Genomic DNA, 55937 nt, shown 5'->3' with positions numbered 1-55937 from the left:
TCTGGGGCAGGGGAATGCGGCGGCAGGCGTGGCGGATCGCCGCCCGCGCCTCCACCCGGAACAGGTCGACATGGCGGCGGAAGCGATCGGCCCGCGCCTCGCCCAGGGAGAAGGCCTTGATGACGCGGACGCCGTTGACGCCTTCCGACAGGTCCTGCGTCACCGCGTCATAGGCATCCCCGATCCGCCGGTCGAGCGCCACCAGCGTGTCGGCTTCCGACCAGAGCAGGCCGATGCCGATCGCCAGCAGCACCAGCGGACCCAAGGCGAGCCAGGGCGAATAGAGCGCCAGCAGGCCAAGCGAGATGGTCACGATCAGCCCGGTTTCGAATATCTGCCGCCAGAAATTGATCAGCGCGTCGCGCACCTTGTCCGCGTCGCGGGTCATGCGCGTCACCATCTCGCCCACGCCATGGCGCCAGTGATAGGCAAGGTCGAGGCGCTGTATCTGCGTCAATATCCGCCCGCGCAGGATGGTCAGCAGCCGCTGGCCGATGGAGAGGGAGAGGAGGCCCGCGCCATATTGCACCGCCGCCCGCGCCAGCGAGAGGCCGATCAGCAGCGCGACCCAGAACCAGGCGCGGTCATAATGCAGCACCCCGTCCGGACCGGCAGCGACCAGCCTGCCATGCTGCGCTTCCTGCACGGCATGGCCGACCATCACCTGCTGGCCGACCAGCGCGACGTTGACGGCGGCCAGCAGCACCGCCGTCAGCGCGAACCGGCCCGGCATCTCGCCATAGATGGCAAGGCAGCGCAGCAACGGGCTGCCTTGCGGAAATCCTCTCTCCCCCATGGTTCCGTTCAGCTTGCGAGCGCGAGCGACTGCGCTGCTTCCAGCGGACGGGCGTCGATCCAGTCGCGCACGTCGAAGCTTTGCGGAATGAAGTTCCAGCGGTGCAGGAAGTTGGTGAAGTCCTGGATTGCCGTGACCGACTGTTCGGCAAGATCGGTCTTCAGCTTCGTCTGCGCGTCCTCGCCATAGGCGATGCTGACCCAATATTCGCTGCTGTTGGTTTCGCGGGCGAGATAACGGCGGACGTCGGAAGGATGCGACTGCGCCCAACGTTCGGCGCGCAGCACCTGCTCGACGATGGTGACGGCGGCGTCGAAATGATGGTCGATCAGATGCCCGTCCACCGCCAGCGTGCGCGGCGTGCCGTTGTTGGAGCGCACCAGCGGATCGGGATGGATGCCGGTGTCGATCACCGTCTTGAGCCCGAATTGATGCGCGATCTGGGCGCCGCTCGCGCCCTTCAGGAAGATCGCATCGACCTCGCCGCGCAGCAGGGCGATCAGTTCGAGATTATTGGCCCGCGCCCGGCTGGTGCTGCGCCCGTTCCAGGCGAGCGTGCCGCCGACCGTCTGCGCCTGCCCGTCGCTATAATGAGTCTCGATGTCCTGATCGACGATCTCGACGTCGGAGACTTCCAGTCCCTCCAGCCGCAGCGCATTTTCAAGGCCGCGAATGGCCTGGGCGCGGGTGAAGTCGATCTCGACATTCTTCCAGTTGGGCAGGCCGAAGCGGCGGCCCTTCAGGTCGCGCACCGTCTCTATGCCGGACTCCGGGCTGGCCAGGATCAACTGCGTCTCGTCCGCCCAGGACAGGCCGATGACCCGCGTGTCGCGGCCCCGCGCCTTCGCGCTGATCGCCGGGATATTGCCGCCATGGCGCACGCTGTTCTGGACGGTGTGCGAGAAATGCGACTCCCGCTTGGAAAAATCGCTGGATTCGAGCAGCGAGGACAGGCTGGTGCCCTGCGCGCGGAAGGCTTCCTCCAGCCAGCCCTGCTGGATGGCGATGCCAAGGCCGGTCGGCACCGGGCAGCGCGTGTACCAGAGCGTGTCGAGTGTGTTGCTCATTCGGCAATCCTTTCGATGTTGGTAGGATATGCTCCTGCGCGGGCAGGAGCAGGACAGTCCTAGGCGGCGGACTCCAGAACGGCTTCGGCGGGAGCGTGCCGCTCATTCGGATTCTCCGGACGCGGCAGGTTCAGATGCTCGCGCAGCGTCGTGCCCTCATATTCCGTCCGGAACAGCCCGCGCCGCTGGAGTTCCGGCACCACAAGGTCCACGAAATCCTCCAATGAACTCGGCAACAGCGGCGGGATCAGGTTGAAACCGTCGGCGGCGTCGCGCTCGAACCAGTCCTGTATCTGGTCGGCAATGTCGACCGGCGTGCCCAGCACCACCCGATGTCCGCGCACCGCGTTGAAGCGCAGGAAAAGCTGGCGGATGGTGAGATTCTCGCGCCGCGCCAGCGCGGTGAGCTGCCGCCAGCGGCCCTTGCCATTCTCCGGTTCCGGCAGGTCGGGCAGCGGGCCGTCGAGCGGATAGGCGCTGACGTCATGTCCCATCAGATTGAGGTCGCCGGAAAAATCGACCTTCTCCTCCAGCGCGCCGAACTTGTCCTGCGCCTCCTGAAGACTGGAGCCGATGGTGAAGGACAGGCCCGGCATCACTTTCAGCGTGTCGGGATCGCGCCCATAGCCCGCGACCCGCGCCCTCACATCCTTGTAGAAGGCCTGCGCATCCTCGATGAACTGGGCGGCGGCATAGATCATCTCGGCATGGCGGGCGGCGAAATCGCGGCCGACCTCCGAATTTCCGGCCTGCGCGAAGACCGGATAGCCCTGGATCGGGCGCGGCATGTCGAGCACGCTGTCGATGCCGTAATAGGGCCCGCGATAATGGACCGGGTGCACGGCGTCGGCATTGAGATAGATGCCGCTGTCCTTGTCCGCGCCCTCGAAGGCGTCGTCTTCCCAACTGTCCCACAGTGCCTTGGCCAGTTCCACAAAGTCATGGGCGCGGGCATAGCGTTCGGCGTGGCTGGCGGGCTGGTCGATGCCGAAGCTCTTCGCCGCGCCGTCCGCCAGCGAGGACACGATGTTCCAGCCGATCCGCCCGCCGCTGATATGGTCGAGCGAGGCGAAGCGCCGCGCCAGCGCATAGGGCTGTTCGAAATTGGTGTTCACCGTCGCCACCAGCCCGATATGGCTGGTGATGCTGGCCAGCGCGGCGGTTGCGGTCAGCGGTTCGAAATCGAGGAAAGCATGCCGCCGGGCGATCCCCTTGGTGCTGTCGCCGCTCTGCCCCACGAAATCCGCGAAGAAGGCGGCGTCCAGCTTGCCGCGCTCGGCGGTGCGGACGAGGCCGGCCCAATAGCGGAAATCGGGCTTGCCGGTATCGGCGGTGCCGGGTTGGCGCCAGGCGCCGGGATGATGGCCGTGGCGGGTCAGGAAAACGGCAAGCGCAAGCTGGCGCTTCTTCTGGGACATGGGATCGCTCCGGAAAGCGACGCCGCTGCTGGAGCATGGCGCGGTTGACCGGAACCAATCCCACCTCCGTTCGGGCTGCGCTTGCCGAAGCCCCTTACTTCTTCAGGAGAAGGAGGGCCCTTCGACAGGCTAAGGGCGAACGGGAGGGGTGCTGGTCCGATTAACCGCGCAAATGCGTCAGCAACGGCGCCGGACTTCAAACATCATTCGGCGGCTTGCGCGGTTTCAGGCAGATGGATCGTGCCGTCATCATCGACGCGGGCGTCGGGCGGCACCAGCTTGCCCATCTTCCACTGCTGCTCCAGCACGCCGGGGCCGAAGGGCTTTGACCCGCCGAGCGCCTGTCCCAATATCTGGAACTGCGCGCCTTCCTCCAGCAGCACGATGGTGTTGGTAAGGTCGCGCAGCCCCTTCCAGCTCCAGATGGTCGCGCCGCCATTGGCCTCCACGATGCCGGGGACTTCGCGATCCTGCTCGATCGCTTCCAGGATGAAGTCCGGCTCAGGCTGGCGGCGGTTGATATAGACCGGAAGCTGCGCGGTGAAGCGGAAGCGGCGGTTGGGCACGTACAGCAGCGGCAGTTCCGAATGCGCCTGCGAATAGGCGCCCAGATGCGGCGTGTGGACGTGGCTGATTGCCTGGAAGTCCGGATATTTCTTGAAGATCTTGAGGTAGCGCGCCGCCCCGCCCGGCGCGTTGCCCCAATAGAGGGTGCCGTCGAAGCCGATGACGCTGGTCACGGCCTGGTCGGGATCGTCCTCCCAAAGACCGGCATAGTTCAGCGTGATGATCTTGTCTTCGCCGGGGATGCGGACCGCGAAGAACAGGGTGCCGCTGGCCGAGATGGTATGGGTCTCGCGCAGGACGCGGAAGGCGCGGCGGGCGTCCTTCTCCGTCTGCAGCACGAAGCCGATCGTTTCCCTTGAAAGTCCGTTGGTGTCAGACATGCTTATTTCCTTTCAGGCTGGAATGGCGACAGGTTGGGGACGCTGGGCGTTGAGGGCGCGGGCGGCCTCCAGCGGCCGGGGATCGACCCAGTCGGACAGGGCGAAATCCGCATCGAGGAAGCCGTGGGTGAACAGGAACTTCTTCTGAAGGTCGAACAGGGCGAGCCGTTCGTCGTCCAATGTCGGGTGCAGCCCTTCGTGCAGCCGGGCATAGGCCTGGTCGACGGCCTGCGCGCTGCCCTCCGTCTCATATTCGAGGATGTCGCGCAGCCGGTCGGGCTGCTCCGCGACCCAATCGGCTGCGCGCAGGGTGACGGCCAGGAAGCGGACCAGCAGGTCGAAATGATCGTCGATCAGGCTCTGATGGACCGTGATCGGGCGAGGCGTGCCGTTGTTCACGCGAAAGCGCGGGTCGGGCAGGGCGTCGAGATCGATGGCGACGACCAGGCCGTTCTCCCGCGCCTGATCCAGCGCGGCGGCGCCCTTCACGTAGATGGCGTCGACCTTCCCCTCGACCAGCGCCTCGATCGGCCAGAGGCGGCCTACGCCGCTGCGCTGGCCCGACCCGCGTGGTTGCAGGTCGCGCCCGCTGCCGCCGATATTGCGCAGCCGGTCGGGCGTCTCGATCAGCTCCACATCGTCGAAGCTCAGCCCCGCCGACGCCAGGGCGCCCTTATAGCCCGCGAGCGACATGCCGCGCGCGATGCTGGTGCCGCGCACATGGCTGGGGATGTCGTTGTGGCTCCAGCCGGGCAGGGCCAGCCGCTTGCCCTTGAGATCGGCGGCGGAGCGGATGCCGGAATCCGGCCGCGCCAGGATGAGCTGGCTCTCCTCGATCCAGGTGAGGCCGATCAGCTTCGTCGGCTCGCCCTGGGCGCGGGCGGCGATGGCCAGCATGTTGCCGCCCTCACGGATCAGCGTGGGCAGGCGGTGGTCATAATGATGGCGGCCGAGTTCCGATCCCGACTCCTGCAAGGTGCGCAGCGTAATGCCGTCGCCCTCGAAGCTCTCGGTCAGCCAGCCTAGCTTGTAGGCGATGCCGGTGGCAGTCGGAACGGGGCAGCGGGTGAACCAGATCTCATCGGGCTGCTTGGCCTTTGTGGGGGCGCTGTCGGATAGGGTCGGCACGGCGGGCAAGTCTCCGGTTGTTGCCCGGGGAAAATCGCAAGACGTGTGCCAATCGGTAAAATTGCGGAATTATGCGGGATTTCAGAAAGGGACGCGGGCATGGGTGCGGCATATTGAACAGTCCCCTTGCTGCATTTTCACCGCCGTCAATGCTTCGGCTTCAGCGCCTCCGCCAGGGAAACGGTCGCGCTGCCCCGTCGCGCGGGCTGCGCCTGGCTGGGATCGGCCTTCCATCCGCTAAGATAGATGACGGCCATCTGCTCCGCCGTCCGCCCATCGATGTCGGCCGCCGCCGCGAAATGCTCCGTGGCCCCGATCAGAACGTCCCGCCGCAACGCGGGCGGCCGCGAAGCCAGCACATTGCCGGCCCCCATGCCCCGCAAGTCGCGCATCAGCCGCAATATATCGCCGTAGCGCACCGTCAGCACCTCGCCGTCCGCGACCGGCATGGTAAAGCCTGCCCGCGCCAGCAGATCACCCGCCGAGCGAACGTCGACCTGCGGATGGATATGCTGCCCCGCCCGGTCCCCTTCGCCCGTCATCAGCGCGGCGCGGAGTAGCGGCAGCGAGCCTGCGCCCGCGAAAGCAGCCAGCATCAGCCCGTCGGGGCGCAATATCCGCCGCATCAGGATCAGCGCGCCGGGCAGGTCGTTGACGCTGTCCAGCGTGCCGCAGGCGATCACCAGGTCGAAACTTTCATCGGCAAAGGGCAGGGCGTCTTCATCGGCCTGCACGCCGCCCTGCGCCTTCGCCGCCGCAAAGCCGGGGTCGGCGCAGACGACGCTCTTGCCCATCGCCTCCAGCGCGGCCCTCGCGCTGCCGTCGGGGCAGCCGATCACCAGCACTTCCTTCAGCTCGCGCTGCACGTCGCCCAGCCGGTCCAGCAGTTCGTCCAGCATCATGCGATAGAGGAAGTCATGCTCGGCAAAGCGCGCCATCATCCGGTCGCGCCTTTTGGCGCGCAGGGCTCGGTCGAAGATGTCGGGATTGGTCATCGGGGCCTTGTGCATGGGCGAAGGAGCGGGAACAAGGGAGATGATGTCCCTTGCCCTGCTTCACAAGAGCGTCCCGCTCCTCAAAACCACGCTCGGCCCGCTGGTCGATTATGCCCTGCCGCCACGCTGCCCCGGCTGCGGCGAGATCGTGGCTGCGGATGATGCCTTCTGCCTCGCCTGCTGGAGCGGGATGCGGTTCCTGGGCGCGCCCTGCTGCGCCCGCTGCGGGCTTCCCTTCGACTATGACCGCGGGGATGGCGCGGAATGCGGAGCCTGTCTGGCCGATCCGCCGCCCTATGACAGCGCGCGGGCGGTGCTGGCCTATGGCGATGTCGCCCGCACCGTGGCGCTGCGGCTGAAATATGGGCGGCGCATCGGTCTTGCGCGGCTGATTGCGAGGCAGATGGCGCGGCAGGTTCCGGCGGTGCGCGATGCCGTCATCGTGCCGGTGCCGCTGCACCGCTGGCGCTTGTGGTGGCGGGGCTTCAACCAGTCGGCGCTGATCGCCCGCCATCTGGCGCGGCTGACCGGCTTGCCGGTCGACAATCATGCGCTGCTCCGCACCCGCCGGACCCGGCCCCTGCGCGGCATGAGTCCGAAGACGCGGGCGAAGGCGGTGCGCGGCGCCTTCGCCCTGGCCCCGGGTCATATGCTCAAGGGGCGCGCCGTTCTGCTGATCGACGACGTGCAGACCAGCGGCGCAACGGCGGCCGCCTGCGCCCGGGCGCTGAAACGCGGCGGCGCGGCAAGCGTTCATCTGCTGTGCTGGGCGCGGGTGCTGCCGGACGGCGCCGATTGACAAACAGCCGCCGAACCACAATTTCGACGATCAAGGAGTAAGACATGGCGAAGGTCGAAATCTATACCAAGGCCTGGTGCGGCTATTGCGCCCGGGCGAAGGCGCTGCTGAACGGAAAGGGCGTGGCGTTCGAGGAATATGACATCACCATGGGCGGGCCCAGGCAGCAGGAAATGCTGGACCGCGCCAATGGCGGGACGACCGTGCCCCAGATTTTCATCGACGGCCGGCATATCGGCGGCAGCGACGACATGGCGATGCTTGAGCGGCAGGGCAAGCTCGACGCCCTGCTGGGGGCATAGGCCGGATGCGCGCCGCCATCTTCCAGATGACCAGCGGGATCGATCCCGCCGCCAATGCCACCGCCATCGCGGACATGGCTGCACGTGCCAAGGGGGAGGGGGCGGATATTCTCTTCACACCCGAAATGGCGGGCTATCTGGACCGCGACCGGCAAAGGGCGGCGGCGACCCTGCATTCGGAGGCGGACGACCCTGTCCTCGCCGCGGTGCGCAATGCGGCGGCGAAGCAGGGGCTGTGGGTGCATCTGGGCTCGACCCCGCTGAAGGATGAGCGGAGCGACGGGCGCTGGGCCAATCGCAGCTTCATGATCGACGATGGCGGCGCGATTCGGGCCCGCTACGACAAGATCCATCTGTTCGACGTCGATCTGGCGACGGGCGAAAGCTGGCGCGAATCGTCGGTCTATGGGCCGGGCGAGCGGGTCGTGGCGGTCGACACGCCCTGGGCCCGCATGGGATTGTCGGTCTGTTACGACATGCGCTTTCCCGATCTCTACCGGGCGCTCACCAACGCAGGCGCGACGGTGCTGCTGATGCCGGCTGCCTTCACCGTGCCGACAGGGAAGGCGCACTGGCACATATTGCTGCGGGCGCGCGCCATAGAGGCGGGATGCTTCGTCATCGCCGCCGCGCAGACGGGCCATCATGCGGATGGCCGCGACACCTATGGGCATAGCCTGATCGTCGACCCATGGGGGGACATGGTGCTCGACATGGGCGAGCAGGCGGGCCTTGCTCTTGCGGAGATCGACCTGTCGCGCATAGAGGACGTGCGCGGGCGGGTGCCCGCGCTCGCCAACCGGCGATCCCTGCCCATGGATGTGACGCTATCGTGATCGTTTTCGACCTCAAATGCGAATCCCAAGGCCATGTGTTCGAGGCGTGGTTCGGTTCCAGCGCCGATTATGAGGACCAGAAGGCGCGTGGGCTGCTCGCCTGCCCGCTTTGCGGCGACGGGCATGTCGGCAAGGCGGTGATGGCTCCCGCCGTCGCTGCCAAGGGGAACAGCCGGCCGGAAACCATGCCGCAGATCGCTTCTTCGGGCGATGCTTCGATCACCATGGGTGCGGGCGAGGAAGCGAAAATGCGCGAACTGGTGCTTGCGCTGGCGAAGGCGCAGCAGAAGGCGCTGGAGGATTCGACCTGGGTCGGGCGCGACTTCGCGGAACAGGCGCGCGCCATGCATTATGGCGAGCAGGATCGCACCAGCATCCATGGCGAAGTGGCCCTGAGCGAGGCCCGGGCCTTGATCGCGGAGGGCGTGGAGGTTGCGCCGCTGCCTTTTCCGGTCATTCCCCCCGACGCGAAGAATTGACCGCGCCGCTCTCTCGCAATAGAGCCGTCACCGGGCACCCGTAGCTCAGCAGGATAGAGCATCAGATTCCTAATCTGAGGGCCGTGGGTTCGAATCCCGCCGGGTGCACCACGCATTCTCGTATTACGAGGCCTTTTAGGCAGTGCCTGTGCCGGGCCTCGAAAATGGCGCAGTTCCGCGCCATTCTGTCGAGGTGCCGCAGAACCGAGTGCTGCAGAGACGTGCTTTTGGGCCTCAGAGCCACAAAAAAGACCCCGCGTCTCACGGGGCCTCGTCGGGTGGCACACGGTTTTGCCAAGGCTCACTGGAAGCCGAGCGCCTCGCGCTGCGCTTTCCAGTCCAGCGGAATGGCAGCATGCTTCATGAGTCGCCGGGACGTGAGTGTCGCCGGTTGCCGGCCTTCGAGAATGGCGGTGATGATGTCCGGCGCGAGGAAAGCCAGTCGCGCGACCCGCTCGGCTGTGCGATCGTTCGTCGCGGAAGTTTGCGTGAAGAGCTGCTGCCGAGCCACTTCCGCTTTGCGGATCAGAGCGATCAGCTCCAGATCGACGTTGGGCTTCTGCTCTTCGCCTGATCGCAGCACCAGCTTGAGATTGCGCCCATGCCGATCCGGCGCGGTTTCGATGTGGAGCGGCAAGCGGTGGCCGTCGTCTTCCACGATTGGCGCCGTGCCATCCAGCAACGCAACAAGACGGCGGCGGCTGATCGAGGCGTCGATCCTGTCGGTGTGGACCATAATAGCAAGATCGAGAGCTTGCAGCGTTCTACGAACCTCGCTCTTCCGTTTGCCGCGCATCGCTGATCCAAGTGCCTGGCCGGCATCGATCCGGCGCCTGGTCGTTTGGGCGTCAACCTGCGGCAGCACCATGATGGTTTGCGGATCGGCCAGGAGTGCAGCGGCTGCATCGACCGCGGCTTGCTCCAGCTCGGTAGCTGGCAATCGCAGGGCAGGGGCCCTGATCGCTGCCTCGTTCGTGGCGGATGCGATGCTGGACACATAATAACGATAGCGGCGCTTCTGCTTCACGGCATGGCTGGGCGACATTGGCCGATCGACATGGTCTCGAATCATGCCCGTGAGCAGGCTGCTATGTTCGCTATTGCCGCCTGCGCGACGGGTGCCGATCGCTCCTGCGCGTTTCGCCTGCACCGCATCCCACAGCGCCTGATTGATGATCGGCGGATGCTGGCCGTCATAGACCTGGTCGCGATGCCGGATCTTGCCGATGTACATGGGATTGGCGATAAGATGATGGAGCGGCCCACGCACGAATGACTGGCCGCCGCGAACGGACCCGTCGCGCATGGTCTGCCGCTTGGTGACGATGCCCTCCGTCTTCAACTCCTCCATCAGCACCATGATCGAAGGCACCGCCAGATAGCGGCGGAAGATATGCTCGACAGTCTTTGCCTCCTGTGGATTGGGCACGAGCTTGCGATCGACGACATCATAGCCGAGCGGCACCGGGCCGCCCATCCAGATGCCCCGGGCTTTGGACTGGGCGATCTTGTCGCGGATGCGCTCGGCGATCACCTCGCGCTCGAACTGTGCGAAGCTCAGCAGAACATTGAGCGTCAGTCGCCCCATGCTTGTCGTCGTGTTGAACTGCTGCGTGGCCGATACGAAGGAGGCGCCGGCCGCATCGAACACATCAACGATACGGGCAAAGTCGTTGAGGCTGCGGGTCAACCGGTCAACTTTATAGACGATGACGATGTCGACCTTACCGTCGCGAACATCGGCCATCAGGCGGGCGAGGGCGGGGCGCTCCATGCTGCCGCCCGAGAAGCCGCCATCATCATAGAGCGTGGGGACGAGCGTCCAGCCCTCGCTCTTCTGGCTCTGGACATAGGCGGCGCAGGCCTCGCGCTGTGCATCCAAACTATTGAAGGCCTGATCCAGCCCCTCTTCGGTCGACTTGCGCGTATAGGCCGCGCAGCGCAGCCGCTTCTTCTGGGTCATGGCTTCACTCCGAAGAAGCGCGGGCCCGACCAGTGCGCGCCCGTGATGTGGCGGGCCACGGCAGACAAGGAGGTGAAGCTCTTGCCCTTATAGCTGCAGCGGCCCTTTTCCTCCATCAACACATGATGGCTGGTTCCGCCCCACTCGCGCACCAGCTGCGTTCCTGGGGTCAGCTTGGGTGTGGACGCAGCGCGCGCCACTCCCGCACCAAGAAGGCGCACCCGCACCCGCTCAGCGAGGCCGCCCTGGGCGGCGCATTGCAGATCATGCGCCAGGGCGCGGGCGAGCAGGCTGGCGGCGATGCGCGGGGGCTCAGCCCCGTGCACCGTCCGCCACTCCGCCTTGAGCTCGGTCGGCTTCATTGCTGCCAGGGCAGCGATCTGCGCGTCCAGCTTCATCAGGCCTGGTTCCCCAGATGATAGCAGGTAACCTCGCCGCGCTTGCGCCTATCGATCGCATGGCCTTTCTTGCGCAGGCCGGTCAGCACAGCTCGCGTGGTGTGCGGCAGCCAGTTGGTGGCGCTGATCAGTTCATCCAGCGTGGCGCCGCTCTCGCGGCGGAGCATCTCCAGGACCAGCGCGCTTTTGCTGTGTGCGGCAGGTGACGGGGCTTCGGCGATCGGCGTGACCTCCGGCTCAGGTAGATCCGTAGCGGGTTCTTCTGCCTCCTCGGGCTCTACGCCGATGGCGGCGCGGCCCGCGTCAGTGATGACGACCCCGATCGAGCGGAGGCCATCCGTGCGCCAGGCGTCGGCCCCTGAGGGGAGATCGACCTCGGCGGCAAGCCCGCGCCGGATGAGCTGCTCGACGACCTTGCGAATGCGCGCAGGGCCTTCCCCCACCGCGTCGGGCGGCGGCAGCAGGCTGCCATTGTCGCGCTGTGCAGCGGTGGCGAGCAGTACCAGTTGGATGTCGGTAAGGCGAATAAGGCTGTTCATGGATGGTCTCCTTTTTGGAGCGGCGCTATTGTCGCTCCCACCACCCAGAGCCCCGTGGCGCGCAGCCTTGCGGGGCAGGGGCTCCTTAGCGAGCCACTATTCCATGTCGACAGCGTTCGCTCCATTCGTCAGCGAAGTCGAACGAAATCTGCGCAATATTTTGAGACTATTGAGGTGGCCTGATCGACTGCAGATGGGACATTCGCGACTGTCGGTTCCGGAGCGTGACAGTGCTATTCCGGACGGAGAGTGGGAGCGACTGTACTGTCCGTTGGATCCGACATTCCAGACATTCAGCGGCCCTGTTCCGATTCCCGAACCGGTCTTTTATTCACCTAAGCCGCAGCACCAATCCCCTCTTGGAAGGTCGATTTGAGAGCGGAACAAGCCAAGCAGGGCATCGGGCGATACAAGTACGAGCAGTCGCTGAAATTCTGGTTGAAGCAAGGCCCCTGCCCAACTTAACCGCTTGCATCGGCCAGATTCTGGAACGATCATGACATCGATTTTGGACTGGTGGTCTAGCCATCCTGCCGGTGCGGAGTTTCTTCACGACTGCCAAGGCTGATGCTTCATGGAAGATGAGTCCGGTTATCGATTCAAGCCGCACGAGCAGCCGACCTTGCCCGGGTCACCAGCCAATCCCGACCATCCGTCAGGTCGCCGCCTGTCTTACATCCTGATCGGCGTCATGATCGGGCTCACCAGCGGCCTTGGCAATGCGCTCATCACGGTCAACATCGCGTTTGCGCAGGGCACGCTGGGTCTCAATTCCAACGAGGCGGCATGGCTGATGGCGGCTTATTATATGACCTACACCTGTGCGAACCTGCTGCTCGTCAAATATCGCCAGCAGTTCGGCTTGCAACCCTTCATCCGCTGGATGCTGGCGATTTACGCGGTCACGACGCTTCTGCACCTCGGCGTGCACGGCTTCTGGTCGTCGGTGGCTGTACGCGCGGCGAGCGGCTTTGCGTCCGGCGGCCTCACCACACTCGCGATCCTCTATCTCATGCAGGGTTTTACCGCGCCAAAGCGGCTCACCGGCATCATGATGGGCATCTGCATTCCCCAACTCGCGACGCCGCTCGCCCGGATGGTCTCGCCGGGGCTGCTCGTCGCAGGCGACTGGCACATGCTCTATGTGTTCGAACTGGGCCTCACACTGATCACGCTGGCCGCCATTCTTGCCTTGCCGTTGCCGCCGAGCCAGCGCAGCCAGGCGTTCGAATGGCGTGACTTCCTGACGATCGGATTGCTGGCGCCGGGCCTTTGGCTGTTCATCGCGGTGCTTTCCGAAGGACGGATCGAATGGTGGACCGAGCGTGCCTGGATCGGCTGGGCGCTTTGCGCCGGCATCGTGCTTGTCGCCACCTCGCTCATCCTCGAACATTATCGCGAGAACCCGCTCATCAATACCCGCTGGCTTGGCACGCGACAGATGATGCGCCTCATTTTCATCGCGTCCATAGTGCGCATCCTCTTGTCCGAGCAGGCCTTCGGTTCGGTCGGGTTGCTCAATGTGGTCGGCATGATCAACGACCAGATGGTGATGCTCAATCTCGTGATCGTGCTCGCCTCGGTCGCGGGATTGCTGACGGCCGTATTGACGCTCAATCCGGCAAACCTGTCCTTGCCGATTACGCTCGCCGTCGCCCTTATCGCCATCGCAGCTTTCATGGATGCGGACTCGACCAATCTGACACGCCCCTCCAGCTTCTATCTGAGTCAGGCGATGATCGGCTTTGCCTCTCTCCTGTTTCTTGCCCAGGCCATGGTCATCGGCATTGCCCGCACATTGCTTGCCGGACCGAAGAATTTCATCAGCTTCGTCGTGCTGTTCAACCTGAGCCAGAGCCTTGGAGGGCTCGCCGGTTCGACGATGCTCGGCACCTTCCAGGTCGTCCGTGAGAAGTTCCATTCGCATGCGCTGGTGCAAAATATCGTCATGACGGATCCTCAGGTCGCCCAGCGCGTCGAAGGCGGCGCGGCGTCGGTTCGAGGCCTGATTGGCGATCCGCTGTTGCGCGGTGCGGAGGGCGGAGCATTGCTGGCCCGCCAGGTGGCCCGAGAGGCCAATATCCTTGCCTTCAATGATGTGTTTCTGTTGGTCGGCGTGCTGGCCGTTGCGGGCGTGATCTGGGGCCTTCTCATTCGCCGTTCCATCTTGCGGCGCAAGGAGCCCTCGCCCATCATCCAGCTCCAGCAGGCCCTGCAGGCGCAGGCGGCAAAGGCAGGTTAACGGGGGGTTTCATGACGGATCAGGCGGCGACATCCCGAGCTGCGGCAGCTGCGCCGCCTCCCGATCCGCAGGTCGAGCCTTCTTCGCAGGGCTGGAGTCCTCCCCGCAAAAGCCGTACGGCGGCAGTGGCGATCGGCGCTCTCGCGCTCGCAGGAATCGTGGCCATACTCTACGCTTGGCGACTGCCGCCTTTTGACGGATGGGCCGAAGACACCGACAACGCCTATGTCCGCGGCAAGGTGACGATCATAAGCCCCCAGGTCAGCGGTTATGTGACCGGGGTGCCGGTGCAGGACTTCCAGACGGTGAAGAAAGGCGATGTCCTCGTCACCATCGACCAGCGCATCTATGGCGCGCGCGTCGAACAGGCGAAGGCCAATCTCGCAGCGCAACGTGCCGCTCTGGCCAATTCGCAACAAAGCCAGCGCGGTCGCGAGGCAGCGCTCACCGGTCAGTCGGCAGGCATTGCCAATGCGCAGGCCCAGTTGGTCCGCGCCCAGGCCGACATGAAGCGGGCCGCCGCGCTCGTCGCCGATGGCTCGATCTCCGAGCGTGAGCGCGATCAGACTCGCGCCGCGCTGCTCGCCGCCCAAGCGGCCGTGCGACAGGCCAGTGCTGCGCAGCAGATTGGCCAACAGGACGTCCGTTCGGTGATCGTGGGGCGTGGCGGGCTGGAGGCTTCCGTCGCCGCCGCCCAGGCCGCGCTTCATCTCGCCCAGGTCGATCTCGACAATACGGTCATCCGTGCTCCGGTCGACGGTGAGCTCTCGGAAATCGGCGTGCGCAATGGCGCCTTCGTTTCGGCGGGAACCCAGCTCATGTTCCTGGTCCCTCGCGATCGCTGGGTCATCGCCAACTATAAGGAAGCGCAGACGCGCAAGATGCGCATCGGTCAGCCCGCGACCTTCCGTGTCGACGCACTGGGCGGCGCCAAGCTCAGGGGGCATGTCGAGAATCTCTCGCCTGCCGCCGGCTCGGAGTTCGCCGTGCTCAAGTCAGACAATGCAACGGGCAATTTCGTGAAAGTGGCGCAGCGCATCGCCGTCCGCGTGAAGATCGATCCAGGGCAGGAGATGGCGAAACGCCTGCGCCCCGGCATGTCCGTCGAGTTGCATGTCGAGACAAACGACTGATGCGCCGCGCCTGCACGATCGCGGCATTGCCTCTCCTGCTCGCTGCCTGTGCCGGGCCGCATGTCGAGACCGCGCGGGTCGATCCAGTGACGCCGCCGCAGGGCTGGCGCACGTCGCCCGACCAGAGCGGTGCCCTTGATGCGGACTGGTGGCGGACCTTCGGCGACCCGGAACTGACCGCTCTGGTCGAGCATGCGCTTGCAGGCAATCTCGACATTGCCATGGCCGGCGCGCGCATCCGTGAAGCGAAGGCGCAGGAGAGAGGCGCGCGCGCCGCGCTATTGCCGACCCTGGCGACCGGTGCGGGCGGTGAACGCTCGCGCAGCGTCAGCGCGTTCGGGACGCCCGAAGTGCAGACCGCCGGGCAAGTGCAGGTCCAGACGGCCTGGGAGGTGGATCTCTTCGGCCGGCTGTCCGACCAGGAATCGGCAGCGCACGCAGCATGGCTGGCAAGCCAGGCCGCCCGCGACGCGGTTCGCCTGTCGATCGCCTCGACCGTGGCCAGCGGCTATGTGACTCTCCTCGCGCTCGATGCGCGGCTTGACGTCGCCCGCCAGACCGTCGAGGCACGCAAGGAGGCGCTGCAACGCATTAGGCGCCGCTCGGACGCAGGTTATTCACCCAGGCTCGAGCTTGCTCAGGCAGTGGCGGAATATCAGGGCGCGTTGCAGATCATCGCGCCGCTAGAGCAGGCGCGCACGCGGCAGGAAAACGCGCTCAGGCTGCTCAGCGGCGACTTGCCCGGTCCCATAGAGCGCGGCGCTTCGCTTGCCGCGCTCACAGACCCCGCAGTGCCAGCCGGCCTCCCTTCCCAACTGCTGCGTCGTCGTCCGGATGTCGCGCAGGCCGAGCTTCAGCTTGCCGCCGCCGATCATGCCCTTGCGGCTGCGCGCAAGCGCTTCCTGCCCCAGTTGCGCTTGACCGGGCAGGGTGGTGCGGTTTTCTCGACCCTGCTCGACGATCCGATCACCATCTGGTCGCTGGGCGGCAGCGTGCTTGCGCCGCTGTTCGAGGGCGGGCGCTTGCGCGCGGGCGCGGAAAGCGCCGGTGCGCAGCGTGATCTGGCTGCCTTTGCCTATCGCAAAACCGCTCTCAATGCCTTCCGTGAAGTGGAGGACGCGCTCGCGAATATCGTTCAGACAGATACCCAGTTACGCATCGTGGCCGCTCAGCGCGACGCGCTCGCCGAGACCTTCCGTCTTGCCTCAAATCGCTACAAAGCAGGCTATTCGCCCTATCTTGAGCAGTTGGACGCCCAACGCGGCCTGCTTGCCGCCGAGCTGAATCTTGTCCAGGCTCAGGCAGATGCCTTCACGGCGCGGATCGCCCTCTATCAGGCCTTGGGTGGCGGGTGGAACGAGGCTTCGCCAATTGCACCATCGGACTGACACAAGGTAAACCGGGTCGGCAGCCGCCGGCAAAGCGGTCATTCAGGTCCAGGTTGTGTGCGTCAAGTTCTGCAAATAGCGGCGGGCATGCTGGCTAGGCGGCTTGACGTAGATCGGCTTTCTTCATCTCCTTAAGGTCGTTCATGTTGAGATAGCGGTTGGCTTCGAGCCAGTTTTCGTGGGTCTCGACAGCAAGCGAGCGTATGAGGCGCAAACAGCTGTCTTCATTGGGGAAGATACGCAGGACGATCGTCCTGCGTTTGATTTCTTCGTTAAAGCGCTCGAGCATATTGGTGCTCTTCATATGTTTATGATGCTGCCGCGGAAGCCGGTAGAAGGTGAACGTCTCCTCGATGGTTTCTTCCGCCCAGCTGGTGAGCTTGGGGTATCGTGGCGACCATTTTCTCAGCCAGGCAGCCAGATCGCTTTTGGCCTCTGATAGTTCGCGACGATCGTAGATCCAACGCAGCTCCTGCAGGCAGTCGTCATCAGCTTTACGCGGCAGATGGTCGAGAGCATTTCTTAAAAAGTGCACGTAACAGCGCTGGAACCAGGCATCTGGCAACACTTCACGAACAGCGGCTCGTAAACCCGCATGGTCATCGGCAACGATATATTCGACACCGTGGAGGCCGCGCTCCTTGAGGCCGACGAGAAAGTCCTTCCACGAAGAGCGGCTCTCGCGGTTGGCGAGCTCTACAGCCAGAATCTGGCGCCGGCCTTCCCAGTCCACACCCAGTGCGACGAGTACGGCGCAGGAGCGCACCACGCCTGCCTGGCGGACTTTCTCATATTTGGCATCGATGATGAGGTAGGCGAACGGCTCGTCCAGCCGACGTCGGGCAAAGGCTGTCAGGCTCTCGTCCAGTCGCTTGTTGATCGCTGAGATGGTCGAGGCGGAGAAGCTGTGGCCGCAAAGCTCTTCGGTGATAGCCTTCACCTTCCGGGTCGACACACCCTGGACGTACATCTCGGCTAACGATGCCACGAGCGCCTGCTCCGAGCGCTGATAGCGCTCAAACAGCTCGGTCGAGAAACGGCCGTCGCGATCCTGCGGCACCCGCAGCTCCAGCTTGCCCACCCGCGTGATCAGCGTCCGATTGTAATGTCCGGATCGATAGCCAACACGGCCGTCAATGCGTTCGCTCTTCGAGGCGCCAAGGACATCGGTCATCTCACCTTCCAGCATCTCCTGCAGCAAATCCTGCACGATCTCCCGCAAGGCGTCGCGGTTCGCGCCCATCAAATCTTTGACGGCCGCTATCGATGGTCTATTCTCATTCCTGGTCATGGTGGGGCTCCATTGGGGTTGGCGACTTTGAACATCACCAGCCTGCCATGGCCGCTCAAATCCTCAATGGATTTTGCAGAACATCCCGCACACTACCCAGGTCCAGCACTGATCGCTCCGATAGCTGGCCAGGCCAGCTTCCTGGTGAGTTTCACCAACAGGGCGGCGGTATTCAGGCCACGCTTGCTAGAAGGGCAGCGATCTGCCAGCTACCCTCTAAGACCTGACGGGATGGACCCCCCCCGCAGCATCGATGTGCCAAAGCGGAGGTATTGAGAATAGAGGCGCCTTGCGTATCAGTCGAACAGGCGCGTCACTATCGGCCCTGCCTCCGGATCAACGGCGATGACATTACCCCCTGCTCGTCACTGACGTTGCGATAGCCGATCGGCGCGCAGCTCGGCCATGGCCCTGCTGCGCCTTCTCGATCATATCCTTGCGCGTTTCCTCGGAGAGATTGTCGCCACAGCTATCGTTACGAATGACCGTTTTTGTGGGCGTCGCCTCAGTATCCACGCTTATCTCGAAGGATAAATTCGGCGGCTCGCTCTGCGATCATGATGGTCGCGGCATTGGTGTTGCCCGATACGATCACCGGCATCACCGAAGCATCGACGACCCGCAGGCCGTCGATACCGCGTAGCTTCAGCGTCCCGTCGACCACCGCATTCTCGCCCCCCATTCGGCACATACCGACCGGGTGATAGCCGATATTCGCGCTTTGCCGGACATGGGCTTCCCAAGGCTAGGTCGCTGGCGGGGATTTGGGCAGGATAGTTAGCAGCGACTAACCCCGTCTTCATCAGGAGACATGATAGCCGCCGTCCACCGTCAGATGATGGCCGGTTATATAACTGGCGGCGTCGCTGGCGAGGAACAGGATGGCGCGGGCCTGTTCGATCGGCTGGGATATGCGGCCCAGCGGAATGCGGCCCGGCAGGGTCATCGGCCCCTTGAAAGGCAGACTCTCGCCCATCGCCTTCGCGCCGCCGCTTGCCGTGCCGCCCGGTTGGATCGAATTGACACGGATCTTATGCTCGGCGAACTCGACCGCGGCGGCGCGGGTCATCGCATCGACGCCCGCCTTGGCCGAGTCATAATGGGTGTTGTTGAAGATCGTCGGATGGTCGGCGCTCACGGACGAAACGTTGACGATGGAGCCGCCCCGCCCCTGGTCGCGCATGATCTTGATAGCCTCGCGCATCATCAGGAACGTACCGCGCGTGGTGACGGCGTGCATGATGTCCCATTCCGACGCGGGCATCGTCATGGTGTCCGCCTTGCGCCGATAGGCCGCGACATTGGCCAGCACGTCGAGGCCGCCCAGTTCCGCCTCCGCCCTTTTGAAGGTCGAGAGCACCTGCGCCTCGTCCGATATGTCGCAGACGGCCCAGGGCGATCCGGTCGCTTCCGCTGCCTCGCGCACGGCGTCTTCGACGACGTCGATGAACAGCACCCGTGCGCCGACCTGCGTGAACAGGGTTGCGGTGGCGCGGCCGATGCCGGACCCAGCGCCGGTGACGATGGCGGTCTTGCCTTCAAGGCCGTAAAATGAAAGTGCTTCCGGGGCGGACATAGAAACTCCTGTCAGTATGATGGGGTCAACGCGTGGTCGCGGAATCCCAGACGAGGTTCAGGGAATCGACGCCGTTGACGGAACCGGAATGGGTGACGGACGGCCGTTCAGGGTCGAGCCGGAAGTCGGGAAGGGCCTTCAGCCATTCCTCCAGAAACACCTGTATTTCGGCGCGGGCCAGGGGGCTTCCGACACATTTGTGCGGGCCATTGCCGAAGGTGTTGTGCACAGGATCGCGATCGAAATCGATGTCCATCGGCCGATCATACAAGCGGTCGTCCATGCTCGACATCGAGATCGGCACCATCACCATCTCGTCTTTCCTGAAGACGGCATCCTTGTAGTTGAAGTCCTGCAGGATCAGGCGGCCGGTGTTCGACAGGCCAAAGCGACGCAGGAACTCTTCCGTTGCCTTGGGGACGATCTCCGGCTCGTCGATCAGGCGTCGGCGCTGCTGCGGATTTTGCGCAAGGTAACGGGTGATGAAGGACAACATGTTGGCGACGGTGTCGAGGCCACCGAAGAAGACCAGGACCGCCATGCCGATGACTTCATATTCGCCCTGGAAGCGGGCATTGTTCCGCCAGCCCGCGATCTTGCTGAGCAGATCGTCGCCGGAATTGGCGGCGCGCTCGTCCAGAACTTGCTGGAGATAGGCGACAACCTTTTCCTGCGCGCCCAGCTTTACCCTGGAATCCGTCGCGTTCATGAAGGTGACGCCCCATTCGACAAACCGCTCACGCTGGTCCAGCGGCAGGTCAACGATGCCAAGGAACATCGTCACCGGCATCACGCGCGCGAAATCATTGACGAACTCGCATCGGCCCTTCGGCTTGATCTGTTCGATCAGACTGCGGGTCAGGACCACGGCATCCTCCCGCATCCGGCTCACCCGGCTGGGCGTGAAGAAGGGGTTGAGAATGGCGCGATAGCGGGCATGCAACGGTGGGTCGACGGTCAGCGGCGGCATGCGGACGGGGGACGACCCGCGCGGTATCGTGAACACCTCATGGCTGAATATCTCGAAATGCTCCTGCACGAACTTGATGTCTTCGCCGCGCGTGACGATCCAATGTCCTCCGTTGCAGGGCGTCCAGACAATGTCCGGGCCGTCATGCAGCCTTTTCCAGGCAGTGTAGACGTCCCCTTCCTCAATGCCCGACGGATGCAGATAATCGAAATCGAACACCAGTTCGGGCGGCACATGATTTGGCACGGCCACCCGGTTGTAGAGCGCCTGATGCTGCGCATAGATGTCGACCGCGTCATTGTCGGCCATCCTTATTTCCCTTCAGTTATGGGGCACGTCGTCATAGATCGACGTCGCCGCCCCGGTCAGATAGACATATTCGCTGTAAACCCCGGTGTCGGCCCGCGTGTCGGCGTAGATATAGTTGAGCTGGCCATCCATGACGGCGCCGCGCATCGGTGTCGCCAGGCCTGCTTCGTCGATGCGTCGGTTGACCTCGTCCCAGGCAGCCGCATCGGCCAGGCGAAAGCCGTGATGATGCAGGCGAACCGCGGACGGCTCGTCGGGCACATAGGCTTCATAGATTTCGGGCGCGCCCTGCCGGATCTGGATGATTTCCAGCATGGTGGACCCCACCCATGCATGCGCCGCGTCCATGAATGGCGAAGAGGCCTTGCGGCGAAAGCGCCTTATGCCGAACCGCCTCGCCAGCGCGTCGGTGGCCTGATCCAGATTGCGGGCGACAAAGCCCATCTGATAGAAGCCGTCGAAGAGCGTGGCCATCCGATCGGCCGTCATGCGATCTGGAAGCCGCCATCTACGACGATCGTCTGGCCGTTGATGTAGCGGCCGGCGGCGGACGCCAGAAGCAGCGCCACCGGCGCGACATCTTCAGGCGTGCCATAGCCCATGGGAAACCGCTCCGGCCTCACGCCCGGCCCCTTGGGAGGCATGGGGCAGCCTTCGGGGAAGGGGTCCGAGGGGATCGCACCCACCAGAATGGCGTTAGAGGCAATCCCGTCGTCTGCGCAATCCAGCGCGAATTGCCGGGTGAGGGCGTTCATCCCGGCGCGGGAAGAGCCATAGGCATAATTGCCATGCAGCACCGGATGAACCGATCCGATGGTCGACAGGTTGACAAGACGACCGCCCCGGCCATGCCTCCGCATCGTTCGCACCGCCTGCCGCATGAGCAGGAACGCGCCGCGAACGTTGGTTGCATGCACGCGGTCCCATTCGTCCATCGTCAGATCGTCGAGCGGCCAGGGGCCGGTCACAATGGCGCCGTTCACCAATATGTCGAGTTCCGGCACGCCGTCGAACAACGTCTCGACGCTCTCCTCCGTCAGTTCCGGTTCCTGCGCATGGGTGACGGCCGCTCCCGCTGATCCGAACAGGGACGCAATGGCATGGGGCACCTTGCCGGCGCCGACCACCAGCGCATTCTTGCCCGACAGTCCGAATAATGAATTGAGCACCGGCGCATTCCTCTCGCTGTTCTTGGGCTTCGTGCCGCTCTCCCGTGCAATATAAGAAACATGTCTTATTGCAAGCGGCCTACAGAACGAAAGGCCCGGCCTGCCAATTCCATCATCCATATGATGGCTGTGATCTACGCACGGCCCCGGCGCATTTGCGCGCCGTTGCATTATGACGGCGTTGGGCGGATAGCGGAGCCACTGATCGCTGTAGAGAGAAAGAGTGGCTCCCATCATGGATGATCTTCCTGCCCAGTCGTTCAAGGGCACGGCGCTGGCCATCATAGAGGCGGCGGAAAGGCTGTTCGGAGAGCATGGGATAGAGAATGTATCGCTGCGCCAGGTCCGCCTGGAAGCCAATGCCGCCAACAACTCCGCGGTCAGTTATCATTTCAATGACCGCGAAAAGCTGGTTCGCGCGATATGGGCCCATCGCCTGCCGACACTGGATGCGCGACGGCGGCAGATGCTGGACGCCATCCATGCCGAAGGGCGGGAGCGTGATCCAGCCTCCGTACTCGGCGCGCTCGTCCTGCCCAACTACGAACTGCGCGATGCGCAGGGGGTGCATCGCTACGCATCCTTCTTTCGCCATGCGATCCGCTGGAGGGAAGGCACCGAGATCCGCAACGCCCAGCTTTACTCGACACCTGCCAGCGGCGAAGCCATGGAGCTCTATTTCGCCCTGCAGCCCGATGTGCCGCGCGACCTGATGAGCTATCGCCTGCGGCACGGCTCCTGCACCTTTTTCGACATGATTTTCGAACGGGACAAGAATTTGTCCGAAGGGCTGGAAGTCATGCCCGAAGCGGAATTTCTGGCCGAAGGCATCGAAATGCTGCGGGCCATGTGCCTCAGACCAGCACCGGGAAGTTAAGACGGTATCTGTAGCACAGGAACCGTCTCCTCCCCGCCTTTGCGAGTCATGGATCGCATAGGCGATCATTTCCGTGCGGATTGGCGCTCTGGCCTTCTCCCTTCTAAGAGACATGTCTCATCTTAAGTCATATGTCTTAGGCATGGCCGTGAAAATGGGAGAAGATATGCGGAGAGGGAAAATTTATCTGGCCGGGATTTCGCTACCTGGCTTGCTGATGGGCCTGGCCGTGCCGGCAGTGGCACAAGATGGCGTCGCGGAAATCATCGTCACCGCCCAGAAGCGGGCCGAAAATCTTCAGGACGTGCCGATTGCGGTCAGCGCCTATTCGAGCGAGGCCCTTGAAGCCCGCGGCGCGACCGGTCTCACCGCCCTGTTTCAGTCGCCGCCACCCGGCGTCGTCATGCAGCCTTTCGCGGGGAGCCAGAGCCTGCTGATCGTCGACATGCGCGGCGTCACCAACAGCGATCCCGGACAGGGCACGGTGGAGCTGGGCACTGCGGTCTATATTGACGACGTTTATCTGGGCCGTGCTCAGGGCATGGGCGCCGAACTGGTCGATCCGGAGCGGATCGAGGTGCTGCGCGGCCCGCAAGGTACGCTGTTCGGCCGCAATGCCGAAGGCGGAGCCATCCGCATCGTGACCAAGAAGCCGACCGGCATATTGGGCGGCGACGGCAAGGTGACAATCGGCAATTTCGATCAGCGTCGCTATGAAGCCCACCTCAACCTTCCGGAATTTGCCGGTTTCTCGATCAAGCTGGATTATCTCAACTCCAGCCATGATGGATGGACGAAGAACGGCCCGCGGGTCGCCCGCATCGCGCGGCAAGATGATTTCGGCGCGTTCGATGGCGAAGGCTATCGCGCCAGCGTGCGGTGGAAGCCGACGTCCGCCATCACCGTCGACTATGCCTATGATCACAGCGTGACGAAGGACACGCGCGATTACAATGTGCTGGTCCGGCCCCCGCTGATCGACGCAAATGGCCGCACGGTGTTGCCGCTCGCCACTCTCACGGGCGCGCGGCCGCTGACGGACAGGCTGGACCGCCGTACCGACACGGCATGGACATCCCTTTACAATGCGCCTTTCCGCACCGAGGCATCGGGTCATACGCTGCAAGCGGGTTGGGAACTGAACGACGCCCTGACGCTGCGGTCGATCACCGCGTTCCGGAAAACAAGCGAGGAAGGGGCTAACCAACTTGGCGGCGCGTTCAACCTGACCAAATTTCCTGTCGCCCGACCCGCCAGCATTCTGTTTCCCCGGCTTGGCGGGACCAGCCTGGGCATTGATCCCACGACCCCGATCTGGGGCATTTCGGGTGTAACCTCCTACAACAAGGTCAAGCAGAAGCAGGAAAGTCAAGAATTCCAGCTCGTCGGCAGCCTGCCCGATCTCGAATTCGTCATTGGCGCCTATTATTTCCATGAGCGGGTGCAGGATACCCGCCAGACCCTGCTGAGCATCATCTACACAGATCGCGCATTCACGCAGGCGCTGGGCGTCAACCCATTCGCCGTGGGGAGCGCGGGTGCGGGACTTAATTCGCAAGAGGCGGAGTCCACATCCTATGCGGGCTTCGCCCAGGCGACCTGGTCGCCGGCGTTCGCAGACAACCGGCTGCACCTGACGGGCGGCCTGCGCTACACGAATGACGAGAAAAAGTTCGAGCGCACCATGTTCAACGGCGCACCGACAGCCACAATCGGCGCGCCGTTCCGTGAAAAGCGCTGGGATCCGGCGTTCACCATCGCCTATGACGTAACGGACGCCATCAACGTCTATGCCCGCTACGCCCAGGCCTATCGCGCCGGCGGCGTGTCGGTGCGGTCCCCTTCCTTCAAGCCCTTTGGCGCCGAAGTGAACAAGTCCTTTGAAATCGGGGTGAAAAGCGACCTGATCGAGCGCCGTCTGCGCGTCAATGCAGCGCTGTTTGAAAATCGCATCCACAACCGGCAGATCACCAGCCAGCTCGACCCCGCGGGCGATCCGGCCATCACCGATACGCTGAATGCGCCCGGCGTCACGCGGATTCGCGGGGCGGAGTTGGAAATCATTGCCGCTCCCACCGCTGGGCTTCAGGTCTCCGCGACCTATGCCTATCTGCATGACAAGCGCCCTGAAAGCTATTTCACCATAGACCCCCTGGCCGACGTGCGGATACAGAGCCTGCCGAAACATGCGGTCACCGTGGCGATCGATTACAGCGTTCCGGTCGGGATCGGCGATCTTGCCTTCCATGGCGACTATGCCATGGCCAGCGATACGTCGGGAACAGGCCGGGTCGCGTTCGGCGCCTATGCCTATGACATCCGCCGCGACGTGGCCAATGCGCGCATGGCGTTGCAGAATGTCGAGGTCGGACCGGCAAGGTGGAGGCTGGCGCTGTTCGCGAAGAATCTCTTCGACACCGCCTATCCGGTATTTACCGCGCCGGGCGCGAATGCGATCCTTTCGCCGCCCAGAACCTACGGCGTCGAACTGGGCGCCAGCTTCTGAAGTGATCCATCAGGAGCGCGGCATCTTCGGGTGCCGCGCTCCTTCCATTGCGGAACAGTGCCATGACGACCGCCGCTCAGGAATGGAAAAAACACTGGCCGACGCTCGCCGCCGCCTCCGTGGGCGTCGCAACCGGCTTTTCCATGCTGCAATTCAACGCCAGCATCTTCATACAGCCCTGGCAGGATAATTTTGGATGGTCGCGCGGGGAAATCGCCGCCGCGCACAACGGAATGATCCTGACCGCGATCCTCTCGCCTTTTGCCGGAACGCTGCTCGACCGCCATGGTGTGCGCCGTCCGCTGCTGGCTGCGATGACGCTGACCGGTCTGGCCTATCTGGCGATGACACGGCTTGGCGGATCGCTGGTCCAGTTCTACGCGACCTATCTCGCCCTGCAGGTCATCGGCATCTTCACCACCGGCCTTGCCTTCACCCGCGTGGTTGCCGCGCGCTTCGTCAAGTCGCGGGGCCTGGCATTGGCATGCACGCGGGTGGGCATATCCATATTGGGCATTTTCCTGCCCGCCACGCTGCACGCGCTTGTCGCACGCGAAGGATGGCAGGCGGGTTTCTACCTGCTCGCAGGCATTGTGCTGCTGGTCGGCCTCCCGGTCTGCTGGTTCGGTATCCGGGATGCGGAGCGGTCGGATTCAACGGAATGGAAGCCGCAAGCCCGCCCGGCGCAAGGGGAAAGCTATATGGGATTGTTGCGGCGCGAGCCCCGCGTCCTGCTCCTTTGCTTGTGTGCGGGTTTCGGCTATGCGCCGTTGTCGACCTTGCTCAGCCAGTTTCAGCCGCTGCTGACGGCGCTCGACATCTCGCCGGCCGACGCGGCCATGTTGACGGGCGTGCTTGCGGGTTCGGTGTTGATCGGAACCCTGATTTCGGGAACGTTGATAGACCGGATCTGGGCACCTGCGGTCGCATGTCTTTTCAGCCTCGGCCCCATATTGGGCTGCATCCTCATGTTGCAGGGTTCCTTGACATTCCCCATGGCCTTGACCGCCGCCGTGCTGATTGGCGCGGCGCAGGGCGCGGAGATCGACATCGTCGCCTATATGGCCGCGCGCTATTTCGGCATGCGGCATTATTCCGCCATTTATGGCAGCACGATTACCGTCATGACGCTGATGGCGGTGGCGGGGCAGGTCGGCATCGGTTTCCTGTACGACCGTTTCGGCAACTATCAGGTTGCGCTGATCGCTGTGATCAGCGGGCTGGTCGCTTCCATATTGCTCTACCTGCTGATGGGCCGTTACCCCCAGCAGGTAGAGGCCAAGCCGGATCGGTCCGCAAGAACGGCCGGGGGAGAAGCTGCCGCCTGATCGTTCCCCGCCGCTGTCGCAAGTCGATCAGCGCCCCGGCGGGATACCGCCATCAAGGGAATACGGATTGCTTGAGGCAGCGCCAGATGCGTCGATACCATGGGTAGGCAACAGAGCGATTGTTCCGCCGCTTGGCCGAAACTGTCGACAACGAAGATGGGAACAAACATTTCCAGCGCGGTCGAGCGTCAACTATTATCTTCTCGCAACGAACAATCCGTCTCTCGATGGAATGATTATTCGATGATTTGAAGGTGCTAGACGAAAGGTAATGGCGCGTGACGGCATAGCGGACGGAATGGACCCGCCGCCCCGCCGATCGCGTCACGAAAAGACCGGCGCCGTGCCGGCATGTTTGCGAGAGGAAGCATGGCCTGTCCGCGCCTGTTCGATCCGTTCCGGATCGGCAATCTGACGCTCAAGAATCGCATCGCCATGGCCGCGATCGAAACGCATCAGGACGAACCCGACGGCGGCGTGATGCTGCATGGCGCCCATGGCGATGCGATCCAGCAATGCCTTCCCCCGCTGATGAACCATCGCGACGATATATGGGGCGGCGATTTCGAACGGCGGCTGCGCCTTCCCGCCGCCAGCAGCGTACCGCTGGACCGTAATCGCAGCGCCGCCGCCCCGCCATCACCAGCGATTACAAGGTTGGACATTATCTCGCCCCCGCGCTCGACCGCGACCGCCATGTCGAGCGGCTGGTGGACTGACGGACGATGAAGGCCGCCGTCCTGCGCGCGGCCGGTGCGCCGCTGTCGGTCGAGGACGTGATGCTGGGAGACGTCGGCCCGCGCGAGGTCCGCATCGCCAATCGCGCGGTCGGCGTGTGCCATTCCGACCTGCATTTCGCGGAAGGCCATGTCCCCCATCCGCTGCCCACCATATTGGGGCATGAGGCGGCAGGCGTCGTGCTGGCGGTCGGCAGTGAGGTTCGTTCGGTCCGGCCTGGCGATCATGTCGTGGCCTGCCTGTCCGCCTTTTGCGGCCATTGCGGCGACTGCGTCACCGGACGCCTATCGCTATGCGGCACGGGGGAAACGCGGCGCAGGGACGATGCGCCGCCCCGGCTGACGATCGGCGGCGAAACCATCCATCAATTCGTCAACCTCTCTGCCTTCGCGCAGGAGATGCTGGTGCATGAAAATGCCTGCGTCGCCATATCGCCCGACATGCCGTTCGACCGAGCGGCTCTGCTGGGCTGCGCGGTCGTCACCGGCGTGGGCGCGGCCATCAACAGCGCAGGCATCCGGCCGGGGCAGAGCGTAGCCGTGATCGGCTGCGGCGGCGTCGGCCTGTCGGCGATCAACGGTGCGGCGATCGCGGGCGCGGGGCGCATCATCGCGATCGATCGCCAGCCCGCCAAGCTGGACCTGGCCCGCCGCTTCGGCGCGACCGACTGCGCGGAGGCAGGCCGCGATGTGGCGGACAGCATCGTTGAGATGACAGGCGGCGGCGTGGATCATGCGATCGAGGCGATCGGCCTCAAGGCAACGGTAGAAAGCGCCTTTGCCATGCTGCGCCCGGGCGGGACCGCAACGGTCGCGGGCATGATGCCGCCAGGGGTGAAGGTGGAGGTCGATGGTTTCTCCCTTCTCGCCGAGCGACGCTTGCAGGGGTCCAACATGGGGTCGAACCATTTTCCCGTCGACATACCGCGCTATGTCGATTTCTACATGAGCGGTCGACTCAATCTCGACGATCTGGTCGCGGCCCATATCGAACTGGACGCGATCGACAATGCCTTCGCCGCGCTGCGCGGCGGCGCAGCGGCCCGCTCCGTGGTGATGTTCGCATGAGCGCGCAGGTCCATCCCAGCATCTGCCGTCTGTGCACGGCCTATTGCCCGATCCAGGTGACGGTGGAAGACGGCCGGGCGACGAAGGTGACCGGCAATCCCCGCGCCCCACTTTATGGCGGCTATAGCTGTCCCAAGGGGCGCGCCTTGCCCGAACAGCATTATGGCGACCAGCGGCTGCTCCACAGCCTCAAGCGCGGGCCGGATGGGGGCTTCGCGTCCATTCCGTCCGAAACGGCGATGGACGAGATCGCTGCGAAGCTGGACGCGATCATCGCCGAACACGGTCCCCGCTCGGTGGCGATGTATGTCGGCATGGGCCTCGTCCCCTTTGTCGCGTCGACCGGCGTGGCCGCCGGCTGGCTGCGTGGCATCGGATCGCCGATGTTCTTCACCGCAGGCTCGATCGACAAGCCCGGCATCCTCATCGCGCTCGCCCATCACGGCATGTGGCAGGCGGGCCAGCCGCAGTTCGACACCGCCGACGCCTGGCTGCTGGTCGGCATCAATCCCGTCATCAGCAAGTCGCCCGGCTTCCCGGGGCAGAATCCCGGCCGCATGCTCAAGGACATGGAAAAGGCGCAGGCGAAACTGATCGTCATCGACCCGCGCGTCACTGAAACCGCCAGGCGCGCCCATATCCATATGCAGCCGCGCCCCGGTGAGGACATCGCCATCCTCGCCGCGATGATTCATGTCATCCTGGCGGAAGGGCTGGAGGACAAGGATTTCGTCGCCGCCAACACGCAGGGAGTGGAGGCGCTGCGTGCGGCGGTCGCCCCCTTCACGCCCGATTATGCCGCCGATCGGGCCGGCGTCTCGGCCGATCACCTGCTGGAGGCCGCGCGCATCTTCGCCGGCGCGCGCAATGCCGGGGTCAGCTGCGGCACGGGCCCCAGCTTCGCCACCCATTCCACCCTGACCGAATATCTCGCGCTCTGCCTCGCCAGCCTGTGCGGCCACTGGGCGCGGGCGGGCGATAAGCTGGCCAAGCCCAACGTCCTGCTGCCCGGTTATGAAGCGCGCGCCCAGCCCTGGCCGCCCTTTCAGGGCTGGGGGTTCGAACCACGCCTGCGCGTGCGCGGGCTGGGCGGCTGCGCCAGCGGCCTTTCGGCAGCCGCGCTCGCGGACGAGATCCTGCTGGACGGGCCGGGTCAGGTGAAGGCTCTGATCGTGGCCGGTGGCAATCCGATGATGGCCTGGCCCGACCAGAACCGCGCCTTCGCCGCCCTCAACACCCTCGATCTGCTCGTCACGATGGACACGGAAATGACAGCGACGGCAGAGCTGTCCCATTATGTCATTGCGCCCAAGTTGACGCTGGAAACGCCGATGACGACCTATATGCCCGAAAGCGTCAAATATTACGGCACCACGCGCGGCTTTCCGCAGCCTTATGCGGCCTACACGCCTGCGCTGGTGCCGCCGCCGCCGGGCAGCGACGTGATCGAGGACTGGGAACTCTTCTGGGGCCTGGCCCAGCGCATGGGCACGATGATCGACGTCACCATGCGCTATGGCAATGGCCCGCAGGCCGAAGCGCCGCCGATGACCTTCACGCTCGATCCCGCCGGGGCCAAGCCCACCGCCGACCGGCTGATCGAACTGTCCTGCCAGGGATCGCGCATTCCCCTCGACCGGGTGAAGCAATATCCCGATGGCCATGTCTTCGAAAGCGACCAGCGCGTGCTGCCGCGCGCGCCGGACAATGACGACCGGCTGGAGCTTGGCGCCCCGCCGATGCTGGAGGAGCTGGAACAGGTGCTGGCCGAGGATAATCGCGCGGTCGAGGCGGACTATCCGTTCCGCCTGCTACCCCGGCGCACCAACAACATCCTCAACAGCTTCGGCCGCCGCATCGGCAAGCTCGCCGGCGATGGCGTCAACCCTGCCTATATGCACCCTGATGATCTTGCCCGCCTGGCGATCGCCGAAGGGGAATGCGTCACGATCCGCTCTCCCCATGGCGAAATCCGGGGCATCGTCGCGGCCGAGGCGGCGCTGCGCCCGGGCATGGTGTCGATGGCGCATGGTTTCGGCGCCAATCCGGGATCGGATGATCCACGCCGCACCGGCGGCAATACCGGCCGGCTGATCTCGGTCGAGGATGGCTATGATCCCGTCACCGGCCTGCCACGCATGGGCAGTATCCCCGTGTGCGTCGAACGGTTGCCGGCGGCGGAATAGTTTCCCCGGGGCTGTCGGTCTTTCCGCGCCGGGCGGCCGGAAAGGCCACGCCCGAACGCGCGGTTCGACGCTGAGATCCGCATCAGCATGGATGGATCGTTCCTGACAGATTAGGCGTCTCTTGCCCAGGCGACGGCGTCGGCGCCGGCCGGCAGCACTGCCGGGCACTCTGGATCGGTCGCCGCGCGATAGACAGCGTCCGCCACATCCTGTCCGACCGTGACCGGACCGTTGGCGGCCTCCATGAGCGCGGCCAGCGTCTGCTGTGCATAATCGGCATAGGCCGCGGGGAAGCCGCCATCTTTCATCACCTGGCCTCGCGCCGTGTCGCCAAAGCTGGTCGAAGGCGCCATGCCGGGCATGACGATCCGCACCCTGATGCCGAACGGCGCAAGTTCGTGCGCGGCGGACTCGGTGAGCGCATTCATGGCCGCCTTGCTGGCGCGATAGACCGAGAGCAGCGGCAAAGGCTTGTAGAGCGAACTGGAGCTGACGTTCACGATCACGCCCGCGCGCCGCGCCCGCATTCCCGGCAACACCGCCTGCATCATCGCGATCGCGCCGAACAGGTTGGTCTCGAAGATGGCGCGCACCGTTTCCAGGGGGGTGCCCTCTACGGCATTGAGCCAGCCCACCCCGGCATTGTTCACCAGCACGTCGATCGGCCCCGCCTCCGCGACCGCCGCGGCGATGCTGCCCATATCCGTGACGTCGAGCGGCAATATGCGCAACCGGTCGGAGGCGGGCAGGGTGCTGGCTGCGGGATCGCGCATAGTGGCGACGACATTCCAGCCCTGGTTCAGGAAATGGAGGGCGGTGTCACGGCCGAAGCCGGTCGAACAGCCGGTGATGAGGACAGTGTTCATCGTGAAGCTCCTTGCGGGCGATCATTGGAGCATTATAGATATGAACGATCCTTCAGTTTCGGTATTCGCATATGAACCGCCCACCGCCAGCCTTGCTGAAACCTCGCAAAGCGCCGCAACAGGCGCGCTCCGCCGTGACTATCGAGGCGATTCACGTCGCGACCATTCAGGTTTTGCTCGCGGGCGGCGTGGGGCGGCTCACCACCACCCGTGTGGCGGCGCGCGCCGGCGTCTCCGTGGGGACGATGTACCAATATTATCCGCACAAGCAGGCGCTGCTCTTCGCCCTCGTTCAGCGGCAGTTCGACCTGATCGATACGGCGATGCGGGATGCGGCGGCGCGGCTGGCGGGATCGGACCTTGGGACGGTCGCGCACGGGGTGGCCACGGCATGGCTGGACGCGAAGATGGCTGACATGGTCGCCTCCCGCGCCATCTATGGCATCGCCGCCGAGTTCGACCTGTCGGAAATGATGAGCCAGGCGGCGCAACGCATGACGCAGGTGATCGATACGCTGCTCGCCAATGCCCCGGATGCGCGGTTCGCCGACCGATCTTCTGCCGCCTTCATGCTCGCGGCCCTTCTGGGCGGCTCGGTGCGGGTCGTCATGGAGGCTGAGCCATCCGAAGAGAATTTCGCCCGGCTGCGCTGTGAATTGCCCCGAGCTTGCCACGCCTATCTCGTGACCGCCAGTCAGGGCGCCTTGGCATAGACATGCCGGTCATGAAGATCCGACAGGGGCGCTAAACGACCGATCTGGGGTCGATGACCGAACTGGCAGGGCGCCCAAGACGCTTTACCTGCTGGTACTGCCATGTTCATATTGGAACTTTCATCCGTTTCGGGCGGCGGGTCGTGGCGTCATCCACTCATTCGCTTGCAGCCGGCGGCGTGATGCTGCCTTCACGTTCGCCACAGGGTGAGCATCATGACCGTTATGAGGGCGCTTGGCTGAAGCGGTGCGTCCGAATTCAGGGGCCCGCCAAAGACCGGTTGCGCATCATCACTCTTCCCCGGATGGATGGAGGTTCAGCGAACGGGAGGCTTCGGCATGGGCGTCTTAGCATATTGCACAGTTGGTTCGAACGATCTCGCCGGTGCAAAGGCTTTCTATGACGCGCTGCTTGCGGTGGTCGGGCTTGCGCCTTTGTTCGAGCATCCATCTGGAGGTCGTGTGTACGGGCGAGATGGTTCCTTCAGCTTCGCGGTCCTTGGGCCCTATGACGGGCAGCCAGCAACGGTGGGGAATGGATCGATGGTCGCCTTCTGCTTTGACCGGCGCGAGGAAGTGGACGCTTTTCATCGGCGCGCCCTCGCATTGGGTGGCGTAACCGAGGGCGGACCCCATGAGCGCGGCCCGGGATGGTACTTCGCCTACTGCCGCGACCTCGATGGCAATAAGCTGTGCGCCTATTGCCTTGAGCCTTAGGCTTTCCCATGCCCGCCGGCACCCGGGTCAGGCCGGCCCCGCCGCCTCGCGGATCAGATCCGCAACGGCGCGGGGGTGGGAGATCAGCGACACATGGCTCGACTTCAGCTCGATCGTCTTTGCGTTCATGCGCTTCGCCATGAAGCGCTGGAGGTTGGGGTCGATCGTGCGATCTTCCGTCGAGACCGCATAATAGCTGGGCTTGCTGCGCCACGCCGCGTTCGTCGTGCGGCCCGCGAGCAGTTCCCTGTGGAACGGCCACTGCACGGCAAAGAGCGCCCGCGCCCTGGCCTCCGGAAGGTCGCCTGCGAAATCGCGGAGGAAGGCCGCTTCGGTCAATCGCCCCTCATCCCCGTCGAAGACGATGCCGGCGCTGGCCGGCGGCGTCGGAAATGTCTTCGCCAGCGCGCCATAATCCTCGCCCGCATCGGGCGCGCGGGCGGCGACATAGACGAGGGCCGAGACATGGGGGTGCATGCCCGCTTCGGTGACGATCATCCCGGAAAAGCTGTGCCCGGCGAGGACGGTCGGCCCGTCCTGACGATCCAGCACGCGCCGCGCCGCGGCCACCGCATCGGGCAATGTCGTCAGCGGGTTCTGGACTGCGGTGACGTTGAGCCCATGGGCCTGCAACAGGGGGATGACCTCCGACCAGGACGAGCCATCGGCGAACAGGCCGTGCACCAGCACGATGTTGCGCGCCTTCGTCTTTGCGACGGTCTGGGCGAATGCGTTGGCGGAGGCGGCGACGGCTCCGGCGATAAGGGCGGTCTGCATGAATGTGCGACGATCGACGGTCACTATGCCGTTCCTTTCTGGAAATGGGGTCATCGTGCAACTTGTGCTGCTTCCGGGGCCGGCTGAATGGCGCACATTCTGGTTGTGGAAGCCGGAAAGAAGGAAACGGCCTTGAAGCACTATGCCGATCGGCCGCCGATGGAAAGACGCATGCTTGTGTAACGGCTTCCTTGTAGAGCAGGCGCGGCAGTGCCCGACGCGGCCAGCGCTCTTGAACGCCATGGCGTGGGCCCGGTTCGCAGGGGCGACCGCAACATTGCATGTCGCGCCTCTACAGCCCCTTTAGGCTCAGGACCCATTACTGGTGGGGTCGAGGCGCCATTTCGGCGTCCCGCGGGGATTTGACCAAAATGGCCCAGTGCTGCGTCGGCAGGCTGGAAATATCGACATATTCCTGCGCCTCGCCTTCTTGCCCTGAGCCATTTTGCCTCAAACCTCGACCCCGCCAGTAATAGGTCCTGAGCCTAGATAACGGCCCCAGACGCTGTCGGCCATATAGTCGGTGAAGTGGCGGTCATTGCCGCCGCTGGCATACATGAAGTTCAGATAATCGTCGGCATAGCGCCGGTCGTTCAGCCAGCGCCCCTCCGCCAGATGAAAGCCGGTGGCGTCGTTCAGGCTGGCATAGGGATGCCGCTGCCAGTCGACATCGTCCAGGAATTCGGTGGAGATGAAGCCTTCTTCCCCCAGGTCGCGCTGATGCGCGCGGAAGAGGGACCAGCGATAATGATAGACGGCGTCTATCCGGGGATCGGCGGACTCGAAGAAGGGAATGCGCTGCTCGTACCAGGGGGCATCGTTGCCGAAGCGCTGCACGGCGATGCGGTGCCTGTCCATCCCCGGCCGCGACGGGGGCTGGGAAGCGGCGGCGGCCCCCAACAGCGCCGCGCCCGCCAGCAGGACCTTCATCGAAGTATGCATCTCTCACCCTCCCATGACCGCAAAGGATATGGCGGCCGGCCCGGGAATGGAGAGGGGTCCCGGACCGGCCGCCATGGAAATGGGATGCGGTGAGGAGACACCGCATCCCATCGGGCACTCACTTGAAGGTGTAGCGGACGCCGAGCGCGAAGGTGCGCGCCAGCAGGGTCGTGCCAAGATTATATTGCTCGGGACCGCCGACATCCTCGAACTTGTAATAGGTCTGCTGCTTGGACTTGGTGAGGTTCACCGCGTCGAAGGTCACGCCCAGACGGTCGTTGACGTTCCAGGTGAGCTGGAAGTCCAGGCTCTTTTCCGGGTTGCGCCAAACGCCGATCGGGTTGGCGAACAGGCGGGCTTCGTTGTTCGCCAGGAACTCCTTGCGCCAGATATAGGACAGGCGCGCGCCGATCGGGCCGTTGTCATAGGCGAGCGTGGCGTTGTAGCTGAGGTCCGACACGCCGAAGAAGGACGAGGTCGCCTGACCGGTGACATTGCCCGCAGCATCCGTCTGCGGAATGTTCTGCTTGGAATCCAGCACCGTCACGCTGCCCACGAAGCCCAGCCCGTCCAGCGGACCCGGCAGATAGCTCGGGAAGTAGGTGAGCCCCAGTTCCAGGCCCTTGAGCACGCCGTTGGAGGCGTTGACCGGCCGGGTGATGGCGAAATTGTTGGTCGCGCCCGCGACGATGCCATTGTTGGGGATGAATTCCATCACCGTCAGCGGCACCACCAGCCCGTTGATCTCGCGGCGGAAGCCCGTCAGCGTGATCGCGCTGTTGCGTTCGAAATACCATTCGATCGCGGCGTCGAAGTTCTTCGAATGGGTAGGCTTCAGCGTCGCCGTCCCCGCCGTGCCGCTGCCATAGCCGACATTGGTGAGGTCGCCGGTCAGCGAATAATTGGGGTTGATGTCGCTGAAGTTCGGGCGTCGCAGCGTTTCGCCATAGTTGAAGCGCAGGCGCAGATTGTCCAAAATCTCGTAGCGCGCGGTGAAGCTGGGCAGGAAGCGATCCGAACCCGAAGAGACGCGGGTCTGCGCGCCGCCATTGTAGCGGTCGAAGAAATTATAGTCTGTATCCACCGTGACGTAGCGGACACCGGCCTGCAGCTTCAGCGGGCGGCCGAAGATCGACAGTTCGCCATCGGCCTGCACATAGGCGGCGATGGTGCTTTCGTCGATGTCGAACACCCTCTGGAGCGAGAGCTGGTCGGATGTCCTGAGGCCGTAGAGGCCGCGCACCGTGTCCGCATTGTCATGAAGCCAGTAGCCGTTCGCGAGCGTCCAGCTCGTCGGCACGTCGGCGCGGCCCTGGTAGAAGTCCGAATTGGTGAAGGCTGCGCCTTCGCCCAGCCCCGCCAGCGTGGTCGCGGCCAGCGGCGCGCCAGCGTCCTGCGTGCGCACGGCGGTGGACGCCTTGCGCTGGTCGATGCGGATGCCTGCCTTGATCTGGCGCAGGAAGCCTTCGTCCCAGGTGTAATAGCCGTCGAGCGTGCCGGTGATGGCGCTGCCCTTGTCCCGGTTCGCATTGTCGTAGAGCTGTGCGACGTTCCAGATGCCGGTGTCGTTCAGCAGGCTGTCGTCACTGAAATGATAGGACGGTATGCCGCCGCCGGCATTGAAATCCGTGGTGATCTGGCTGGCGACGCGGTCCGTGCGCATCGCGATGAAGGAGGTCTTCACCTTGCTGGTCTGATAGGCGATGTCGCCGACGATCTTGCCGCGGTCGCCCAGGTCCCACTTGCCGTTCAGCGCATAGACGAAGCTGTCGGTCGAGGTCTTGGTGAAGTCGCCGCTGTTGAAGCCGTAGACATTGTTGGCGACGCGCGACTTGACGATGTTGGTGCCGTCATAGAGCGTCGGCGCCTGCGGATTGTCCCAGAAGTCGACGAAGCTGAACTGCAGGCTGTTGAAGGTCTCGCCCCGGAAGCCGGCGTAGAAGACCTCGGCCGTATAGACCGAGCTGCTGTTGGGCGCCCATTGCAGCGCGACATTGAAGGACGGACGTTCCCGCTTGCCGTAAAGGTCGGAGCTGAACACCGCGTCGCGCGACAGATAATAGGGGGTTTCGACGCCGTTGACGAGCATGGTGGAGCCGGTCGCCGTGGGCAGGCCGCGGTCCAGGCCGGGGTCCCACGCACCGAGGGCGGGGGCGACGACGAACTGGCCGGTGATCGGATCGCGCCCGGCGGGGAAGATGCGCTGGAACGGCGTCAGGCCGGTGCCCGTCGCCGGGTCCATCGTCGCGAACGGCACGAAGGCGCCCGCCGTCACGGTCTGGTCGCGATATTTGGTGCGGCTGTAGCTGCCGTTCACCAGCAGGCCGATGTCGCCGATGCCCGTTTCCCAGCGGTCGCTGACCAGCAGCGCGACGTTCGGGTTATAGCTGTCGGCCTGTTCATTGTAGATGCCGCGGGCAAGGCCGGAAATGGCGAAGCCGTCGAAATCGAAGGGACGACGGGTTTCGACATTGACCTGTCCGGCAAGGCCGGTCTCGATCTGGTCGGCGGAGCGGGTCTTGAACACATCGACGCGCTTGACGAGGTTGGCGGACACGTCCTGCAACGCGAAAGCCTGGCCGGCGGCGGTGAAGATGTTGCGTCCGTTGAGCGTGGTCAGCGCATCGGGCAGCCCGCGGATGGAGATCGCCGCCGCTTCGCCGCCGGTGCGGTTGGTCACCTGGATGCCGGTGACGCGCTGAAGCGCTTCGACGACGTTGTTGTCCGGCAGCTTGCCGACATCCTCCGCGACGATCGAGTCGACGATCTGGGTCGATTCCTTGCGGACGTTCAGCGCGCCCACGATCGAGGCGCGGACGCCCGTGACGATGATGTCGTTGGCTTCTTCATCCTGCGGCGCTGCTGCGGATTGAGCATGGGCCGTGCCCGCCAACATGAGCGCGAGCAGGGATGCAGACGTGAAAGCGAGCGGCTTCAAAGCCATGTTTGATCCTCCCCTTGGAGATGCGAGCGCTTGGGCGCCATGAATTACTCGGACTAATTATTTCTCGGAGTAATAGAAGGCAAGAGGGAATTTGCACTGCCGTTCACGAAAAAACTTTCCCTAGTGACAAATATGTCTCAGCCGAAAAACCGGTGCTTTTCTGCCCTTTCCGGTGAAAAGAAAAAGCCGCCTTCGGAATGGGGAGGCGGCTTTTTATCCTTTTATTTGTCGGACTTGGAGGCTGGGTTTCAGTCCGCGATCCATCGTGCCGTAGCGTCGCGGCTGCCCGCGAGGCGGATCTCCTTCCCGACCGCCGCAAGAGCCTTGCCCGTGACCGCGATGGACACGAAGCGGACCGTGTTCGACCTGTCGTCGGAGAATCGGACGAACTGGCTGCGCATGGCGAAATCGGCGCTGCGATCATCGCGGGCGAGGGTGACGGAACCGTCCTTGCCGGCCAAAAGATAATGGTCTGGCAGCAGAATGGGGGAAAGCATGATGCTCTGCGGCCCGGCGCGTCCGGCGGTCTGGCGGAACTGGGTCGCGGGCAGCGAAGGATTGCCGGCGATCAGGCGGGTGCCGTCATGGGCCAGCAGCGCCCTGGGATCGACGGCGGAGGCGAAACGCTCTGGCAGCTGGCCGTTGCCGACGGGCACGCCGAAGTCGGGCGTGCCGTCCGCCTTGTAATAGAGGCGCTGGACGCGCGTATGGCGGTCCGGATTGAACAGCGGGTCGCCCTTGATCGCTTCATAGTCGCGGCCATGATAGACCAATATGTCGCGGCCCTTCTCATCCACGGTGAAGCTGTTGTGGCCCGGCCCGTACACGCTGGTTTCCCGGCAGCTGGTGAAGACCGGCTGCTGCGATTTCACCCAGGCATCGGGGTCCATGATGTCCGCATCCTCCGACGCGGTCAGCAGGCCCAGGCAATAGCGCGCGTCGGTGGCGCTGGCCGAATAGGTCATGAACAGCCGGCCGTTGCGGTGAAGGACGGCGGGCGCCTCCGCCACCTTGTAGCCGCCTGTTTCCCAGTCGAGCGTCGGGATCGTGAGGCGCGTCGCCCTGGCCGCCAGCTTCAGCGGCGACGCCAGCGGGGCGATATAGAGGTTGGAATTGGTCTCGATCCCCGGTTCGCGCTGGGCCCAGGCGAAGTAGCGCCTGCCCTTGTGCACGAAGCTGGTGGAATCGAGGTTGAAGCTGTCCCACGGCGCCTGGAACTGGCCGAGCAGCTTCCATCGGCCGGTCATCGGATCGGGACCGTCGCAGACGATGGCATAGGTGCGGATGCGGAACACGTCCTCGCCGCCGCCGCTGGGGCCTGCGGCGAAATACATGGTCCAGCGCCCGTCGATCTGGTGCAGTTCGGGTGCCCAGATGAAGCCGGAAAGCGGGCCTGTCTTCTCATGCCGCCAAAGGACGGCTTCCTCCGCGGTGGCGAGGCCCGCGAGCGTCTTGGAGCGGCGCAGGACCAGCCGGTCATATTCGGGGACGGAACCGGTGAGGTAATAATGGCCGTCCTCATGACGGAAGACCTGCGCGTCCGCGCGTTGCTTGACCAACGGGTTGAGGGGGGCGGGGGCAGGGACTTCGGCCTTGGTGCGCGCGATCAGAGGCGTTGCCGACAGTGCGGCTGTCCCGGCAAGGAACAGGCGGCGATCGATTGGATTCATGAAAAGCTCTCCTCTTGGGTCGCCCTTGCCCTTCCCGCCGCCCTTGGGGGCGGACCCCCTCTCTCCCGGCGGGAGAGGGAGGGAGACGCGAAGCGCCGGAGGGAGGAGGGCGACGGGGTCAATATTCAGCCACCGGCCAGCCGTCCGCGCCCCAGCGGACCGGCGCGATCCGCAGGGTGGGGGCGCCGTTCGCCTGCTTGTCATAGGCATGATAGACGACATAGTCCGTACCGTCCCGGTCGTGCAGCCAGCCCGCATGGCCCGGCCCGCGCCAGCGTTGCTGCTCCTGAAGGTCGGCGCGCAGGAAGATGGTGCCGCCGCCCTGCATCATCGAACTGCCGTCCTTGCCCAGATAGGGGCCGGTGATCGCCCTGGACCGGCCGATCACCGTATAATAGGTGCTGTTCACGCCCTTGCAGCAATAATCATAGGACGCCATCAGCCAGTAATAGCCGCCATGGTCGACGATGAAGGGCGCCTCCACCGGGGCCGGGCCGCCTGTGGGCGCGGGGCGGCGGGCGATGGCATGGGGTTTCGCCTTGGGGTCCTTGGGTTTGCCGGTTTTCGGGTCCAGCGCGAACAGCTTGATGCCTGTCCAGAAGCTGCCCAGCGCCAGCCAGTGGCGACCCTCCCGGTCAACGATGAAATTGGGATCGATGGCGTTGAAGTCGTCCGTGCTGGTCGACATCACCACCAGCCCTTCGTCGCGCCAGCCGTAATTCTTCGCCTTGGGATCGAGCGTCGGGCTGGTCGCCAGCCCGATGGCCGAGCGGTTGGAGCCGAAGGTGGAGACGGAATAATAAAGCCGGTAGCGGCCGTTCACGAAGCGGATGTCGGGCGCCCACATGCCGTTGCTGCCGGGGATCGCCTTCGTCGCCCAGCCGGGCAGGGCGGTGAAGACGGGATCGCCGACGGTCCAGTGGACCAGGTCCTTCGACGTGCGCGTTTCGATCAGGCGCTGGCCGTGGCCGGTGCTGAAGACATGATAGCTGTCGCCTTCGCGGATGATGACCGGATCGTGGGTCGGCGTCAGGTCGCCGGTCAGGCGGCTGTTGAGGGTGGCGCCGGGTTGCTGGGCCCAGGCCTGGCCAGCAGCCGCCAGCAGCGCGAGGCCCATGAGTTTCATGATGATCTGCCGCGCCATATAGGCTCTCTCCGATAATGGTTCCGGGCGCAACGTGCTTCTGCGCAGGAACACGGCACAGCTAAAGAGGATGGAGCGGACGGCGATTCCACCCTCCGTCCGCTCCAAGGGCTTCATTGCAGGTCGAGCACGACCACCGACTTGGGCGGCAGCGCCACCGTCAGCGTGTCGCCGCTCACCTGCGCGCCGGTGAAGGCGGCGGGCTTCACCACCTCCGGCGCGTCGAAGCTGTTGTGCGAATTGATCGCGGGGGCTGTCAGGATGCGGCCCGACACGCTCGCCGCGTTCAACCCGTCCAGCTTCACCGTCACCATATTGGTCTGGTTGGGATCGAGATTGGAAAGGCCGACATGGACCTTGCCGTCCCTGGCCCGCACCGCCGATCCGCTGACCGCCGGCATGACGAACCTGTCCTTGTTGTACCAGGGCGTGTCGATGTCGATCGGCAGCACCGTCGCGTCCTGCCAGGGCTTGTACATTTCGAAGACATGATAGGTGGGGGTGAGCACCATCTTCTTCCCTTCGGTCAGGATCATCGCCTGCAACACATTCACCATCTGCGCGATGGCGCTCATGCGCACCCGGTCGGCATGTTTGGCGAAGATGTCGAGATGGATCGACGCGATCAGCGCATCGCGCAGCGTATTCTGTTGCCGCAGGAAACCGGGATGCGTGCCGGGGTCCTGCGCGTACCATGCGCCCCATTCGTCTACCGCCAGGAATATCCGCTTCTGCGGATCATATTTGTCCATGATCGCGCTGTGCTTCGTGATCAGCTCGTCCATGCGCATCGCGCCGGCCAGCGCGTCGGCCCAGCCGGTCTCGTCGAAGTCGACGGCGGGAGCGCGGGGCGGCCAGCCGCCCGCCGGGTGGACATAATAATGCAGCGAAAGGCCGTCCAGACGATCGGCCGCCACCCGCATCATCGTCTCGGTCCAGTTGTAATCGTCGACATTGGCCCCGGCCGCGACCTTCAGGATCCGGGTGCCCGCCGGCGCCTTGATGAAGGTGGCGTAGCGGCGCGTCTCGTCCGCCGCGAATTCCGGCCGCATATTGCCGCCGCAGCCCCACAGTTCGTTGCCCACGCCGAAATAGGGGACCGACCATGGCTCCTTATGCCCGTTCTTCGCGCGCAGATCGGCCAGGCTGCCGGCGGGTGCGGTCATATATTCCACCCACTCGGCCATTTCCTGCGGGCTGCCATTGCCGACATTGCCGGCGATATAGGCCTGTGCGCCGACCTGCCGCAGCAGTTCGAAAAATTCATGCGTGCCGACCGAATTGGGCTCGGTCACGCCGCCCCAATGGGTATTGACCTTGACCGGGCGGTCCTTCTTCGGCCCGATCCCCTCACGCCAATGATATTCGTCGGCAAAGCAGCCGCCGGGCCAGCGGATGATCGGCACCGACAGGTTGCGCAGCGCGGCCACCACATCGTTGCGGAAGCCGTTGGTGTTGGGGATGGACCTGTCGTTGCCGACCCACAGGCCGCCATAGATGCCATTGCCCAGATGCTCCGCGAACTGGGTGAAGATCGCCTTGTCATAGGTCGCGCCGGGCTTGTCGGCATGGATGGTCGCCATGGTCGGCCTGCCGCCGGTCTGCGCATGCGCGCCGGTGAGCGCTGTGGCGCAGAGCAGAAGCGCGGCAGTGGTGCGGCGCAGGGCCTTGATCATTCCTCTCTCCCTATGTCCAGGCATGTGTTCAGTCGTGAAATGCTGCGGTGGTCTGGCGCTTGCCGCGCAGGAAGGCGTCGGCAACCAGCCGCAAGGGCGCGGTGTCCACATCGCTGCGTCCGCCCCGGATCAGCGCGGCGAAGCGGCGGTAGAGGCCCGCATATTCGATGTCCTCGCCATGCTCCGTACCGCCGGGCAGGTGCAGCACGGCGCCGCCCTGGCTGAGCTTCAGCATGCCCGCGTCGGTTTCGACCATGATGTCCCAGCTTTGCGGGCCGGTCTGGCGCCAGTCGAGGTCCATGTGGATCGCCGCGCCGCCGGTGTCCCGAAAGGCGATGTCGGCGGCAATCGGCGCGGCGCGGTTTTCCGGCAGCACCAGCGTGGCGTCCTTCAGGAAGAAGGGGCGCGGCAGGATATGGGTGACGATGGAGAGCGCGTTGATCCCCGGATCGAACACGCCAAGCCCGCCCGGTTCCCAGATCCACGCCTGACCCGGATGCCAGACGCGCACATCTTCGCGCCAGACGATGGACACCTTGTCGATCCGCCGCTCGGCCAGCCATGCCCGCGCCGGAGCCACCCCGGCGGCAAAGCGCGAATGCCAGGCCGCGAACAGGCTGACGCCGGCCTTGTCCGCCTCCGCTTCGAGCGCGGCGACTTCGGCCAATGTCGCGCCGGGCGGCTTCTCAAGGAACAGATGGATGCCCCTGCCGATCGCCTGCGACGCCAGCGCATGGCGGACCTGCGGCGGGGTGCAGAGGGCAATCGCATCGACCGCCGGCCCCTCCGCCAGCAGGGCGTCGAGGCTGGCATGATGCGGCACGCCCTCAAGTCCCGCATCCTGCGGGCTGACCGTCGCGGCCAGGCTGAAGGCGCCATTGCCCCGGATCGCGGGGACATGCTGGTCCCGCGCGATCTTGCCGATGCCGACGATGGCGATGCGAATGGGGTCCATGGGCCTAAAGGACCTTCACCGTCACCTCGACCGGTGCCGCGCGCTTCAGCGGGTTGCGCACGGGCAGGGTGAAGGGCGCGGCGATGATCTCGAACACATCGCCTTCCTGCGTCTGCACGCCGTCGGCGAAGGAAAGCGTGGCCGTGCCGAAAAAGTGGACATGCACGTCGCCGGGGCGACGGAACAGGTCATATTTGAAATGATGATGTTCGAGATTGGCCAGACTGTGCGACATATTGCCTTCGCCCGAGAGGAAAGGCTTTTCCCACAGCACCTCGCCGTTCCGCAGGATGCGGCTGCTGCCTTCGATATGTTCCGGCGCGGGGCCGACCAGCAGTTCCGGGCCGAGCGACGCCTGGCGCAGCTTGCTATGGGCGAGCCAGAGATAATTGTGCCGCTCGGTCACATGGTCGCTGAACTCGTTGGCGAGCGCGAGGCCGAGGCGATAGGGCCGGCCGTCGGGGCCGATGATGTAGATGCCGGCGATCTCCGGCTCCTCGCCGCCATCCCGTGCGAAGGCGGGCATGGTCAGCGGATCGGTCGGCCCCACCAGTTGGGACCCGTCGCCCTTGTAGAACCATTCAGGCTGCTGTCCGACCGCGCCGGGGGCGGGCTTCCCGCCTTCCAGCCCTTCCAGGAACATGCGCATGCTGTCCGTCTGCTTTTCGGCGGCGGCGGCTTCGCGGTGCATCTTGTCGCGGCCTTCGGCGGAACCGAGATGGGTGAGGCCCGTGCCGGTCAGTTGCACATGGGCCGCGTCCTCATGGTCGATCGGCGCGATCAGGCGGCCGGCCTCGAACTCGACGGCGATGTCGACGGCATCGCCCTTCGGCGCCGCGGCGACGATCTGCGCCAGCGAAAGACCCTTGGCGATGGCGTCCAGCGCCAGCGCGCGAATGCTCCCCACCCCGAGGAGGAAATGCGCCTCGCCGTCCTGCGCGGCGATAACCGAACGCCCCCCATTGCCCGAACGGTGTTGCAACAGGCGCAAATTCATGAACGATCTCCTCCCGCGCGCCTTTCCCGGCGCTCGTAAACGTCATCTAAAGGTCGAATTGTCAGTCATTTCATCGGCGCGAGACTGGCGCGTGGCGGCCTAGCTGCCCTGAAGTTCGAAAGTCGGGGCTTTATCCGCCATGTGAATCTCCTTATTACTCCGACATATTACAGCTAGTCGTAGAAGGCAATGATTGTGTTTCGCCTTGGCTGATGGACTGCTAAGGAAGGAGCCGGAGGAGCATGAATGGCTGAAGAAAAGCGGCTCTTGAAGGGGGCTGAAGAGGGCGAAGGGGGCGCATCGAAAGAGGCGCGGGGTCCCGGAAGGCGTCTGCATGGCGCCATCGCGCACAAGCTGGGAACGGCGATCTTGTCCGGCCAATATGCGCCGGGCGACGTCCTGTCCGGCGAAGTCGCCTTTGCCGAGGAACTGGAAGTGTCGCGCAGCGCCTATCGCGAGGCGATACAGGTGCTGACCGCTAAGGGGCTGGTGGAAAGCCGGCCCAAGGCGGGGACGCGCGTGCTGCCGCGCAATCGCTGGAACCTGCTCGATCCCGAGGTGCTGGCCTGGGCCTTCGCCGGGGAGCCCGACGTTCAGTTCGTGCGCGACCTGTTCGAACTGCGCGCTATCGTCGAGCCCGCGGCGGCGCGGCTGGCGGCGCAGCGGCGGACCAGGGAGGACATCAAGCTGATGAAGGACGCGCTGGCCGCGATGCGCCGCCACACGCTGGCGACAGAGGCCGGGCGCGCGGCGGATCGCGATTTCCATAATGCGATCCTGAATTCGACGCGCAACGATGCGCTGCAGACGCTGTCTGCCAGCATCGGCGCGGCGGTCAACTGGACCACCCAGTTCAAGCAGCGGGCGCGCGCCTTGCCGCGCAACCCGATTCCGGACCATGTGCGGGTGTTCGACGCCATTGCGGCAGGCGATGCGGCCGCGGCGGCGGAGGCGATGGGCGTGCTGGTCGATCTGGCGCTGGAGGATACGGCGAGCGCGATGACGCGGTGATTCGCATCCTCACCTGCGCGAAGCGCGGTGGACGGGAAGCACGCGCAGGTCGTGCCATTTTCGCTTGCGCCAGCCTTTGGCCGGCTTTCCTTCCAATCCCGATGGCGAGGATGAAAAAAAGGCCGGAACGGGACGTCCCGCTCCGGCCTTTTCCGGTTTCGAGGCTTGCGACCCTCGGCTCCGTCACCCGATCTGCTGATCGGGCAGCGCATGGGTCGGCTTTGATCCCCATAGCGCATAGAACAGGATGTAAAGTTCGCAGACCGCGGTCAGCAGGAAGCTGGTCTGCAAACCGAAACGGTCGGCCAGATAGCCCTGCACCACCACCAGCGCGCCACCCGCGATCGCCATGATCAGCAGGCCCGATCCTTCTTCGGTCAGCGGCCCCAGCCCCTTGATGCCGAGGGTGAAGATGGTCGGGAACATGATCGAGTGGAACAGGCCCACCAGGATCAGCGACCACATCGCCACCTCCCCATGGGCGAAGACGGTGATCATCATCACGATGAAGGCGCCGATGGAGAAGGCGGCCAGCACCTTGCCCGCGTCGAACCGCTGCATGATCGCGGAGCCGGCGAACCGGCCGACCATCATGCCGCCCCAGAGGAAGGTCAGGTAACGGCCCGCCTGTTCATGGGTGAGGTTGGCGATGTGGGGCTGGCTGACGAAGTTCACGAACAGGTTGGCGACGCCGATTTCCGCGATCAGGTAGATGAAGATCGCCGGAACGCCGAACACCAGGTTGCGATGCGCCCAGAGCGAATGCTTCTTCCGCTCCTCCTTGGCGAGGCGGGTGGCCGACGCGCCCATGGCGGGCAGCGGGAAGCGCGCGATCACGACGGCCAGCACCACCAGCACCACGGCCACCAGGCCATAGGGCAGGACCACCGACTGGGCATCGGCCAGCCGTTCCGCCTGCGTCAGCACGACATCGCCCTGGGCGGTGCCGCCCTTCGACCGGCCGAGGATCAGATAGGCCCCGAACATCGGCGCCAGCATCGTGCCCGCCGAGTTCATCGCCTGCACCAGGTTCAGGCGCGAGGAGGCGGTTTCCGGCTTGCCGACCACCGCGACATAGGGATTGGCCGCGACCTGGAGCAGGGTGATGCCGCTGGCGATCACGAACAGCATGAGCAGCGTCACGCCATAGGAGGGGATGGACGCCGCCAGCATCATGCCCAGCGCGCCCGCCGCCATGATCAGCAGCCCCGTCACCAGCGACTTCTGGTAGCCGATGCGTTCGATCAGCTTGGCCGAGGGGATGGAAGCGACGAAATAGGCGATGAACCAAACCGATTCGATCAGCGTCGTCTGGGTGTAGCTCAGCTCGAACACGCTGCGCAGATGCGGCAGCAGCGTATTGTTGATGACGGTGATGAAGCCCCACATGAAAAAGAGGCTGGCCAGCAATGTCAGGGCAGGGCCGTAGCGCGTGCCCGGATTATGGGCCGCGGCGGGCGCCGCGGTTGAGGAAATGGGTCCTGCCATTCATCCTTCTCCGGAAGAGTCGAAAAGGAGCGCCGCCGGAACAGGGTTGCGCCCGATTATTTTGTAGGAGTATATCCCCTCCAACGACGCGTCAATGGCGTCCGGGAGGAACTGCATGCGAAAGGCCTTTATGAACAGAACGGTTTTGGCAACGTTGTCATACGGTGCCGTCCTGATGATGACAAGCACGGTAGCACTGGCGGCGGAGGCCAGTCGCGCCCCCGCCGGCACGCTGGCCGACGGCACGGCGATCGAGGCGATCACGCTGAAGAACGCACAAGGCGTGTCGGCCACCATCCTGACCTATGGCGCGACCTTGCAGAAGCTGGAGGGGCCGGACCGCAACGGCAAGATCGCGGACGTGCTGCTCGGCTATGACGATCTTGCCGGCTATGTCGACCGTCCCAATTATTTCGGCGTGACCGTGGGCCGCTACGCCAACAGGATCGCGGGCGGCAAATTCACGCTGGACGGCAAGAGCTATCAATTGCCGCTCAATGACAAGGTCAATTCGCTGCATGGCGGGGGCAAGGGCTTCGACAAGCAGGCGTGGAACGTCGTTTCGCTGAAGAGCGGGCCGACCGCCACGCTGGTCCTGTCCCTCACCAGCCCGGACGGTGACGCCGGTTATCCCGGCAAGCTCGACACCACCGTCACCTATACGCTGGACGAGGCAGGCAATCTGGGCATTGCCTTCGACGCGAAGACCAGCAGGCCGACCATCGTCAACATGACCAACCATGCGATCTTCAACCTGGCGGGCGAGGGAGCGGCCGACAGCGCGCTGGGGCATCTGCTGACCATTCCGGCCAGGGCCTTCACGCCCGTGGACGCCAATCTGATCCCGACCGGCGAACTCAAGCCGGTGGAAGGCACGGTGTTCGATTTCCGCATGCCGCGCCGCGTGGCGGATGGCATTCGCGACGGCCGCGACGCGCAGATCGTCGCCGGGCGCGGCTACGACCATAATTTCGCGCTGGACAAGGGTGCGACCAGGGGCCCCGAACTGGCCGCGCGCCTGGAGGACCCGGCGTCGGGCCGCGTGCTCGACGTGCTGACGACGGAGCCCGGCGTGCAATTCTACACCGGCAATTTCCTGGACGGGACGCTGATCGGCAAGCAGGGACATCTCTACCGCATGGGCGACGGCATCGCGCTGGAGCCGCAGAAATTCCCCGACTCGCCCAACCAGCCGAAATTCCTGTCGGCGCGGGTGGACCCCGGCAAGCCCTATCATCACCAGATGATCTACCGCCTGTCCGTCAAGCGCTGAAGGAACATCCGGCATGGGTGAATGGCGCAAGGTCGACCGCGACATAAGCGATGCGCTGGGGGAGGGGACGCTATGGTCCGCCCGTGAGAATGCGGTCTATTGGACCGACATACTCGCGCCCGCGCTCAACCGCCTGTCGCTGGACGACGGCGCCATCCAGCGCTGGGCCATGCCCGAGCCGATCGGCTGGGTGGCCGAGCGGGCGGGCGGGGGCTTCATCGGCGGCTTCCAGAGCGGCTTCGCCCGGTTCTCGCTCGATCCGCTGGTCATCGAGCCGATGGGCGATCCCGAACCGCATCTGCCCGGCAGCCGCATGAACGATGGCAAGGCCGATGCGAGCGGCGCCATCTGGTGCGGCACGATGGACATGGCGGAGGAGCAGGATGTGGGCGCGCTCTACCGGCTCGATCCCGATGGACGCTGGGCGGCGATGGACGGGGGCTATCGCGTGCCCAACGGCCCGGCCTTTTCCTCCTGCGGGCACTGGCTTTATCACAGCGATACGGCCAGGCGGCAGATATATCGCTTCGCCCGCACGGCCGAAGGCGGCCTGGCGGATCGCCAGCCCTTCATCCGCCTTGCCGAGGAGGATGGCTATCCCGACGGCATGACCGTCGATGCGGACGGGCATCTCTGGGTAGCCCATTGGGGCGGCGGGCGGATCAGCCGCTTCACGCCCGGGGGCAAGCTCGACCGCTCGATCGCGCTGCCCGCCAGGCAGGTGACGAACATCTGCTTCGCCGGGGACGAGCTGGACCGGATGTTCGTCAGTTCCGCGGCGACCGGTCTGCCGGAAAGCGACTATGACGGTGCGTTTTTCGAAGTCTTCCCCGGCGTCCGGGGATTGCCGACGAACCTTTATGCGGGATGAGGGACAAGCCGGGATCGGCCGCTACCGGCCGATCGCCGGCATCATGCCCGCCGTGCTCCTGCGATGGCGGGAGCCCGGTCAAGGCGATGAGATCATCCACAAGGCCCGGCCCCGGGCTTTCAAGAGCCGCCCGTCTCGTCCAGCAGCCTTCGCGGCAGCATGGCCGCCGAATCGGGCGGAAGGCGCTCCTTAAAAAACCGCCGCCACCAATTGCGCGAACGCATCGGCGCGGTGGCTCATGCCATGCTTCTTCTCCGGGTCCATCTCGCCGAAGCTGATGCCATGACCATGCGGCTGGAAGATCGGATCATAGCCGAAGCCCCTGTCGCCTCGGGGCGGCCAGGTGATCGTGCCGTCGACGCGGCCTTCGAACGCCTCCACATGGCCGTCGGGCCAGGCCAGCGCCAGGGCGCAGACGAAATGCGCGTCATGACCCGCTTCCGGCCCCTTCGCCTGGATATTGTCCCAGACGAGCTGCATGGCGAGGCCGAAATCCTTGGTCGGGCCGGCCCAGCGGGCGGAGAAGATGCCCGGATCGCCGTTCAGCGCCTCCACGCACAGGCCGCTGTCGTCGGCCAGCGCGGGCAGGCCGGAAAGATCCGCCGCCTGCATCGCCTTCAGTTCCGCATTGGCGATGAAGGTCGTGCCGGTCTCCTCCGGCTCGGGCAGGTCCAGCGCCGCTGCGGACACCGTCTCTATGCCATAGGGCGCCAGCAATTCGCCGATTTCCCGCACTTTGCCGGGATTATGGCTGGCGATCACCAGTCGTCCCGGACCCAGCTTGCGGATCGCCTGTTCCTGCCCGAATTCATCGCTCATTCCGTCATCCCATATCCCACGCGCCCCGAAAACGAACGGAAGGAAGAATTATCTCCCGGTCGCCTTGTCCTGTGCCGCGAAAATCCGCGCGCAGCCTATGCGGGCAAGGCGCAGCAGGCGCAGCAGTTCCTCCTCGTCATAGGTCGCGCCCTCGGCGGTCGCCTGCACCTCCGCGAACTTGCCGTCGCCCGTCAGGATCAGGTTGGCGTCCGCCTCCGCATTGCTGTCCTCGGCATAGTCCAGATCCAGCACCGGGGTGCCGTTATAGATGCCGCAGCTTATCGCCGCGACTTTCTGCACGATGGGGTCTTCGGTGAGGGCGCCCGATGCCAGCAGCTTGTCGATGGCGATGCGCAGCGCCACCCAGCTTCCCGAAATGGCGGCGGTGCGGGTGCCGCCATCGGCCTGGATCACGTCGCAGTCAACGACGATCTGCCGCTCGCCCAGCTTCTGGAGGTCGACCACGGCGCGCAGCGACCGGCCGATGAGGCGCTGGATTTCCTGGGTGCGGCCCGACTGCTTGCCCTTGGCGGCCTCGCGGCTGCCGCGGGTGTGGGTGGCGCGGGGCAGCATGCCATATTCCGCCGTGACCCAGCCCGACCCCTTGCCGCGCAGGAAGGGGGGCACCTTCTCCTCGATCGAGGCGGTGCAGAGGACCCGCGTGTCACCGAAGCTGACCAGGCAGCTCCCCTCGGCATGGATGGTGAAGCCGGGTTCCATGGTGATGTCGCGCATCTGGTCGGGCGCACGGCCGGAAGGACGCATAAATATTCTACTCCGAAGCGTTGTGTCGAGCGGGCTTAGCGTCGGGCGGCCCATCATGCCAGTGGCGATGAACCCGAAAGATGCTAGAGAGCGGCCTATGGTGACGAAAGCGCTATCGATTTTGGCGGCCACTGTCCTGCTGGGCGGCTGTGCCATGGAACAGGCGGAGCTGGAAAAGCCGACCCTGGCCGGCGATACCATCAGATTTTCCGCCGGTCCCTGTTTCGGCGCCTGCCCCAGCTACAGCCTGCGCGTGACGCCGGACGGGTCCGGGCTGATCGAGCCGCAGCGTTTCACCGCCATTCCCGGCCCGACCCGTTTCACGGTGACGCCGGCGCAATATCGCCGCTTCCGCGCCGCGCTGGCGCAGTTTCGGCCCGCGCAGGGCACGGTCAGGCGAATCGGCCAGGGGGAAAATTGCGTCCGCTTCGCCACGGACATGCCCGGCTATGTGATAGAATGGACCCGGGGCGAAGCGCCACCCACCCGGCTGGAGTTCCAGTCGGGCTGCATGGATGCGGGCTATGGCAAGCTGCGCGCCACCATCGCGTCGATCCCCAGCATGCTCGACGTCGCCGCCATGGTGAAGCCGACGACGGCGAAGGGCCGATGACGACGGGCTTGAGCCGGGACCGATGCTTGCCTAGATAAAGGCCATGGCGGTCACCCCGATCACCGAACTTAACGAGCGTGCGCGTGACGTTTTCCGTCTGGTGGTCGAGAGCTATCTCGGCACCGGGCTGCCCGTTGGCTCGCGCACGATCAGCAAGATGGCGTCGCTCAGCCTGTCGCCCGCCTCCATCCGCAATGTGATGCAGGATCTGGAGGAACTGGGCCTGCTTGCCGCGCCGCACACCTCCGCTGGACGGATGCCGACGGAAACCGGCCTCAGGCTGTTCGTCGACGGCATGATGCAGGCCGCGGAACCTTCGGTCGAGGAACGGCGCGCGATCGAGGCCGGGATCAGCGAAGGCGGCCCGATAGAGGAGGCGCTGTCGGCCGCGACCGCTGCGCTGTCCGGCCTCTCGGCCTGCGCCGGCATCGTGATGGTGCCCAAGCGGGAGCCGGTGCTGCGGCAGTTCGGCTTCGTGCCCCTGAATGAACGGCAGGCGCTGGCTGTGCTGGTGGGGCAGGACGGTTCCATCGAGAATCGCGTCGTGGACCTTCCGGTGGGCGTGACGCCGATGATGCTGAACGAGGCTGCCAACTTCATGTCGGCGCGCTTTGGCGGCATGACGCTGGCGCAGGCGCGCGAGGCCCTCCGGCGCGAGGTAGAGGGGGACCGGAACGCGCTTCAGGGCGCGGCGGGGGAACTGGTGGCGAGGGGTATCGCCCTGTGGTCGCAGGATGCCGACGACCGCCCGGTGCTGATCGTGCGCGGTCAGGCGCATCTGCTGGATGACGGCACCGCCGCCGATCTGGAACGGGTGAGGCAATTGCTGGAACAGCTTGAAGGCAAGCAGGAGATTTCCCGGCTGCTGGAAAGTGCGCTGGCGGGCAGCGCGACCAAAATCTTCATCGGTTCGGAAAACAAGCTCTTTTCCCTGTCGGGTTCTTCGGTCATAGCCGCGCCTTACCGCAGCGGTGACGGCCGGGTGGTGGGCGTGGTCGGGGTAATCGGCCCCACGCGCTTGAACTATGCGCGGGTGATCCCCATGGTGGACTTCACCGCACAGACGCTGTCGAGATTGATGAGATGAGCGAAGACAAGCAGAATATCGAAAATACCGAAGTCGTGGACGAACTGCCCGAGGATGCGTCGCCCGCCGGCGACGCGGCGGCGGAACGGATCGCGAGCCTTGAAAACGAGCTGGCGACCGCGAAGCAGGAGGTGCTCTACGCCCATGCCGAAGCGCAGAATGTGCGGCGGCGGCTGGAAAAGGAACTGGCCGACGCACGCGCCTATGCCGCGACGGCCTTTGCCCGCGACATGCTGTCGGTGGCGGACAATCTGGGCCGCGCGCTTCAGGCGATCCCCGCCGACCTGCGCGAGGATGAGAAGTTCAAGGGCCTGGTCGCCGGGCTTGAAGCCACCGGGCGGGAACTGGAGGCGGTGTTCGGCCGCAACGGCATTGAGAAGCTGGTGTCGGTCGGCCAGCCGCTTGACCCCAACAAGCATCAGGCGATGATGGAAGTACCCTCCGCCGACGCCGAGCCGGGTACGGTGCTGGTGGAGATGCAGGCAGGCTATACGATCAAGGACCGGTTGCTGCGCCCGGCGCTGGTCAGCGTGGCGAAGAAACCGGACTGATCGGTTGCACCTGAAGCATGCAAGGGCTCGCTGGACCACCGTCCGGCGGGCCTTTTTCGTTCACGGGCCCGCGCGGTCCGCCGGCGGAGCCGCGCCGGGATGGCGGGGTCATGCTTGAGCCGGATTCAGGCACTGGTGGGACGGGAGGCCGGCCCAGATTTTTGGGGGAGTTCCCGCCATAGCCCTGATCCGCGATAAAGATATATCGCAACTCTTGACGTTCGATCTTTTTAAGATATATCTCAAACTATCAAGAAACAGTTGAGAGAATCATCCATGCATTTTCATCATCGCGCTCGCGGGCACCACGGTTTTGGCCATGACCGCATGTTCGGACCGGACGGCCGCGAACCCGGCGGCTTTGGCGGTCGCTTCGGGGATGGTCCGTTCGGCGGCGGCCGGGGCGGGCATTTTGGCGGTGGGCGGGGCGGCGGCCGTCGCCGCCTGTTCGGCAATGACGCGCTCAGGCTCATCCTGCTCAAGCTCATCTCCGACGCGCCCCGCCATGGCTATGATCTGATCCGCGAGATCGAAACCCTGTCGGGCGAGGTTTATGTGCCAAGTCCGGGCGTCGTCTATCCGACGCTGACCTTGCTTGCGGACATGGATCTGATCGCGGAGCAGCCGGGCGAAAGCAGCCGCAAGCTGTTCGCGATCACGGAGGCGGGCACGGCCTATTTGGCCGACCATGAACAAGGCGTGGCGCTGGTCATGGACCGGCTGGGCTCGCTGGCGCGCAAGGCGGAGCGCACCGACGGCGCGCCGATCCGGCGGGCCATGCACAATCTGGGCATGGCGGTCCGGGCGCGGCTTGAAAAGGAGGGGGCGGATGCGCAGACCATGTTCGACGTCGCCGCGCTGATCGACGAGGCGGCCAGCAGGATCGAAAGGCTTTGACCATGGCTTTGACAGCGCATGTGCCGACCGCCAACGCCAGCCGCTATCTCCAGCAGCTGTGCAAGCATTGGGGGCACAAGTTCGAAACCGATTTCGACGCGCGGCAGGGAAGCATCGCCTTTCCCATGGGGCCGATCCGGATGGCGGCCGGGGCTGACGCCCTGACCGTCACGATCGAACCGGGGGAGGGGACCGATGTCGAACGCTTCAAGCAGGTGGTGGCGGACCATCTCGACCGCTTCGCCTTCAGGGAAGCGCCGCTGACCTTCGACTGGCGGTAAGGGGGGGCGGGGCGGGCAGTTCCGCCCCGCCGGCCGCCGCTCTTCCTCAGGCCACCTGGCGTCCGAAGTCCGATGACGCCGCGCGCAGGCTGGAAAGCTTCCCTTCCACGCTCATGAAGCCGCGTTCGAGCTGGTCGATTTCGGATGCGACCACCTCGGTATCCTGGCGGATGGCGCTGATGGTCGACGACATGGAGTCGGCGGCCAGCGCGGTTTCGTCGACAGCGGCGGTGATCATCGTCACCGTCTGCGCCTGGGCATCCATGGCGTGGCGGATGCGTTCGGCGCTGGCCTGGACCTCGCCCACCGTGTCGCGAATGCGCTCGTTGGTCTCCACAGACTGGCGGGTGGATGCCTGGATGTCCGCGATCTTGCCCGCGATCTCATCGGTGGCGCGGGCGGTCTGGTTGGCGAGGCTCTTCACCTCCTGCGCGACCACCGCGAAGCCGCGGCCGGCATCGCCCGCGCGGGCCGCCTCGATCGTGGCGTTGAGCGCAAGCAGGTTGGTCTGGCCGGCAATGTCGCGGATCAGGCCCAGGATCGATTCGATGGATTTCGCATGGTCGGACAGGGTGGTCGACATGGCCACCGCGTCGCCCGACTGGCGGGCCGCCCGCTGGGCGACGTCGGCCGCGCTCTCCACCTCCGTCCGCGCATCCTCGATAGCGCGAATGAGGCCGGCGGAGGTGCGGGCGGCTTCGCGCATCGCAAGGGCGGACTGTTCGGCGGCGGCGGCGACTTCCGACGCCTTGCCCAGCATGCCGCGTGTCGCGGCCGATGCGTCCTTCGCCTGTTCGCGCAGCGATTCGCCCAGTTGCGACGCGCCGTCGATCTCTCCCATGATCCGCTGTTCGAACATCGTGCCGAAGCGTTGGCGCTCGTTGCGCTGCGCCTCCGCCTCGTCGCCTGCGATGACGTTCGCCATCAGCCCGGCGTCGACCATGCCGACCTGCATCATGACATGCACCAGACGGCGGCGCCCCGTTTCATCCTCCATCCGATGCCAGATAAGGTCGATCAGCTTCTCGTTGGCCGCGGCCACCGGCATCAGCACCGCACGCAGCGGGGAGCCGTGCTTGCGGGCGTGGCGTACGCAGGCGATGGAGGAAATCGCCCATTCGCCCGCATCGTAATAGCCCAGTTTCTGGCGCACATATTCATGCGCTTCCGTCTCGATCTTGGCGAGCGTGGAGGGGTTGAGCTTCGACCGCAGCCCCGTCTGCTCGACATAGGCATCGTAGAAAGTGCGCGCCGCCAGGGTCACCTGTTCGCCCAGCAGGTCGCGAATCTGGCGCAACCCCTGCGCCAGCTCGCCATGCGGGTCGACCTCCCTCATCATCGCAAGGACGGTGCTTTTGGGCGTGGCGGCGGAATTCATGTGCGGCAAAACCCCAGATTGGTCTCATTGTCCCGTCGGGTGATAGCGCCATTTGGTTAATCACTTCTTAGGATCGGCGGACATTCGGCCCCCGATCCGATCCTTTGGCGCTTTACCCGTCATCGACCCGCCGAAAACCGGCCTGCATGGTTCCTCATCCCGGAAATGTTCCGCCGGCCTGGCGGGGATCGCCCCGTCGCGTGGTCAGGGCGGCTTGCCCTCTTGGCGTATCGCTCCTAAGGGGACGGGACTCGAGGGACAAACATCAGGGACGTAGGGAAGATATGGCGCGAACCACGAGCCGGCCGCTCTCGCCGCATTTGACGATCTGGAAATGGGGGCCAGCCATGGCCGTCTCCATCATGCACCGCGTGACCGGCAACGGTCTTGCGACGGTCGGTGCGATGGGACTGGTCTGGTGGCTGATGGCCGCCGCCATGGGGCCGGATGCCTATGCAACCTTCGTCAAATGCGCGACTTCGCCCATCGGCTATCTGGTGATGGCCGGCCTTAGCTGGTTCTTCTTCCAGCATCTCTGCTCCGGTCTTCGCCACTTCGTGCTCGATCTGGGCGCGGGCTATGAGCTCAAGAATAACAAGATCTGGTCGCTGCTGACCTTCGTCTTCTCGACGCTCCTCACCATCGCCTTCTGGGCCGCCATCTGCACGGGGAAATTCTGATGGGAACCGGAACCGGAATCGGCCGCGTCCGCGGTCTTGGATCGGCCAGGCATGGCGCGCATCACTGGCTGGCGCAGCGCTATACCGCCGTCGGCAACCTGTTGCTGGTGCTGTGGCTGCTGTTCAGCCTGATCGCCCTGCCGGGCCTCGATTATCAGAGCGTCCATAACTGGATCGCGCAGCCCCTGGTGGCGGTGCCGCTGATGCTGATGCTGGTCAGCATCTTCTATCACCTGCGCCTGGGCATGCAGATCATGCTGGAGGACTATGTCCACGACAAGGGCCTCAACTTCTTCTGCATCCTGCTGCTGAACTTCTATGCCATTGGCGGCACGGCCGCGGGCATCTTCGCGATCGCCAAGATCGCCTTCACGG

52 protein-coding genes, 1 tRNA gene and 1 pseudogene (2 of these 54 only partly in view) are annotated in these 55937 nt (G+C 64.7%); 26 read left to right on the top strand and 28 right to left on the bottom strand.

Translation table 11 applies throughout. From position 1 onward, the window contains the following. From LDB29_RS11955 to LDB29_RS11930, 6 genes are all read right to left on the bottom strand, one after another. Positions 1-796, bottom strand: the 5' portion of a protein-coding gene (locus LDB29_RS11955; RefSeq protein ID WP_037481718.1) for an ABC transporter ATP-binding protein. Its footprint begins 986 nt before the window's first position; only the first 796 of its 1782 coding nucleotides appear in the window; the start codon lies at positions 794-796; its stop codon lies beyond the left edge, outside the window. An 8-nt stretch (positions 797-804) separates the two neighbouring features. Beyond that, positions 805-1863, bottom strand: coding sequence for an ABC transporter substrate-binding protein (locus LDB29_RS11950; protein ID WP_025547746.1), 1059 nt, complete (start codon positions 1861-1863; stop codon positions 805-807). A gap of 59 nt (positions 1864-1922) precedes the next feature. Beyond that, positions 1923-3281 (bottom strand): LLM class flavin-dependent oxidoreductase, encoded by a 1359-nt coding sequence (locus LDB29_RS11945; protein ID WP_025547745.1) that lies wholly within the window; start codon positions 3279-3281, stop codon positions 1923-1925. Between the two features lie 203 nt (positions 3282-3484). Further along, positions 3485-4228: a class II aldolase/adducin family protein gene (locus LDB29_RS11940; RefSeq protein WP_037481715.1), complete on the bottom strand. Its 744-nt coding sequence runs from the start codon at positions 4226-4228 to the stop codon at positions 3485-3487. 12 nt (positions 4229-4240) lie between these two features. Continuing rightward, positions 4241-5356: an ABC transporter substrate-binding protein gene (locus LDB29_RS11935; protein ID WP_037481733.1), complete on the bottom strand. Its 1116-nt coding sequence runs from the start codon at positions 5354-5356 to the stop codon at positions 4241-4243. 146 nt (positions 5357-5502) lie between these two features. Beyond that, positions 5503-6351 (bottom strand): class I SAM-dependent methyltransferase, encoded by an 849-nt coding sequence (locus LDB29_RS11930; protein WP_025547740.1) that lies wholly within the window; start codon positions 6349-6351, stop codon positions 5503-5505. Positions 6352-6391: 40 nt separating this feature from the next. Here LDB29_RS11930 and LDB29_RS11925 point away from each other — a divergent pair, with 40 nt between their 5' ends. The 5 genes from LDB29_RS11925 (at position 6392) to LDB29_RS11905 (ending at position 8878) form a co-directional block, all read left to right on the top strand. Further along, a complete protein-coding gene (locus tag LDB29_RS11925; RefSeq protein WP_025547738.1) occupies positions 6392-7150 on the top strand; it encodes a ComF family protein in 759 nt (252 codons plus the stop codon). A 44-nt stretch (positions 7151-7194) separates the two neighbouring features. Then, positions 7195-7452, top strand: a complete 258-nt coding sequence (gene grxC / locus LDB29_RS11920; protein WP_025547737.1) for a glutaredoxin 3 — start codon at positions 7195-7197, stop codon at positions 7450-7452. A 5-nt stretch (positions 7453-7457) separates the two neighbouring features. Then, on the top strand, positions 7458-8288 hold the full coding sequence (locus LDB29_RS11915; protein WP_025547735.1) for a carbon-nitrogen hydrolase family protein: 831 nt from the start codon (positions 7458-7460) through the stop codon (positions 8286-8288). Then, positions 8285-8767, top strand: coding sequence for a DUF1178 family protein (locus tag LDB29_RS11910; RefSeq protein WP_025547733.1), 483 nt, complete (start codon positions 8285-8287; stop codon positions 8765-8767). The genes LDB29_RS11915 and LDB29_RS11910 overlap by 4 nt, the downstream gene beginning before the upstream one ends. Positions 8768-8801: 34 nt before the next feature. Continuing rightward, positions 8802-8878: transfer RNA gene (locus tag LDB29_RS11905), tRNA-Arg, on the top strand. Positions 8879-9068: 190 nt separating this feature from the next. On the opposite strand, the gene LDB29_RS11900 is transcribed toward LDB29_RS11905, so the two are convergent. The 3 genes from LDB29_RS11900 to LDB29_RS11890 are packed head-to-tail and all read right to left on the bottom strand — an operon-like array spanning position 9069 to position 11667. Next, on the bottom strand, positions 9069-10730 hold the full coding sequence (locus tag LDB29_RS11900; RefSeq protein ID WP_025547731.1) for a recombinase family protein: 1662 nt from the start codon (positions 10728-10730) through the stop codon (positions 9069-9071). Further along, positions 10727-11128, bottom strand: a complete 402-nt coding sequence (locus tag LDB29_RS11895) for a DUF2924 domain-containing protein (RefSeq protein WP_025547730.1) — start codon at positions 11126-11128, stop codon at positions 10727-10729. Before LDB29_RS11895 ends, LDB29_RS11900 begins: the two co-directional genes overlap by 4 nt. Beyond that, the gene (locus LDB29_RS11890; RefSeq protein WP_025547729.1) at positions 11128-11667 is read right to left on the bottom strand and encodes a DUF3489 domain-containing protein; all 540 of its coding nucleotides are present in this window, start codon (positions 11665-11667) and stop codon (positions 11128-11130) included. The genes LDB29_RS11895 and LDB29_RS11890 overlap by 1 nt, the downstream gene beginning before the upstream one ends. Positions 11668-12241: 574 nt before the next feature. Here LDB29_RS11890 and LDB29_RS11885 point away from each other — a divergent pair. The 3 genes from LDB29_RS11885 to LDB29_RS11875 are packed head-to-tail and all read left to right on the top strand — an operon-like array spanning position 12242 to position 16430. Next, positions 12242-13909, top strand: a complete 1668-nt coding sequence (locus tag LDB29_RS11885) for an MFS transporter (RefSeq protein ID WP_099186022.1) — start codon at positions 12242-12244, stop codon at positions 13907-13909. An 11-nt stretch (positions 13910-13920) separates the two neighbouring features. Beyond that, complete coding sequence (locus LDB29_RS11880; protein WP_099186021.1) at positions 13921-15042, top strand: HlyD family secretion protein; 1122 nt, start codon at positions 13921-13923, stop codon at positions 15040-15042. After that, positions 15042-16430, top strand: coding sequence for an efflux transporter outer membrane subunit (locus tag LDB29_RS11875; RefSeq protein WP_099186020.1), 1389 nt, complete (start codon positions 15042-15044; stop codon positions 16428-16430). Before LDB29_RS11880 ends, LDB29_RS11875 begins: the two co-directional genes overlap by 1 nt. Positions 16431-16524: 94 nt before the next feature. On the opposite strand, the gene LDB29_RS11870 is transcribed toward LDB29_RS11875, so the two are convergent. The 6 genes and pseudogenes from LDB29_RS11870 to LDB29_RS11845 form a co-directional block, all read right to left on the bottom strand. Continuing rightward, positions 16525-17721 carry an IS256 family transposase gene (locus tag LDB29_RS11870; protein ID WP_037449607.1) on the bottom strand — a complete coding sequence of 399 codons (1197 nt, stop codon included), beginning with the start codon at positions 17719-17721 and terminating at the stop codon, positions 16525-16527. A gap of 505 nt (positions 17722-18226) precedes the next feature. After that, positions 18227-18457 (bottom strand): annotated as a pseudogene (locus LDB29_RS11865) (GMC oxidoreductase); the annotation flags it as partial. A 66-nt stretch (positions 18458-18523) separates the two neighbouring features. Further along, positions 18524-19297 (bottom strand): SDR family NAD(P)-dependent oxidoreductase, encoded by a 774-nt coding sequence (locus tag LDB29_RS11860; RefSeq protein WP_099186018.1) that lies wholly within the window; start codon positions 19295-19297, stop codon positions 18524-18526. Between the two features lie 25 nt (positions 19298-19322). Then, positions 19323-20576 (bottom strand): cytochrome P450, encoded by a 1254-nt coding sequence (locus LDB29_RS11855; RefSeq protein ID WP_099186017.1) that lies wholly within the window; start codon positions 20574-20576, stop codon positions 19323-19325. A 12-nt stretch (positions 20577-20588) separates the two neighbouring features. Continuing rightward, positions 20589-21065, bottom strand: a complete 477-nt coding sequence (locus LDB29_RS11850) for a hypothetical protein (RefSeq protein ID WP_099186016.1) — start codon at positions 21063-21065, stop codon at positions 20589-20591. Further along, positions 21062-21745, bottom strand: coding sequence for an SDR family NAD(P)-dependent oxidoreductase (locus tag LDB29_RS11845; RefSeq protein ID WP_025547718.1), 684 nt, complete (start codon positions 21743-21745; stop codon positions 21062-21064). Before LDB29_RS11845 ends, LDB29_RS11850 begins: the two co-directional genes overlap by 4 nt. Positions 21746-21980: 235 nt before the next feature. On the opposite strand from LDB29_RS11845, the gene LDB29_RS11840 reads away from it, so the two are divergent. The 6 genes from LDB29_RS11840 to LDB29_RS11815 all read left to right on the top strand — a co-directional run bounded on the left by LDB29_RS11840 (position 21981) and on the right by LDB29_RS11815 (position 30447). Next, complete coding sequence (locus LDB29_RS11840) at positions 21981-22622, top strand: helix-turn-helix domain-containing protein (RefSeq protein WP_025547717.1); 642 nt, start codon at positions 21981-21983, stop codon at positions 22620-22622. Between the two features lie 166 nt (positions 22623-22788). After that, a complete protein-coding gene (locus LDB29_RS11835; RefSeq protein ID WP_158230035.1) occupies positions 22789-25128 on the top strand; it encodes a TonB-dependent receptor in 2340 nt (779 codons plus the stop codon). Positions 25129-25190: 62 nt separating this feature from the next. Continuing rightward, positions 25191-26456, top strand: coding sequence for an MFS transporter (locus tag LDB29_RS11830; protein ID WP_099186013.1), 1266 nt, complete (start codon positions 25191-25193; stop codon positions 26454-26456). A 369-nt stretch (positions 26457-26825) separates the two neighbouring features. After that, entirely contained in the window at positions 26826-27185 is a 360-nt protein-coding gene (locus LDB29_RS11825; protein ID WP_040261746.1) for a hypothetical protein, read from the top strand. Then, on the top strand, positions 27182-28261 hold the full coding sequence (locus tag LDB29_RS11820) for a Zn-dependent alcohol dehydrogenase (protein WP_025550019.1): 1080 nt from the start codon (positions 27182-27184) through the stop codon (positions 28259-28261). Before LDB29_RS11825 ends, LDB29_RS11820 begins: the two co-directional genes overlap by 4 nt. Next, positions 28258-30447: a molybdopterin-dependent oxidoreductase gene (locus tag LDB29_RS11815; RefSeq protein WP_193666643.1), complete on the top strand. Its 2190-nt coding sequence runs from the start codon at positions 28258-28260 to the stop codon at positions 30445-30447. The genes LDB29_RS11820 and LDB29_RS11815 overlap by 4 nt, the downstream gene beginning before the upstream one ends. Positions 30448-30557: 110 nt before the next feature. Here LDB29_RS11815 and LDB29_RS11810 read toward each other — a convergent pair whose 3' ends face one another. Next, positions 30558-31313 (bottom strand): SDR family oxidoreductase, encoded by a 756-nt coding sequence (locus tag LDB29_RS11810; RefSeq protein ID WP_025550020.1) that lies wholly within the window; start codon positions 31311-31313, stop codon positions 30558-30560. 134 nt (positions 31314-31447) lie between these two features. Here LDB29_RS11810 and LDB29_RS11805 point away from each other — a divergent pair, with 134 nt between their 5' ends. Next, positions 31448-32026, top strand: a complete 579-nt coding sequence (locus LDB29_RS11805) for a TetR/AcrR family transcriptional regulator (RefSeq protein WP_052816731.1) — start codon at positions 31448-31450, stop codon at positions 32024-32026. A gap of 339 nt (positions 32027-32365) precedes the next feature. Further along, the gene (locus LDB29_RS11800; protein ID WP_025550022.1) at positions 32366-32743 is read left to right on the top strand and encodes a VOC family protein; all 378 of its coding nucleotides are present in this window, start codon (positions 32366-32368) and stop codon (positions 32741-32743) included. Between the two features lie 27 nt (positions 32744-32770). Here LDB29_RS11800 and LDB29_RS11795 read toward each other — a convergent pair whose 3' ends face one another. The 8 genes from LDB29_RS11795 to araD1 form a co-directional block, all read right to left on the bottom strand. Next, positions 32771-33544 (bottom strand): alpha/beta fold hydrolase, encoded by a 774-nt coding sequence (locus LDB29_RS11795; RefSeq protein WP_025550023.1) that lies wholly within the window; start codon positions 33542-33544, stop codon positions 32771-32773. A 426-nt stretch (positions 33545-33970) separates the two neighbouring features. Next, positions 33971-34462, bottom strand: a complete 492-nt coding sequence (locus LDB29_RS11790; RefSeq protein ID WP_025550024.1) for a hypothetical protein — start codon at positions 34460-34462, stop codon at positions 33971-33973. A gap of 118 nt (positions 34463-34580) precedes the next feature. Then, entirely contained in the window at positions 34581-37406 is a 2826-nt protein-coding gene (locus LDB29_RS11785) for a TonB-dependent receptor (protein ID WP_025550025.1), read from the bottom strand. Between the two features lie 248 nt (positions 37407-37654). Then, entirely contained in the window at positions 37655-39076 is a 1422-nt protein-coding gene (locus LDB29_RS11780) for a glycoside hydrolase family 43 protein (protein ID WP_025550026.1), read from the bottom strand. A gap of 118 nt (positions 39077-39194) precedes the next feature. Then, positions 39195-40220 (bottom strand): arabinan endo-1,5-alpha-L-arabinosidase, encoded by a 1026-nt coding sequence (locus tag LDB29_RS11775; RefSeq protein ID WP_099186011.1) that lies wholly within the window; start codon positions 40218-40220, stop codon positions 39195-39197. 113 nt (positions 40221-40333) lie between these two features. Further along, complete coding sequence (locus LDB29_RS11770; RefSeq protein ID WP_025550027.1) at positions 40334-41896, bottom strand: alpha-N-arabinofuranosidase; 1563 nt, start codon at positions 41894-41896, stop codon at positions 40334-40336. A gap of 28 nt (positions 41897-41924) precedes the next feature. Next, the gene (locus LDB29_RS11765; RefSeq protein ID WP_025550028.1) at positions 41925-42851 is read right to left on the bottom strand and encodes a Gfo/Idh/MocA family protein; all 927 of its coding nucleotides are present in this window, start codon (positions 42849-42851) and stop codon (positions 41925-41927) included. A 4-nt stretch (positions 42852-42855) separates the two neighbouring features. After that, entirely contained in the window at positions 42856-43848 is a 993-nt protein-coding gene (gene araD1, locus LDB29_RS11760; protein ID WP_025550029.1) for an AraD1 family protein, read from the bottom strand. Positions 43849-44094: 246 nt separating this feature from the next. Between araD1 and LDB29_RS11755 the strand changes: the two genes are divergently transcribed. Continuing rightward, complete coding sequence (locus LDB29_RS11755; protein ID WP_025550030.1) at positions 44095-44859, top strand: FadR/GntR family transcriptional regulator; 765 nt, start codon at positions 44095-44097, stop codon at positions 44857-44859. Positions 44860-45042: 183 nt separating this feature from the next. Here the strand turns inward: LDB29_RS11755 and LDB29_RS11750 are convergent, their stop codons facing one another. Next, positions 45043-46347, bottom strand: coding sequence for a sugar MFS transporter (locus LDB29_RS11750; RefSeq protein ID WP_025550031.1), 1305 nt, complete (start codon positions 46345-46347; stop codon positions 45043-45045). Positions 46348-46522: 175 nt separating this feature from the next. On the opposite strand from LDB29_RS11750, the gene LDB29_RS11745 reads away from it, so the two are divergent. Together LDB29_RS11745 and LDB29_RS11740 are read left to right on the top strand one after the other, a co-directional pair. Further along, a complete protein-coding gene (locus LDB29_RS11745) occupies positions 46523-47620 on the top strand; it encodes an aldose epimerase family protein (protein WP_128830788.1) in 1098 nt (365 codons plus the stop codon). A 13-nt stretch (positions 47621-47633) separates the two neighbouring features. Further along, complete coding sequence (locus LDB29_RS11740; protein ID WP_099185635.1) at positions 47634-48491, top strand: SMP-30/gluconolactonase/LRE family protein; 858 nt, start codon at positions 47634-47636, stop codon at positions 48489-48491. Positions 48492-48680: 189 nt separating this feature from the next. Here the strand turns inward: LDB29_RS11740 and rdgB are convergent, their stop codons facing one another. Then, a complete protein-coding gene (gene rdgB / locus LDB29_RS11735) occupies positions 48681-49310 on the bottom strand; it encodes an RdgB/HAM1 family non-canonical purine NTP pyrophosphatase (RefSeq protein WP_025550034.1) in 630 nt (209 codons plus the stop codon). Between the two features lie 48 nt (positions 49311-49358). Further along, a complete protein-coding gene (gene rph, locus LDB29_RS11730) occupies positions 49359-50075 on the bottom strand; it encodes a ribonuclease PH (protein WP_025550035.1) in 717 nt (238 codons plus the stop codon). 97 nt (positions 50076-50172) lie between these two features. Here rph and LDB29_RS11725 point away from each other — a divergent pair, with 97 nt between their 5' ends. The 5 genes from LDB29_RS11725 (at position 50173) to LDB29_RS11705 (ending at position 53504) form a co-directional block, all read left to right on the top strand. Next, positions 50173-50688, top strand: a complete 516-nt coding sequence (locus LDB29_RS11725; protein WP_044662732.1) for a DUF6438 domain-containing protein — start codon at positions 50173-50175, stop codon at positions 50686-50688. Positions 50689-50731: 43 nt separating this feature from the next. Further along, positions 50732-51775 (top strand): heat-inducible transcriptional repressor HrcA, encoded by a 1044-nt coding sequence (gene hrcA / locus LDB29_RS11720; RefSeq protein ID WP_044662731.1) that lies wholly within the window; start codon positions 50732-50734, stop codon positions 51773-51775. Further along, positions 51772-52326: a nucleotide exchange factor GrpE gene (gene grpE / locus LDB29_RS11715; protein WP_025547639.1), complete on the top strand. Its 555-nt coding sequence runs from the start codon at positions 51772-51774 to the stop codon at positions 52324-52326. Before hrcA ends, grpE begins: the two co-directional genes overlap by 4 nt. Before the next feature lie 276 nt (positions 52327-52602). Continuing rightward, a complete protein-coding gene (locus LDB29_RS11710) occupies positions 52603-53223 on the top strand; it encodes a PadR family transcriptional regulator (protein WP_025547637.1) in 621 nt (206 codons plus the stop codon). Positions 53224-53225: 2 nt separating this feature from the next. Further along, the gene (locus LDB29_RS11705; RefSeq protein ID WP_025547636.1) at positions 53226-53504 is read left to right on the top strand and encodes a DUF2218 domain-containing protein; all 279 of its coding nucleotides are present in this window, start codon (positions 53226-53228) and stop codon (positions 53502-53504) included. A 46-nt stretch (positions 53505-53550) separates the two neighbouring features. Here the strand turns inward: LDB29_RS11705 and LDB29_RS11700 are convergent, their stop codons facing one another. Next, positions 53551-54882 carry a methyl-accepting chemotaxis protein gene (locus LDB29_RS11700; protein WP_025547635.1) on the bottom strand — a complete coding sequence of 444 codons (1332 nt, stop codon included), beginning with the start codon at positions 54880-54882 and terminating at the stop codon, positions 53551-53553. Between the two features lie 347 nt (positions 54883-55229). On the opposite strand from LDB29_RS11700, the gene sdhC reads away from it, so the two are divergent. After that, on the top strand, positions 55230-55562 hold the full coding sequence (sdhC, locus tag LDB29_RS11695; protein ID WP_373278214.1) for a succinate dehydrogenase, cytochrome b556 subunit: 333 nt from the start codon (positions 55230-55232) through the stop codon (positions 55560-55562). After that, on the top strand, positions 55562-55937 hold the 5' portion of the coding sequence (sdhD, locus tag LDB29_RS11690) for a succinate dehydrogenase, hydrophobic membrane anchor protein (RefSeq protein WP_025547631.1). 14 nt of this gene lie beyond the right edge of the window; 376 of the gene's 390 nt are visible here — the first part of the coding sequence; its start codon is at positions 55562-55564; its stop codon lies off the right edge, out of view. Before sdhC ends, sdhD begins: the two co-directional genes overlap by 1 nt.

The sequence above is a fragment of the Sphingobium sp. CFD-2 genome, from assembly GCF_024611135.1.
GTDB classification, from domain to species: Bacteria; Pseudomonadota; Alphaproteobacteria; order Sphingomonadales; family Sphingomonadaceae; genus Sphingobium; species Sphingobium fuliginis.
Note: the sequence above shows the minus strand (reverse complement) of the source record. Positions and strands in the feature narration are given on the sequence as shown.

What these genes read in the sequence shown, in the direction of transcription:
- LDB29_RS11950 (WP_025547746.1), bottom strand. Translation starts at nt 1,863, where the DNA reads ATGAGCAACACACTCGACACGCTCTGGTACACGCGCTGCCCGGTGCCG.
- LDB29_RS11945 (WP_025547745.1), bottom strand. Translation starts at nt 3,281, where the DNA reads ATGTCCCAGAAGAAGCGCCAGCTTGCGCTTGCCGTTTTCCTGACCCGC.
- LDB29_RS11940 (WP_037481715.1), bottom strand. Translation starts at nt 4,228, where the DNA reads ATGTCTGACACCAACGGACTTTCAAGGGAAACGATCGGCTTCGTGCTG.
- LDB29_RS11930 (WP_025547740.1), bottom strand. Translation starts at nt 6,351, where the DNA reads ATGACCAATCCCGACATCTTCGACCGAGCCCTGCGCGCCAAAAGGCGC.
- LDB29_RS11925 (WP_025547738.1), top strand. Translation starts at nt 6,392, where the DNA reads ATGATGTCCCTTGCCCTGCTTCACAAGAGCGTCCCGCTCCTCAAAACC.
- grxC (WP_025547737.1), top strand. Translation starts at nt 7,195, where the DNA reads ATGGCGAAGGTCGAAATCTATACCAAGGCCTGGTGCGGCTATTGCGCC.
- LDB29_RS11915 (WP_025547735.1), top strand. Translation starts at nt 7,458, where the DNA reads ATGCGCGCCGCCATCTTCCAGATGACCAGCGGGATCGATCCCGCCGCC.
- LDB29_RS11900 (WP_025547731.1), bottom strand. Translation starts at nt 10,730, where the DNA reads ATGACCCAGAAGAAGCGGCTGCGCTGCGCGGCCTATACGCGCAAGTCG.
- LDB29_RS11895 (WP_025547730.1), bottom strand. Translation starts at nt 11,128, where the DNA reads ATGAAGCTGGACGCGCAGATCGCTGCCCTGGCAGCAATGAAGCCGACC.
- LDB29_RS11890 (WP_025547729.1), bottom strand. Translation starts at nt 11,667, where the DNA reads ATGAACAGCCTTATTCGCCTTACCGACATCCAACTGGTACTGCTCGCC.
- LDB29_RS11885 (WP_099186022.1), top strand. Translation starts at nt 12,242, where the DNA reads ATGGAAGATGAGTCCGGTTATCGATTCAAGCCGCACGAGCAGCCGACC.
- LDB29_RS11880 (WP_099186021.1), top strand. Translation starts at nt 13,921, where the DNA reads ATGACGGATCAGGCGGCGACATCCCGAGCTGCGGCAGCTGCGCCGCCT.
- LDB29_RS11875 (WP_099186020.1), top strand. Translation starts at nt 15,042, where the DNA reads ATGCGCCGCGCCTGCACGATCGCGGCATTGCCTCTCCTGCTCGCTGCC.
- LDB29_RS11870 (WP_037449607.1), bottom strand. Translation starts at nt 17,721, where the DNA reads ATGACCAGGAATGAGAATAGACCATCGATAGCGGCCGTCAAAGATTTG.
- LDB29_RS11860 (WP_099186018.1), bottom strand. Translation starts at nt 19,297, where the DNA reads ATGTCCGCCCCGGAAGCACTTTCATTTTACGGCCTTGAAGGCAAGACC.
- LDB29_RS11855 (WP_099186017.1), bottom strand. Translation starts at nt 20,576, where the DNA reads ATGGCCGACAATGACGCGGTCGACATCTATGCGCAGCATCAGGCGCTC.
- LDB29_RS11850 (WP_099186016.1), bottom strand. Translation starts at nt 21,065, where the DNA reads ATGACGGCCGATCGGATGGCCACGCTCTTCGACGGCTTCTATCAGATG.
- LDB29_RS11840 (WP_025547717.1), top strand. Translation starts at nt 21,981, where the DNA reads ATGGATGATCTTCCTGCCCAGTCGTTCAAGGGCACGGCGCTGGCCATC.
- LDB29_RS11835 (WP_158230035.1), top strand. Translation starts at nt 22,789, where the DNA reads ATGCGGAGAGGGAAAATTTATCTGGCCGGGATTTCGCTACCTGGCTTG.
- LDB29_RS11830 (WP_099186013.1), top strand. Translation starts at nt 25,191, where the DNA reads ATGACGACCGCCGCTCAGGAATGGAAAAAACACTGGCCGACGCTCGCC.
- LDB29_RS11825 (WP_040261746.1), top strand. Translation starts at nt 26,826, where the DNA reads ATGGCCTGTCCGCGCCTGTTCGATCCGTTCCGGATCGGCAATCTGACG.
- LDB29_RS11820 (WP_025550019.1), top strand. Translation starts at nt 27,182, where the DNA reads ATGAAGGCCGCCGTCCTGCGCGCGGCCGGTGCGCCGCTGTCGGTCGAG.
- LDB29_RS11815 (WP_193666643.1), top strand. Translation starts at nt 28,258, where the DNA reads ATGAGCGCGCAGGTCCATCCCAGCATCTGCCGTCTGTGCACGGCCTAT.
- LDB29_RS11810 (WP_025550020.1), bottom strand. Translation starts at nt 31,313, where the DNA reads ATGAACACTGTCCTCATCACCGGCTGTTCGACCGGCTTCGGCCGTGAC.
- LDB29_RS11800 (WP_025550022.1), top strand. Translation starts at nt 32,366, where the DNA reads ATGGGCGTCTTAGCATATTGCACAGTTGGTTCGAACGATCTCGCCGGT.
- LDB29_RS11790 (WP_025550024.1), bottom strand. Translation starts at nt 34,462, where the DNA reads ATGCATACTTCGATGAAGGTCCTGCTGGCGGGCGCGGCGCTGTTGGGG.
- LDB29_RS11785 (WP_025550025.1), bottom strand. Translation starts at nt 37,406, where the DNA reads ATGGCTTTGAAGCCGCTCGCTTTCACGTCTGCATCCCTGCTCGCGCTC.
- LDB29_RS11780 (WP_025550026.1), bottom strand. Translation starts at nt 39,076, where the DNA reads ATGAATCCAATCGATCGCCGCCTGTTCCTTGCCGGGACAGCCGCACTG.
- LDB29_RS11775 (WP_099186011.1), bottom strand. Translation starts at nt 40,220, where the DNA reads ATGGCGCGGCAGATCATCATGAAACTCATGGGCCTCGCGCTGCTGGCG.
- LDB29_RS11770 (WP_025550027.1), bottom strand. Translation starts at nt 41,896, where the DNA reads ATGATCAAGGCCCTGCGCCGCACCACTGCCGCGCTTCTGCTCTGCGCC.
- LDB29_RS11765 (WP_025550028.1), bottom strand. Translation starts at nt 42,851, where the DNA reads ATGGACCCCATTCGCATCGCCATCGTCGGCATCGGCAAGATCGCGCGG.
- araD1 (WP_025550029.1), bottom strand. Translation starts at nt 43,848, where the DNA reads ATGAATTTGCGCCTGTTGCAACACCGTTCGGGCAATGGGGGGCGTTCG.
- LDB29_RS11755 (WP_025550030.1), top strand. Translation starts at nt 44,095, where the DNA reads ATGGCTGAAGAAAAGCGGCTCTTGAAGGGGGCTGAAGAGGGCGAAGGG.
- LDB29_RS11750 (WP_025550031.1), bottom strand. Translation starts at nt 46,347, where the DNA reads ATGGCAGGACCCATTTCCTCAACCGCGGCGCCCGCCGCGGCCCATAAT.
- LDB29_RS11745 (WP_128830788.1), top strand. Translation starts at nt 46,523, where the DNA reads ATGATGACAAGCACGGTAGCACTGGCGGCGGAGGCCAGTCGCGCCCCC.
- LDB29_RS11740 (WP_099185635.1), top strand. Translation starts at nt 47,634, where the DNA reads ATGGGTGAATGGCGCAAGGTCGACCGCGACATAAGCGATGCGCTGGGG.
- rdgB (WP_025550034.1), bottom strand. Translation starts at nt 49,310, where the DNA reads ATGAGCGATGAATTCGGGCAGGAACAGGCGATCCGCAAGCTGGGTCCG.
- rph (WP_025550035.1), bottom strand. Translation starts at nt 50,075, where the DNA reads ATGCGTCCTTCCGGCCGTGCGCCCGACCAGATGCGCGACATCACCATG.
- LDB29_RS11725 (WP_044662732.1), top strand. Translation starts at nt 50,173, where the DNA reads ATGGTGACGAAAGCGCTATCGATTTTGGCGGCCACTGTCCTGCTGGGC.
- hrcA (WP_044662731.1), top strand. Translation starts at nt 50,732, where the DNA reads ATGGCGGTCACCCCGATCACCGAACTTAACGAGCGTGCGCGTGACGTT.
- grpE (WP_025547639.1), top strand. Translation starts at nt 51,772, where the DNA reads ATGAGCGAAGACAAGCAGAATATCGAAAATACCGAAGTCGTGGACGAA.
- LDB29_RS11710 (WP_025547637.1), top strand. Translation starts at nt 52,603, where the DNA reads ATGCATTTTCATCATCGCGCTCGCGGGCACCACGGTTTTGGCCATGAC.
- LDB29_RS11705 (WP_025547636.1), top strand. Translation starts at nt 53,226, where the DNA reads ATGGCTTTGACAGCGCATGTGCCGACCGCCAACGCCAGCCGCTATCTC.
- LDB29_RS11700 (WP_025547635.1), bottom strand. Translation starts at nt 54,882, where the DNA reads ATGAATTCCGCCGCCACGCCCAAAAGCACCGTCCTTGCGATGATGAGG.
- sdhC (WP_373278214.1), top strand. Translation starts at nt 55,230, where the DNA reads ATGGCCGTCTCCATCATGCACCGCGTGACCGGCAACGGTCTTGCGACG.